This window comes from Nitratireductor sp. GZWM139, from assembly GCF_030068685.1.
GTDB lineage: Bacteria > Pseudomonadota > Alphaproteobacteria > Rhizobiales > Rhizobiaceae > Nitratireductor > Nitratireductor aquimarinus.
On the sequence record NZ_JAMQML010000005.1, the window covers coordinates 108,670 to 166,340 of the forward strand.

Sequence of the window (57,671 nt, forward strand, 5' to 3'; positions counted from 1 at the left end):
GTTGCCCGGATCGTAGACCGCGACCTGCTCGTTGATCATGTCCCACATGTTGGAGAGGTTGGGCAGCTTGTCCTTGTCGAGCTTCTGGAACACGCCGGCGCTGATCTGGCGTCCGAGGAACTCGCCCGACGGCACCACAACGTCATAGCCCGAACCGCCAGCCAGCAGCTTGGTCTCAAGAATTTCGTTGGAATCATAGACGTCGTAGACGACCTTGATGCCCGTTTCCTTGGTGAAATCCTCAAGGATGGAATCGTCGATATAGTCCGACCAGTTGTAGACATTGACGACGCGGTCCTGCGCGCCGGCAGCCGTGGAAACGGCAATCGCGGCGAGTGAGACGCAGGAAGCAAGAAGGGTCTTACGAAGCATGAAATCTCTCCCTTGGGGACTGTGTTTGCCGCGGTTCAAATCACCGCCGGCACCCGCATATTTGGGTTCAACCCTATTGTCGTTTCCAAACTGCGACAAGCGGGATTTTTCTGTTTCAGCTCAAAGATAAGTGGTGCGTTCGAGGGGCGTGATCTCGCTCCAGAAGGCGATGATTTCCGCCCGCTTCAAATCACGATAGACCTTCGCCAGAAGCGGCCCCAGCGCGCGCTCCATGAAGCCGCTTCTGGAGGCGAGCTGCAGCGCGTCATCCATGTCGTCGGGCAGCTCACGGCCAAGATCCGCCGTCTCGTCATAGGCGCTGCCCTCGACCGGCGGCGGCGGCTTCGCGCCGCTCTCCATGCCCTCCATCATGCCCTGAATGATGGCGGCCATCACCAGATAGGGATTGGCGTCCGCGCCGGAGATGCGATGCTCCACCCGGCGGTTCTCCTCATTGGAAACCGGAATGCGCAGCGCCACAGAGCGGTTGTTCTCCGCCCACACCGCATGGGTCGGCGCGTAGGAGCCGGGTGTGATGCGGCGGAACCCGTTCCAGGTGTTGATGTAGAGAATGAGCGATTCCGGCATGGTGTCGATGAGCCCCGCCACCGCCGAAAGCAGCCGCGCCTGCCCCTCATCCCCCGCAAACACGTTTCGCCCCTCACCATCCAGCATGGAGGTGTGCACATGCATGCCATTGCCCGCATAATCGATGAAGGGCTTGGCCATGAAGGTGGCCGTCAGCCCGTGCGCACGTGCGCAGCCCATCACGATCCGCCGCAGGAGGATCACATCGTCAGCGGCCCGGAGCGGATCGGAGCGATGCTTGAGATTGACCTCGAACTGGCCGGGCGCCGCCTCCTTGATGATCGTGTCGATGGGCAGGTTCTGCGCGTCCGCCGCATCGCGGATCATGTCGAACAGCGCGGCGTTCTCGGCGAGATCGTCGAGCCCGTACATGCGCAGACGATCCGGCCCCTCGCCCGCCCCCAGCGGCGTCGGCATGCCGGCGGCATCCTGCTTCTCGGGGTCGAGCAGATAAAATTCGAGCTCGAAGGCCGCCACGGGGAAGAAGCCGCGCGCATTGGCCTCGGCCACCTTGTGCTTCAGCACCTGGCGCGAATCCGCCATGAAAGGCTCACCCTCGGGGGTGAATGTCTGCAGGAGCACCTGCGCCGTCTTGCGCCTCGCCCATGGCACGATGGAAAGCGATCCGCGCGTTGCGCGGCAATAGCCGTCCTTGTCGCCGGTTTCGATGTGCAGGCCCGTCTCCTCCACCTCGCGTCCCCAGACATCGAGCCCGTGCAGCGACATGGGAAAGTTCACGCCCTCCTGAAACGCCTTCTTGAGGCTGTCGCCCGGCGCCCACTTGCCGCGAATGACGCCATTGGGATCGACAATCAGGAATTCCACGGCCTCAAGGTCGGGATGCTCCTCCACGAAGGCGCGATATTCGGCCTCGTGCTCGGGCGAAATGAAATCCCCCATCGCCTCCGCTCCGTCTGTTGAAATTCCTCCCCCGGACGCTGGCGCTACGGGAGAACTGTGCTTACGGTCGTGGTCGGTGACGCTTTCGGGACGATTCAAGATTGACCTGCATCTTCGTTGCGGATGACGAAGCGTGCGCCGCAAATTTGGGCCTTGTCAATGGCGGGAGAGCGCCGGTCGGCACGCTTGCAGGGCATCTGATCGAGGGGAGAAGGCAATGAAAGCAGCATGGTATGAGCGCAATGGCGCAGCCCGCGACGTGCTCGAACTGGGTGACATGCCCACGCCCACGCCCGGTCCCGGCGAAGTGCGCGTGCGGCTTGCCACCTCCGGCGTGAACCCGTCGGACGTGAAGGCGCGACGCGGCCGGCCGCTCAATGCCGAACGCATCATCCCCCACAGCGATGGCGCTGGCGAGATCGACGCCGTCGGCCCCGGCGTGGACCATGGCCGCGTCGGACAGCGCGTCTGGATCTGGAATGGCCAGTGGCGACGCCCCTTCGGCACCGCCGCCGAGATGATCACGCTGCCGGAAGCGCAGGCCGTGCCGCTTCCAGCCAATGTGGATTTCGCCGCCGGCGCATGCCTCGGCATTCCCGCCCTCACCGCCATTCATGCCGTCAATCTGTTCGGCGATGTGCGTGGCAAGACGCTGATCGTCATCGGCGCCGGCGCTTCGGTCGGCCATTATGTCACCCAGATCGCCAAGGCGCGCGGCGCGCGTGTCATCGCCACCGCCTCCGCCTCCCGCGCCGCCCATGCACGCGCCGCCGGCGCGGACTTCGTGATCGATTACAAGGCCAAGGACGTGGCCGCCACCGTGAAGGGCCTCACCGCCGGCAAGGGCGCGGACGGCCTGATCGACATGGATCTCTATTCCACCACCTCGATCATCTCCAATGGCGCGCTCGCGCCGCACGGCAAGATCGTTTGCTACGGCTCCAGCATGCAGGGCGACATCCCGGTTTCCTTCCCGACCCTGTTATGGAACAGCCTCACATTGCAGGTCTTCGTGGTCTACGAACTACTTTCCAAAGACCGGGAAACAGCCATCGCCCAGCTCACCACGATGCTTGAGAAAAACAGCCTGAAACACGCGATCGGCGAACGCTTCGCCCTGCGCGACATCGTTGCAGCCCACGAAGCGGTGGAACGCGGCGACATCATTGGCAATGTGATCCTGGACATCGCCTGACACGCATCGCGCTCTACTGAAAATCGAAAGCGCTCAGCCCCGTCACCATCTCGTCGAGGCCCAGCGGCCGCGTGACCGGTGGTTCGGCGCGGGCGAGACAGCCGGCCCGCTCGCACAGGCGGCACGCTGGCCCCACCGGCGTGAGCGCATGCGTGGGCGCAGCCCCTGCCTTGCCCGGCGCACCCGGCAGCGCATCGCCATAGACGACACCTTCCCGAAAGCCGAGATCGCACCCCAGCAGAAGCGCCGTGCGGCGCGGGCGCTCCGCAAACGAGCCCTGCGGCCCTTCCAACGTGCGCGCCATCGTCAGAAATTCCGCGCCGTCGGGCATCTCCACCGCCTCGACGAGGATCTGGCCCGGCTGGGCAAAGGCAGCGTGAACGGCAAGCTTTGGGCAGCCGCCGCCGAAACGCGCCTGCGGAAAGCCCTGCGCGCCCGCCTTGCGGAAGCGGTTTCCCGCATGATCCACTTCGAGCATGAAGAACGGCACACCCGATGCGCCCGGGCGGGCCAGCGTGGTGAGCCGGTTGGCCGCCTGCTCGAACGAAACCCCGAAACGCGATTTCAACACGTCCACATCGTAGCGCGCGCGCTCGGCTGCCGAAAGAAACGCCTGATAGGGCATCATCAGCGCATGCGCCGCATAGCGCCCGAGTTCGAACCGGGCCAGCCGGCGCGCCTCATTGCTTGAGAGCTTGAGCACCTCGATCTCCGCCGCAATCGCCACCGACATACGCAGAAGACACGCCTCCATGGCGATCTCGCGCAGCTGATCGGCCGGCGAAAGCCGCTCCGAGATGAAGAGACGCTGCGAATGCCGGTCATAGCGCCGCCGCCAGTTCGGCATGGTCGCCACCGGCAGCACCCGCACCACGATGCCGTGCTCCTGTTTCAGCCAGCCCCGGATCGCGCCGGAAAGATCATCCCCCGGCCCCATAAGCCCCATCTGCCCCATGAGCTTGTGAAAGCTCTCCGCCTCTTCCTCGATGGCCGGGAAATGGTTGCCATGCCGCTCAAAGGTCTCGCGCACCTCGTCCATCGGCAGGCGCGTTGCCGAAATGGCGGTGGTGCGCCCTTCCCGCGCCAGCATTTCGGAGAGGTCGGACATGCGGTCGGCCTGTTCGCGATAGGCGCGGTAGAGCTTGACCAGCGCCGCAGCCGCATTGGGGGCGGCTTCCGCCACATCCACAAGCTCCTGCTCGCCCGGCAGCTCGCCCACCAGAAGCGGATCGGAAAACACCTCGCGCAGCGCGGCAAGCGACAGGCCGGTCTCGCCCTGCAACTCGTCGGGATCGACCTTGTAGACCGAGGCCAGCTTGAGAATGAGCGACACGGTGAGCGGCCGCTGGTTGCGCTCGATCAGGTTCAGATAGGAGGGCGAAATGCCCAGCCCCTCGGCCATGGCCGTCTGGGTCAGCCCCTTGGCGGTGCGTACCCGCCTGATACGGGCTCCGGCGAATATCTTCTGATTGGCCATGGTCGGCCCCCTTGTTTTCTGCGTCCCCGGCGAGGCGCGGCCGTTCCGGCATGGATCCCCGGGTCAAGCCCGAGGATGACGAAGCGGGACCGCTATGAAGCGAACCGGCGCCGACGGTGGATCATGAGAACCATAGCCGACTGGATCAACGCCTGTGCCTGTGCCTGTGCCTGCGCCCGTGCCCTTGTCTGCGTCTGCGTCTGCGTCTGTGCCCGTATCCACGCCTGAGCCTGAGCCGCCCACGTCTTGTCCTTCGTCCCCATCGTCATCCCTGGGCTTGACCCAAGGATCCATGCCTGAACGACCACGAAACCATCCTGCTCTGCCGACAGAGAAGGCGAAACAAACCCAGCCGGATCAGAGCCTACCCCCTCCCCATCGTCATCCTCGGGCTTGACCCGAGGATCCATGCCTGAACGGCCACGATTTTACACGCCTTTACAAAATGATCCCACAAACTCGTCCTTACATCTTTTACAAATTTACACGCCCGTCCTGTCAAAATCCAGACATGCTGACACGAAAACATCCCACAAAACCCGGCTTTCTCTCCGCTTTCGCTGCGGCGCAATGTAAATCCTGTAACGAAAGCGGGGCACAGAAGCATCACGCCAGACAGCCCCTACCGCGAAACAGATCCTGTACGGAGGCAATAATGACGGATTTTTACAACCTTGTTCCCAGCGCTGCGGAAGGTCGCTTCGATGGCATCGAACGCCCCTACACGCCGCAGGATGTGCAGCGGCTGCGCGGCTCGGTTACCGTCCGTCACACGCTGGCCGAGGAAGGCGCAAAGCGCCTCTGGAAGCTCATCCACGAAGAGGACTTCGTCAACGCGCTCGGCGCGCTCTCGGGCAACCAGGCCATGCAGATGGTCCGCGCCGGCCTGAAGGCGATCTACCTCTCTGGCTGGCAGGTCGCCGCCGACGCCAACACCGCTTCGGCCATGTATCCGGACCAGTCGCTCTACCCGGCCAATGCCGGCCCGGAGCTCGCCAAGCGCATCAACCGCACGCTTCAGCGCGCTGACCAGATCGAGACTGCGGAAGGCAACGGCCTTTCGGTCGACACGTGGTTCGCTCCGATCGTGGCGGATGCGGAAGCCGGCTTCGGCGGCCCGCTCAACGCCTTCGAGCTGATGAAGGCCTATATCGAGGCGGGCGCTGCCGGCGTCCACTTCGAGGACCAGCTCGCATCGGAAAAGAAGTGCGGCCATCTGGGCGGCAAGGTTCTGATCCCCACCGCGCAGCACATCCGCAATCTGGATGCCGCGCGTCTTGCAGCCGACGTCATGGGCGTGCCGAGCCTGGTCATCGCCCGCACGGATGCGGAGGCCGCCAAGCTGCTCACCTCCGATATCGACGAGCGCGACCAGCCCTTCGTCGATTACGAGGCAGGCCGCACGGTCGAGGGCTTCTACCGGGTGAAGAACGGGCTCGACGCCTGCATTGCCCGCGCTGTCGCCTATGCGCCGCACACGGATTTGATCTGGTGCGAAACGTCGAAGCCGGATCTTGAGCAGGCGCGCAAATTCGCCGAGGGCGTGCACAAGGCGCATCCGGGCAAGCTGCTGGCCTACAACTGCTCGCCGTCCTTCAACTGGAAGAAGAACCTGGACGACGCCACCATCGCCAAATTCCAGCGCGAGCTGGGCGCCATGGGCTACAAGTTCCAGTTCATCACGCTGGCCGGGTTCCATCAGCTCAACTTCGGCATGTTCGAGCTGGCCCGCGGCTACAAGGACCGGCAGATGGCGGCCTATTCGGAGCTGCAGGAAGCGGAGTTCGCCGCAGAGGCCAACGGCTACACGGCCACAAAGCACCAGCGCGAAGTCGGCACCGGCTATTTCGACGCCGTGTCCATGGCCATCACTGGCGGCCAGTCTTCGACCACCGCCATGAAGGAATCCACCGAATCTGACCAGTTCCGCCCAGCAGCGGAATAACACCAACGGCAAATCGCCGGGAAAGGAGAACGGAAATGACACCGAACACCCGCGTCAAGGAACGTGCAGAAGAGCAGGCAAGCGCCATGTCTTCCGACCAGCAGGCCATCATCCGCATGGTGGCGAACGACCTGCACCGCCTCAACCAGTCGGTCATGAAAGCGGTCGATTCCGGTGTGTCCGTCGAACTGGTCCGCTCGGCGCGTCATCATGGTGGAGAAGGCAACTGGGGAGATCTGTTGGTGCCTGTCATCGTCACCAACCGTCTGGCTGGCTCCTGACACCAGCCTGATTGATCTCCCGTCAAGCGCCCGCGCACTGTCTCCTGCGCGGGCGTTTTTTCTTGAATAGAAAACGGTCATTCGATCTTGTGATCAAACAATACAAATATCTGAAATCCCAATCTAATTTCCGGTTCTTTCTTGAAACAAACTGGTTTTACCAACAAGAAACAGGCACATAACAATTCTGACTTATTTGTAACTTGACATTTCAACCGCGGTGACATTCATTCCCGTCATATTTCAACCGGGCATTGAATTTCTTATTCTAACCGTGGGCGAAGACATGATGGCAGACAGACCTGTAACCGATCAGCCGACCATCGATGCATGCGAGGCGGTCTCCAACAGCTGCGTTGCAGATCTGTCCCAGGCACTGGTTGTCGCCTCATCTCCGGTGAACAGGATTGTGCTCTCGCGCATTGCGCAGCGTGCCTATCTGAAGGCCAATGCGCTCGAACCCGCCGAGGCAACGCGCATTCTGTCTGCCCCGACACCGCTCTCCCGGCCCGGCGTGGTGATTGTCGACATCGACGCGCAGACACGCGCCACCAGCGAACTGTTCACCCATCTGGAAAGCCACCGCCGCGCCTCCCCGCGCGGCCTGCCGCTCGTGATCACCATTGTCGCCTCGCGCCACAAGGACACGCTGGCCGAATCACCCGTGGACGCCCGGGTCGTGCGCCCGGTCACGCCCGAGGCATTGCAGCCGGTCATCGACCGTCTTGTTGCGGGTGTGCAATCCTGACGCGGGGCCTTCCCTTCCCTTCACGCCCACGTCTATACTCACGCATCCAACCAACGATCCCTGGTGTTTGATGCCTGACAGGAAAAAGCTAACCCGCCGCAACGGTCGAGGTAACTCCGTTCGTGCGCCCGCATTTCTGAAAAACCTTCGCGGTGTGAAGGACTGGAAGCAGGTTTCCGCCTGGCTGGAATGGCGCGGCATCGAAGACATCGAGTGCATCACGCCCGATCAGGCCGGTGTTGCGCGCGGCAAGATGATGCCATCGAAGAAGTTTACGTCCAACACCTCACTGGCGCTGCCTTCGGCTGTCTTCATGACAACGATCTCCGGCGAATATCCCGAAGATGGCGGTGACTTCGTCTACCCGGAGGATGACGGCGACCTGAAGCTTCTGCCCGATCTCTCCACGCTCTCTTCCGTTCCGTGGGAAAGCGACCCGACGGCGCAGGTCATCTGCGACCTCGTCCATCAGGATGGGCGTGATGTCGCCTTCAGCCCGCGCAACGTTTTGAAGCGCGTCGTCGCCGAATATGCGAAGCATGGGCTCAAGCCCATCGTCGCGCCGGAAATCGAGTTCTATCTGGTCGACAAGAATCCCGACCCGGACTACCCGCTCACGCCCCCGGTCGGCCGCTCCGGTCGCCCCATTGGCGGCGGTCAGGGCTATTCCATCGCCGGCGTGAACGAGTTCGACGAACTGATCGACGACATCTACCACTTCTCCGAGGCGCAGGGCCTGGAGATCGACACGCTGATCCACGAGGAAGGCGCCGGCCAGCTCGAGATCAACCTGCGTCATGGCGATCCGATCGAGCTTGCCGATCAGGTGTTCATGTTCAAGCGCACCATTCGCGAAGCGGCGCTCAAGCACGACACCTACGCCACCTTCATGGCCAAGCCGATCCAGAACCAGCCCGGCTCCGCCATGCATATTCACCAGTCGGTGGTGTCGCTCGAGACCGGTCACAACGTCTTCTCCGACGAGAATGGCGAAGAAACGGAGATGTTCCGCCACTTCATCGGTGGCCTGCAGCGGCACATTCCCAATGCGCTCATCATGCTTGCGCCCTATGTGAACTCATATCGCCGCCTGACGCAGGGAACGGCGGTGCCCGTCAACACGCGCTGGGGCTATGACAACCGCACCACCGCCTTCCGTGTGCCGCGCTCCGACCCGGCGGCGCGCCGCGTGGAAAACCGCATCCCCTCGTCCGACGCCAATCCCTATCTGGCGCTGGCTGCCTCGCTTGCCTGTGGTCTCGTCGGCATTCTGGAAAAGAGCACGCCCGATGCGCCGGCCGGCAAGGCGGTCAATCAGGATGAGATCGAGCTGCCACGTGGCCTTCTGGAAGCCGTCGCCCTGTTCGAGGACGACGAGCCACTGAAGGAAATGCTGGGCGCGCCCTTCGTCTCGACCTTTGCCGCCATCAAGCGGGCCGAGTTTGAGACCTTCATGAAGGTCATCAGCCCCTGGGAACGGGAATATCTGCTTCTGAACGTCTAGAGCGTCTCCGCTTTTCGTTGAACCGCGAAAACGCCCTGAATTATTGATTTTGCGCAATTCCGGACGGAAAGAGGGGTGCATCCATGCCCTATCAGTCGCCCATATCGCCCGGCTTCTCCTGGTATGAAGCAACCGTGGGCGAGCGCCCGCAATACCCGTCGCTCGATGGCGACCGGCGGGCCGATGTCGCCATTGTCGGCGGCGGCTTCACCGGCCTGTCGGCGGCCGCCCACCTGGCGAAGGCGGGCGTCAATGTGGTTCTGATCGAGGCGCACCGCTTTGGCGATGGCGCTTCCGGGCGCAATGGCGGCCAGCTCGGCACAGGTCAGCGCGCCTGGGCCGAGGAGCTGGAGGCCGAGCTTGGCTTCACCCGCGCCAAAGCCCTGTTTGATCTGGCCGAGGAAGCCAAGACCCACCTCATCGATTTCGCCGCCGCCAACCGCATCGAGATCGACTATCGTCCGGGCCAGATTTCAGCCGTCCACAAGCCCCGCTATCTGGACGAATACCGCCGGCATGCCGACATCATGCGTGACCGGTTCGACTATCCGCATATCACCTACATGGATGCGACCGAGACCGCAGAGCGGCTTGGCTCGACGCGCTATTTCGGCGGCATTCGCGACACCGGCACCGGTCACATCCATCCGCTGAAACTCGTGGTCGGCACGGCGCGTGTGGCCCGTGAGGCGGGCGCGCATCTCTTTGAAGGCACGCCTGCGCTGAATATCAGCTCCGATGCCGGCGGTGTGCGTATCGAAACGCCTTCGGGAACCATCACCGCCGAGAAGTGCCTCATCGCCACCAATGCCTATGGCGGCAATCTGGAGCCGGAGAGTGCGGCCCATGTCATGCCCATCGGCTCCTTCATCGGCGCAACACCGCCGCTTGGCGATGACAGCCCTGTGCTGCCCGGCGGCGAGTCGGTCGACGATTCCCGTTTCGTGGTGCGCTATTTCCGGCGCGAGCCGAATGGCAGCCTGCTTTTCGGCGGACGCGAGATCTACGCGCCCGGAGAAGACAAGGCGATCCACCACCACATCCGCCGCCAGATTGCCGAACTCTATCCCGCGCTCAAGGATGTCGAACTCACCCATGCATGGGGTGGTTATGTGGGCATAACCATGCCCAGACGGCCCTTTGTGCGCGAGGTCATGCCAAACGTGATCTCGGCCGCCGGCTGGTCCGGCCATGGCGTGATGCTGTCGAACTTCGCCGGCAAGCTCTATGCGGAAACCGTCTGTGGAAACCGCGACCGGCTGCGCCTGTTCGAAGAACTGAAGATCCCGCCCTTCCCCGGCGGCCGCCATCTGCGCCCGTTCCTGATGTTCCTGGCACTCAACTGGTACGCCCTGCGCGACCGGATTTGAGGGCGAAGAGACACGCTGCATTGACGTTATGCGTGGTTCGACAAGCTCACCATGAGGGTGGGGCGCGGCTGCAAGAACTATCTGCAACCTCGCGGAGCCATATTTTCCTACAGGGTCACACATCCCTCATGGTGAGCTTGTCGAACCACGCAAAACGCTCCTGCCACAAAATCGGACACGACCGAAATCATCAGGTGAACCGAACCGCTTCAGCCCTGTCTCACAGCGGCCAGAAGAACAGGATTGCCGGCACGGAAACCGCGATAATGAGGATTTCCAGCGGCAGACCCATGCGCCAGTAATCGCCGAAGCGATAACCGCCCGGCCCCATGATGATGGTGTTGTTCTTGTGGCCGATAGGCGTCAGGAACGCACAGGAAGCGGCCACCGCCACGCCCATCAGAAACGGATCGGGTGAGACGTTGAGCCCCTGCGCAACGGAAAGGCCGACCGGCGCTGCAATCAGCGCTGTCGCCACATTGTTCAGGAAGTCGGACAGCGTCATGGTGACAACCATCAGGATCGCCAGGATCGCCCATGCCGGCAGCGAGCCGGTCAGCGAGAGAATGGAATCCGCAATCAGCTTCGTGCCACCGGATTCCTCAAGCGCCAGCCCGAGCGGAATGAGCGAGGCCAGAAGCACGATCACCGGCCATTCCACCGATTCATAGACTTCGCGCGCGCCGACCACATTGAACAGCGCATAGATGGCGACCGCGCCCGCAAGCGCGATGGCGAGCGGCACGAAGCCCATCACCGAAATGGCCACGGCAATCGCAAACACGGCCACGGCGAACAGCGCCTTGCCGCGCTGGATCACGTTATGGCTCTTTTCCGCCAGCGGCAGAACGCCCAGCCAGTCGGCGGCGTCGGCAACGCGGCTTTCCGGCCCAAGAAGCAGGACCACGTCGCCCGCCCGGATCGGCAGCTTGCGCACCCGCTCGCGAAACCGCCTGCCCTGCCGCGACACGCCCAGAAGCGTCACGCCGCGGCGGTAAAGCAGCCGCAGGTCAAGCGCCGTGCGCCCGACCATGCGGGCATTGTCCGGCACAATGGCCTCGACCAGAACCAGAGACTTGCCGCGAATGCCGCCATGCTCTTCCGAGCCCGGCGTATCGAGTTCCGCAGCGCCGATGAACGCCTCGATGGATTTCGGATCGCCCTCAAGAATGAGCTGATCGCTCTTGCGAAGCTCTTCGCCAGCGGAAAAACCGGGCAGACGCTTGCCGCGCCGCACCAGTCCGAGCACGGTCACATCGTGCTCATCGGCCAGCGGATAGAGATCGCTCACCGGCCCGTCGATGAATTTGGATTTTTCCTTCACACCCGCTTCCACGACGAAGAGGCCCGCCTCGCCGTCATCTCCGGCAACCGCCTGCCCGGTTTCGGGGATCAGCCGCCAGCCAACCAGCGTCACGAAGGCGATGCCAACCACGGCGCAGACGAGGCCTACCGGTGAAAAGTCGAACATGGAGAAGGATTCGCCAAGCGCGCGCCCGCGAAACTCGGCGATGACGATGTTGGGCGGCGTGCCGATCAGCGTGATCATGCCGCCCAGAATGGTCGCGAAGGAAAGCGACATCAGCGATCGGGAAACAGGCCGCTTCGCCTTCTTCGCAGCCTCGATGTCGAGGGTCATCAGCATGACCAGCGCGGCAACATTGTTGATCACCGCCGAAAGGCCGGCGCCGATCACCGACATGAAACCGATATGGGTTGAGAGAGAGCGTCCCGAAGACAGGACGAAACGCGCGATCAGCTCCACCGCGCCCGCATTCATCATGGCGCGCGAGACGATCAGCACCAGCGCGATGATGACGACGGCCTCATGGCCGAAGCCGATGAAGGCGTCATGCGCATCGACGACGCCGGCAGCCACCGCGATGATCAGCGCGGCAAAGGCAACAAGATCATAGCGAATACGACCCCAGACAAGAAAGGCAAACACGACACCCAGCAGACAGAAGAGAAAGATCTGCTCGTAGGTCATGCGCTTGCCCTTTTCATGCCGACCGCCGGACAATCGCCGGCGGCCTGAAATTGTTCTGTCCGGTTATAGGTAATTCCGTGCTCCAAGTCAGGTTCCCGGAGAAACGGAATTCCTGAAACCGTTCAAAGGCAGCGCTGCGTCAGATGCAGCGGCCGCCGTCCACTTCCAGCGCAACGCCGGTGATGAACTCGGCTTCCGACGAAGCCAGCCAGAGCGCTGCATTGGCGATGTCGAGCGGCGTGGAAAGCCGGCCAAGCGGGATGGAAGAGCGGAACTGCGCGCGCTTCTCGGGCGTGTCTTCGCCCATGAACTGGCCGAGCATGCCGGTTTCGCCGGCCACCGGGCACAGGCAGTTCACGCGGATGTTCTTCGGCGCAAGCTCAACGGCCATCGATTTGGTCGCGGTGATCGCCCAGCCCTTCGATGCGTTGTACCAGGTGAGACCCGGACGCGGGCGCAGGCCTGCCGTCGAAGCGGTGGTGATGATCGAGCCGCCGCCGAGCTTCTCCATGACCGGCACAACGGCCAGCGTGGAATGATAGATCGCCTTCATGTTCACTGCGCCGATGAGATCGAACGTCTCTTCGTCAACTTCCATGAGGGAGGTGTTGCGGTGCGTGTAGCCGGCATTGTTGATCATGATGTCCAGACGGCCATGCGCCTGCATGGCGGCGTCCACCATCGCGTCCACATCGGCTTTCATGGAAACGTCTGCGGTAACCGGCAGCGCTGCTTCGCCAATCTCTGCGGCAACCCGCTCTGCGCCCTTCGCGTTCAGGTCGGCAACGATGACCTTCGCGCCTTCTTCGGCGAAACGCTTCGCCATGCCTTCACCGAAACCGGATGCTGCGCCGGTGATGATGGCAACCTTGCCTTCAAGTCGAGCCATTTCGAAAATTCCTGTAATTGTTAGCCGTGGTTGAAAACGATTGTCTTGGTCGCGGACATGTCGAACAGGGCTTCAAAACCCTTCTCGCGTCCGTGGCCGGATTTCTTGAAGCCGCCGAAGGGCAGCTCCACGCCGCCGCCTGCGCCATAGCCGTTCACGAAAACCTGGCCGGCGCGCACGCGCTTGGCGACCCGGTGCTGGCGCGCGCCGTCGCGCGTCCACACACCGGCCACCAGACCGAACTCCGTGTCATTGGCGAGCCGGATGGCGTCTGCCTCGTCCTCGAACGGGAACAGCGAAAGCACCGGTCCAAAAACCTCTTCCTGAGCGAGCGCTGCCTGCGGATCGACCGCGCCGAACAGTGCGGGCGGCTGATAGTAACCGCCCTCGGGCGCGTCCGGGTGCACCGTGCCCTGTGCGAGCAGCGGAATGCCGGCTTCCTGCGCTGCGGCAATAAAGCCGGCAACCTTGTCGCGCTGCGCCACATTGACGAGCGGCCCGATGTCGAGATCCGCATCATGCGGGCCCGCAACCAGCTTGGAGAAGCGCTCGGCCAGCGCCGTCGCCACCTGCTCGTAGATCGGCTTCTCGATCAGAACGCGGCTGCCGGCAGAGCAGGTCTGCCCGCCATTCTGGATGATGGCGTTCACCAGAACGGGAAGCGCTGCCTCGATATCCGCATCGGCGAACACGATCTGCGGGGACTTGCCGCCCAGCTCCATCGTCACGCCGCGATTGTTCACCGCCGCTGCCTGCTGGATCGCGGTGCCGGTGATCGGCGAACCGGTGAAGGTCACGTAATCGACCAGCGGATGCGAGGAAAGAGCCGCACCAGCGCTGCGGCCATAACCGGTGATGACGTTGAACACGCCAGCCGGGAAACCGGCCTCAAGCGCCAGCTCGGCCATGCGAAGCGTCGTCAGCGAAGCGTCTTCCGCCGGCTTCACCACCAGCGTGTTGCCCATGGCCAGCGCCGCGCCGATGACGCGCGCCAGAATCTGCATCGGGTAGTTCCAGGGCGTGATGCCCGCCACCACGCCATGCGGCTCGCGCAGCGTCAGCGCCGTGTAGCCATCAAGGAACGGGATCGTGTCGCCGTGGATTTTGTCAGCCGCGCCGCCATAGAACTCGAAATAGCGCATCGTGGCGGTCACGTCCGCCGTGCCCTGACGGATCGGCTTGCCGGTGTCGCGCGATTCGAGCGCAGCCAGCTCCTCGCCATTCTTCTCCACCAGATGGAAAAGACGCGTCAGGCAGCGCCCGCGCTCCACGGCCGGCATGCGGCTCCACGGACCTTCGTCAAACGCCTTGCGCGCCGACTTCACCGCCAGCTCCACATCGGCTTCCGTCGAAGCCGGGATCGAAGCGAAGACTGCGCCGTCGGACGGGCTGCGAACGTCGATGCGTTCTCCCGAGAGCGAATCGACCGAACGCCCGTCGATGAACTGCATGAAAGCGCGGCCCTCAGCCACGCTGCGCGAAAAATGGGTTCCCATCCCTGCCGCTCCGGTTTGTAATGTCTGTATGCGAGCCTGTGCTCGCGAAGGAAACATGGGAAAACCCGCCATGCGATGCTGTGTCAAGGCACAAATGGGCGCACCGGCTTGGCTCAGCCCGACAGACGCGCTGCCGCGCAATCGCATCTGGCTTTTTTAAATCGATTAGACTATAGCAACGGCAACTTGGTATGAGGCTAGGGCAATTCCAGGAAAAGCGGGAACCGGTTTTCCGTCCGGAATTGCGCAAGAACAATCAATGAGAGCGTTTTCGCGGTTCAACGAAAAGCGGAAACGCCCGAGCGGAGAAACCATGACCAGCCAGACAATTCCGGTCGAGCCTTTCGATCTTGTGGTGTTCGGGGCCACGGGCGATCTCTCCGAACGAAAGCTGCTTCCGGCGCTCTATCAGCGCCAGCGGGCAGGTCAGTTCACCGACCCCACGCGCATCATCGGTTCATCCCGCTCGAAACTGTCCGACGAGGACTTCCGCACCTTTGCCGAAAAGGCCATCCGCGAGCATGTCGCCAAGAGCGATATCGAGCCGCAGGAGCTGACGCATTTTCTGGCCCGCCTGTCCTACGTGCCGGCGGACGCGAAATCGGGTGACGGCTTTGCCGACCTGAAGACCGAGATCGGCGACAGCGACAGCGTGCGCGCCTTCTACATGGCCGTCGCACCCAGCCTGTTCGATGACATTGTCGGCCAGATCGACAAGCACGGCCTGTCCACCGACACGGCCCGCGTGATCGTCGAAAAGCCCATCGGCCGTTCGCTCGCCTCCGCCCATGAGCTGAACGACGCCGTGGCGCGCGTGTTCGACGAGCACAACGTCTTCCGCATCGACCACTATCTCGGCAAGGAGACTGTGCAAAACCTGATGGCGCTGCGCTTTGCCAATGCGCTCTATGAGCCGCTCTGGAACTCCGCCCATATCGACCATGTGCAGATCACCGTGGCCGAGACCGTGGGGCTTGAAGGGCGCGCGGGCTATTACGACAAGGCCGGCGCGCTGCGTGACATGGTCCAGAACCACATGCTCCAGCTTCTCTGCCTCGTGGCGATGGAAGCGCCGGCCTCCATGGAAGCCGACACGGTGCGCGACGAGAAACTGAAGGTCCTGCGCGCCCTGAAGCCGATCACCTCCAATGCCGCAGAGAGCGTGACCGTGCGCGGGCAATACCGCGCCGGCGCGTCCAATGGCGGCGCGGTGAAGGGCTACACGGAAGAACTTGAAAGCGGCGAGAGCAACACCGAGACCTTCGTCGCCATCAAGGCGGAGATCGAGAACTGGCGCTGGGCCGGCGTGCCCTTCTACCTGCGCACCGGCAAGCGGCTCGCCACCCGCGTTTCGGAAATCGTGATCCAGTTCAAGCCGATCCCCCATTCCATCTTCGAGGATGGCACGGGCAAGGTGTTCGCCAACCAGCTGGTCATCCGCCTGCAGCCGGATGAAGGCGTCAAGCAGTGGATGATGATCAAGGACCCCGGCCCCGGCGGCATGCGCCTGCGCCATGTGCCGCTCGACATGAGCTTTGCCGAATCATTCAATGTCCGCAATCCGGACGCCTATGAGCGCCTCATCATGGATGTCATCCGCGGCAACCAGACGCTGTTCATGCGCCGCGACGAGGTCGAGGCCGCATGGCGCTGGATCGATCCGATCCTCGCCGCCTGGGAAGACAACCAGCAGCCCGCACAGGGCTACACCGCCGGCACCTGGGGGCCTTCCTCTTCCATCGCGCTTATCGAGCGCGACGGACGCACCTGGCATGAGAGTGTCTGAGCATGGCGAATTGCGAGTGGCATGAATTCGCCTCCTCCGAGGCGCTGGCCAGGAACCTGTCGGAGACGGTTGCCAAAAAACTGGCCTTGGCCGTGAAGGAGCGGGGCCACGCGTCGATTGCCGTTTCCGGCGGTCGCACGCCCGCGCAGTTCTTCGATCAGCTGTCGCGATGCGATATCCCGTGGGACAAGGTCACCGTCACGCTGGTGGACGAACGTTTCGTGCCGGCCGATTCACCGCGCTCCAACGCCCGTCTGGTCGCCCGGCATCTCCTGCAGAACAAGGCTGCCCGCGCCGCCTTTGTCGGCCTCTACCAGCCAGCCGACGAAATGGAAGAGGCCGCCAGCCAGTCGGCAAAGGCGATTGCCGCACTGCCCCGACCGCTCGACGTGGTCGTGCTCGGCATGGGCAATGACCGGCACACCGCCTCCTTCTTCCCCGATGCCCCGACCATCGAAGCGCTTCTTGAGCCAACGGAAGGGCCGGACGTTTTACCGGTCGCGTCGAAGGCGGCGGGCGAACCTCGCCTCACGCTTTCCATGAACCGGCTCGCAGGCGCACGCTTCCTCGCCGTCCACATCGAGGGCGCCGACAAAAAGGAAACGCTGGAAGCAGCGCTCTCCGTCCCACCCGGCCCGGCCTCCCCCATCGGTGCGGTGCTGGCCGAGACGAAAGAACCCGCCCACATCTTCTGGGCTCCCGCAGGCCAGGCGTAAAACGCCGGCCCGCCGCGCCCCGCGCTCCTTCCGCGTGGGGCCAACTGCAAGACAGGACGCCATGCCATGACCGCAAGACCCGAAATCGAAGCCGTCACAGCCCGCATCCGCGAGCGCTCACGCGCCAGCCGCGAAGCCTATCTGGAACGCGTCGACCACGCTGCCGGACAGGCCGTTCATCGCGGCGTCCTTTCCTGTGGCAACCTCGCCCACGGCTTTGCCGCCTGCGGACCGGCAGACAAGGCGGCCCTTTCCGGCGACCGGGTGCCCAATATCGGCATCATCACCGCCTATAACGACATGCTCTCGGCGCATCAGCCCTTCGAGCCATTTCCCAACATGATCAAGGACGCCGCGCGCGAAGCCGGCGGCGTGGCGCAGGTTGCCGGCGGCGTGCCCGCCATGTGCGATGGCGTCACCCAGGGCCAGCCCGGCATGGAACTGTCGCTCTTTTCGCGCGATGTCATCGCCATGTCGGCTGCCGTCGGCCTGTCGCACAACATGTTTGACGCGGCCGTCTATCTCGGCGTCTGCGACAAGATCGTGCCGGGCCTGGTCATCGCCGCCCTCACCTTCGGCCACCTGCCTGCGATCTTCATTCCCGCCGGACCCATGACCTCCGGCCTGCCCAATGACGAGAAAGCCCGCATCCGCCAGCTCTACGCCGAAGGCAAGGTGGACCGTGCGGCGCTGCTGGAAGCCGAGTCCAAATCCTATCACGGCCCCGGCACCTGCACCTTCTACGGCACGGCCAACTCGAACCAGATGCTGATGGAGATCATGGGCCTGCACACGCCGGGTTCCTCCTTCGTCAATCCCAACACGCCGCTGCGCGATGCCCTGACGAAGGAAGCCGCAAAGCGCGCGCTCGCCATCACCGCGCTCGGCAACGAGTTCACGCCCGTTGGCCGCATGATCGACGAGCGCTCCATCGTCAACGGCGTGGTCGGCCTCAACGCCACGGGCGGCTCGACCAACCACACCATGCATCTGGTCGCCATGGCGGCAGCCGCAGGCATCCGGCTCACCTGGGACGACATCGCCGAGATTTCGGACCACGTGCCGCTCGTTGCCCGCGTCTATCCCAACGGGCTTGCCGACGTGAACCATTTCCACGCCGCAGGCGGCATGGGCTACATGATCCGCGAACTGCTCGATGACGGCTATCTGCACGAGGATGTGCGCACCATCTGGGGTGAGGGTCTGCGCCCCTACACGGTCGAGGCCAAGCTCGCCGACAATGGTTCGGTCGTGCGCCTCTCCGCACCCGCCACCAGCGGCAACGACAAGGTGCTCACCACCGCCGCCAAGCCCTTCCAGCAGACCGGTGGCATCCGGGTTCTGTCGGGCAATCTCGGCAAGTCGATCATCAAGGTTTCCGCCGTCAAGCCGGAGCACCGCGTGATCGAGGCCCCGGCGCTGGTCTTCCATTCGCAGGAAGAAATGCAGACGGCCTTCAAGGAAGGCAGGCTCGACCGCGATTTCATCGCCGTCATCCGCTTCCAGGGCCCCAAGGCCAACGGCATGCCGGAACTGCACAAGCTCACGCCGGCGCTCGGCGTGCTTCAGGATCGCGGACACCGCATCGCGCTCGTCACCGACGGGCGCATGTCGGGTGCATCCGGCAAGGTGCCGGCGGCCATCCACGTCACGCCCGAAGCGCTCGACGGCGGCATGATCGGCAAGCTGCGCGATGGCGACCCGATGCGCCTCGACGCAGACAAGGGCACGCTTGAAGCACTGGTCGACGCCGAAGAGTTCGCCGCACGCGAAAGCGCCGCACCCGACCTCTCGGGCAACCAGTACGGCATGGGCCGCGAGCTCTTTGCCGGCTTCCGGCAGCTCGCCGGCCGTGCCGATCAGGGTGCAGCCGTATTCTGAGCTGGAACAAACTGCGATAGCCGTGCATTCTTCCTCTGATCGGAGGGAGTGTGAACGGCTACTGGTTCCTCTTCAGGCGGCTCACGCGAGCCCTGTGGTTTCTGCCGGCGCTGTTCTGCGTCTCGGCGGTCATCGTCATTGTCCTTGCCTATCTTTCGGCAGACCTGCTGCCCGAAAGTCTGGATGAAAGCGCGCTTCCCATAACCGTTTCGGGAGAAGCGCTGCGCAACATTCTGGGCATCGTCGCTTCCAGCATGCTGGCGGTCGCCGTCTTCGCGCTTTCAACGCTGGTCAACCTGCTCACCAGCGCCGCGCAGACAGGCTCGCCCCGCGCCGTGCCGCTTTTCTCCGGCAATCGCGCCGCCCGCACCACCATCTCCGTTTTCATCGGCGCGTTTCTCTTTTCCATCATCGGCATAATCGGTCTGTCGAGCGGCATCTACACGCTTGGCGGACGGCTTATCCTCTTCGCCGCCACCGTCATCGTGGTCTTTGCCGTTGTCTGGGCGCTGATCCGCTGGGTGCGCGAAATCTCGGTTGTCGGACGCGTCGTGGAGATGACCAGCCGGCTTGAAGAGACAACACGGGAAGCCCTCACCCGCCTTGGCCGCGACGGGCGCTATGGCTGCACCGCCGCCACGCTTTCCTCCAGTCCGTCAGGGCGAACCGTAAGCGCCGGGGCGGTCGGCTTCGTCCAGCATTTCGACCCGCATGCGCTGCAGGAACTGGCGGAGGCCAGCGGTCTCACAATCCATGTTCTCGTCCGCCCCGGCGATTATGTGGACCACGCCACCGCACTTGCCGTCGTCAGCGGCGAAGCGGACGATGCCTGCCTCGAGGCGGTCCATGACGACTTCATCATCGGTGAGGAGCGCACCTTCGATTCCGATCCGGGATTCGGCTTCCTCGTTCTGGCCGATGTCGCCCGCCGGGCGCTTTCCCCCGGCGTCAACGACCCTTCCACCGCAATCCACGTTCTCACCGTGCAGACCCGGCTTCTGGCCGACTGGGCGCTGACGGACAAGGAGGCGGACAGCGATAACGACGAGCCGCCCTACCCCAAGGTGACCTTTGCGCCCGTGAAGCCGTCCGCTCTTTTGGATGCAGCCTTCCGGCCCATATCCTACGAAGCCGCCTCCGGCGCGCCCGATGTCGGACTGGCGCTGTTGCGTGGCCTGTCCTCGCTTGCGCGTGTCGCGCCGGGAGCCTTCCGCGACGCCGCCACGGCGCTGGCCGCAGACTTCACCGCCCGCGCGACCTCATGCGCCTCCCACGCACCCGATGTGGCTGCACTGCGTAAAGCCGCTGCCGAAATCGGTGGCGTTGTTTCGGAAGCCGAGCGCCCTCGCCCTTCGACAGGCTCAGGATGAGGGCTACTGAGAGGGCGCAGTTGCTTCAAGCTCTATGCCCGCTTTTTAGTCAGCACGGGAGCCTCATTCCGAGGTTTCTTGGGCGTGTGTAGTCAAGTTCTCAACTGTGTGGGTATGAAGGGAGAACCGGCACCGCAGTAGCCCTCATCCTGAGCCTCTTGAGCTTGCCGAAAGGCGAAGGGCGGGGGCGCTTGGCTCCACCTCTATGCCTCCGACCACCCCTCAATAACCAGCGCGGCGCTCTTCCGATGGCGGGTGCCCGAATTGCTGGCGATAACTCTGCGCGAAATAGGAATGCGAGGTGAAGCCCGTTGCAATCGCCACATCAAGGATCGGCATGTTGGTCTGCCGCAGAAGCTCGCGCGCCCGCTCCAGCCTGAGCCGCATGTAGTAGCGCCCCGGTGTCATCCCCAGATGCCGCAGGAAGAGCCGCTCGACCTGGCGCACGGAAAGGCTCGCCGTGCCGGCAAGCTGCGCCGCCGAATAAGGCTCATCCAGATTGTCGGCCATCAGCTCGACGATCTTCTTCAGCTTCTCCGACTTGCCTGTCAGGTCGCGCTCCGGCCCCGTGCGCTGCCGGTCGCCGGCGGAGCGGATGCGCTCATGCTGGAACTGGTTGGCCACATCATTGGCAAGATCCGCGCCGAGGTCCGTCCGCACGATTTCCAGCATCAGGTCGATGGAGGTCGTCACGCCCGCGCAGGTGTAGCGGCGGCGGTCGATCTCATAGACATTGCCCGTGCATTCGATATCGGGAAAGCGCTCCATGAAGGAGGCCCGGTTCTCCCAGTGGATCGTGCAGCGATGGCCGGCAAGCTGCCCGGCCTCCGCAAGCAGATAGGAGCCCGCCGCCAGCGCCCCCAGCGCAGCACCGCGCCGGCCAAGGCTGCGCAATGCGGCAAGCACCATGCTCTTGCCAGGAAACTCGGTGGTGAGCCCCACGCAAACGAAGAGAATATCGACAGGCGGAAGATCGGCGACCGCGTAATCGATCTTGATCGGCAGCCCGTTGGACGCCATCACCGCCTCGCCATCAGCCGAAACGGTCACCCAGCTATAGACGTCACGCCCGAGCAGGCGGTTGGCCGAGCGCACCGTGTCGATGGCCGCCGCCAGAGAAAACATCGAAAACTTGTCGACCAGCAAAAATGCGAAATGCCGTCGGTCCTGCCGCGCCTCGCCCATGGGCAATTGTTCTAAAACAGGCTTGTCTGGCAGGAGAGGCATGGCAGATGGTCCCGATCAGAAAGAGGCTAGAAAGCCGGTGGTTCAAGCCCCGCGGTGCGGAATGCGGAAGTGAGCGTGTTGGCCATAAGCATGGCGATGGTCATCGGCCCCACGCCGCCCGGCACCGGGGTGATCGCGCCGGCGCGCTCCTTTGCTTCGGCAAAGGCCACATCGCCCACGAGCCGCGTCTTGCCCTCGCCCTTTTCCGGCGCGGGAATGCGGTTGATGCCCACATCGATCACGGTCGCGCCGGGCTTCACCCAGTCGCCCCGAACCATTTCCGGCCGTCCCACTGCTGCAACGAGAATGTCGGCCGTCGCGGCCAGCGCCGGCAGATCCTTCGTGCGGCTGTGCGCAACGGTCACCGTGGCGTTGGCAGCCAGAAGCAGGTTCGCCATCGGCTTGCCCACAATGTTGGAGCGCCCGATCACCACTGCGGATAGGCCGGAGAGGTCCCTGCCGCGCACCCGCTCAAGCATCAGCATCGCGCCCGCCGGCGTGCAGGGCACGAAGGCGCTGTCCAGCGCACCGGTTCCAAGCCTGCCGACATTGATGAAATGAAAACCGTCGACATCCTTGTCCGGGTCGATGGTCTGAATGATGCGCGCTTCATCGATGTGTCCGGGCAGCGGCAGCTGCACCAGAATGCCGTGGATCGCCGGATCGGCGTTGAGTTCCTCGACCAGCGCCACCAGCGCGTCTTCCGACGTTTCTGCCGGCAGCGAATGCTGAATCGAATGGAAGCCGCATTCCTTGGCGCGGCGCGACTTGGACGCCACATAAACCTGGCTTGCCGGATCCTCGCCGACGATCACCACCGCCAGCCCCGGCGTCACGCCGTGTTCGGCGAGCGTCGCGGTCTGCGTCTTGACCTTCGCAACCACATCTTCTGCGATCGCTTTTCCGTCGATGATATCGGCCATGTCTTTCCCCGGTCAGGCGTCAGTGCGTGCGGCCTCCCGGTCCACGCCAAGGCGCTCGCATCGGGATCGCACTCCAGCCCGCATAATGGGGAAAACGCAGAACCGCAATCCCGGCTTCGCGTCGTTTGGCGACGTTATTGGGAAAGAAGGCGAATTTGTCTGGAACGCGCCCGCCGTTCGACAGCGTCAGGCAAGACCGCCTGACGCCGGAAACGTCTAGTACCGGAACCGGTTTGCCCGGCGCACGGCCAGTGCATCGACCTCGCGACGCACGGCTTTCAGACGATGGTGGATTTCGCTGAAGCGGTCGTCGCCATCGTCGTCTTCATGAAACGGCTCGCCAGCACTCTGCGGACCTGCCGCAAATCCAGCCTGCGCCATCGGCGGCACCTGCTGCCAGACGGGATAGGCCGGCATCATCGGCATGTTGATTCCCGGCTGGCCCATCCCCGGCTGGCCCATCACAGGCTGACCCATCACTGGCTGAAACGGCGCCATTGCAGGCATCATGCCGGGCTGCATCGCAAGCTGTGGCGTCTGCCACATCTGCTGCGGCGCATATTGCGGCTGTGGCTGTGGCTGGGGCTGGGGCTGGGGCTGCGAAGCTGCCGACGCCCGCACCCGGTGCCGTGGCCCCGCATACCGATCGGCAAGATCATCGATCTCATCGTCCATATGCGCCGTAAACGCATGGTCGAGATCATCTTCATCCTCACGCGCGTCCACACCGGCCTTTGCATAGCGCTCACCCGAACGCGGACGCCATTCGCCAGAATGCCGGTCTGATGCAGCATCCCGCAGCCGGTCGTCGGACGCGTGCCGCCAGGATCCGCCACCGGGCGGTGTCGGGTCAGGCTCCGGGTCATAATCGTCATAACCCTGGCTGCCTTCGCCGCCTTCGTCTTCCTCGGCCTGACGCTCGGCCATGTTTTCGCGCAGGCTCTGGATCGCCCCGCCGGCAGCGCCAATGCCCACGCCGAACAGGAAGCCAAGGATCATGCCCGCCATCGCGATCGACGAACGCGACGGCCCGATCGGATCGAGCGGCGGCACGGCCTGCGAAATCACGCTCACATTGGCGGTGTTCAGGCGTTCCTGCTGTCCGGTCTCACGGGCGCGCAGGAGCAGCGATTCATACACCGAGCGCTTCGCATTCGCCTCGCGCTCAAGCTCGCGAAGCGTCACCTGCTCCGATGCCAGATTGCCCTTCTGAACCTTCAGCCGCGCGAGCTGGCCGGCCAGATCCTGCTCAAGCTGAACGGCGCGCTGCAATTCCACCTGGTTGGATGCCGTCACCCGCCGCAATTCGCGTGCGATCTCCTCACGCGCGCCGGAGAGTTCCGCTTCCACGGCAAGCCGCTCCGGATGACGCGGGCCGAAGCGCACGGCCAGCCTGCCCGCCTGCTGCCGCAGGCTCGCATACTGCGCCAGAAGCTCGGTCATGACGGGCGAGGAGATCTGCTCCGGCAGTGCGCCGCCCAGAACCTCGTCCACGTTCAGCTCACGCGCGGCCGCTGCACGCGCATTCAGCTCCGATGTGCGCGCCTTGGCGTTCGAAAGCTGGTCGTTGAGACGCAGGATCTCCTCATCGGTGATCAGACGCCCCTGCGCATCCACGATGTCGTTCTTCGCCTTGAAATCGGCCACGGCCCGTTCGGCCTCTTCCACTTCGGCCCGAAGCGAGGTGAGCTGCTCGGTGATCTCGCGATTGGCGCGGCCCGCCGTTGCAGACTGAAGCTCGCCAAAGGTCGACAGGAACACATCGCGCGTGGTCGTCGCGATCAGCGAGGATTTCTCGGGATCCTCCGTCTCGGCGCCAATGGTGATGATGAAGGTCTTGGCGTTACGGCTCACATCCAGCGCATCTGCGAGGTTCTCGACCGCAATGGAGTGCCGCGCCGTGCCGCCATCCTCATCGCCGCTGCTGAGCAGCGCCGAGATGAGCGCGCGCGGGCTCAACAGCAGGCTCACAATGGAACTGCCACCCGAACCGTTGAATTCCGGGTCATCCGCCAGATCCAGTTCGTCCACCACCCGCGCCAGCACATTGCCGGAGGTCATGATGGCCACCTGGTTTTCGATAAGCGCCAGCGTCGCGTCCGAGGGCAGACCGCCCGGCGTCAGATCGCGTTCCACCAGCTGCAGATTGCGCGGATCGAAGATGAGCTGCGTTGCCGCGTAATACATTTTCGGCGTCGACAGCGCGACCATCACGCCAAGAACCGCACCGATGATCGTCGTCAGAAGAATGAGCCACTTGGCGCGAAAGATCCCGCTGATCACGCGCACGGGATCGATCAATGGCCGCCAGAGCCGCTCATCCGCATCACGATTTCCGGTCTGCCTGCGCCGGTGCTGCATGGGCTCGCGATAGGCTTCGGGCTCTTCGTCAATCACGGTTCGCCGCACGGCCACATCGCGCTCGTCGCGCATCAGCGCACGCGCGGGCTCTGCGGTCTGCGCCCCGCGCTGCGGGGCCTCCGGCAGCGGAAACATCCTGTCGAGCAGGCGCTTGTGGAACGGGGCCTTTTTCGGTGCGGTGCGCGCTTTCCGAACCGGCTCCTCGACCCGGCGCGCAGGCTGTGTGCGCTTCGGGGAAACGTCGTCCCGCGCGCGGTCACCCGCCTCGGCACGACGCAGATAGGCATCCGCCGAGGCTGCCCGCTCCCTGCGCGCCTCGCGCATTTCCGCATCCCTGTCAGAGCGCGGCAATGACGAACGGTCCGTAAGATCTTCCTGCGTTGTCGCACGATCATCACGCGGCGGCTGCATCGACAAAAGCGAGCGCGGGCGCCCGTCTTCCCTTGACCGTTTCCTGTTGGGATTTTCGGCGTCGAACATCGTGTGTGCAGCTTCCGCAAATGATGATGAAGCGGGCACATCAGCCCGCGAGTATGTTAACCCAAGCTAAAGAGGCACAGGTAACAAACAGTTAACGGTAAGCTCTGCGTAAGTGTTTTTTGCCCCTGCGTCAGCCAGCAGAACAGCGCATTAAGTTTTATTGCTTATGCTCGCCGCAGAACCGGCATTTCAGGCTCAGAATTCAGGGGCGTCCCATCTCGCTACGCGACATCATCACCAGCCAGCGCCAGGTGCTGCGGGACTACCTCGCCACGATCAGCGGATCGGCGGGCAGGCTCGTCTTTTCGCTCGCCTATTTCGTGATTCTGGCCAACAGCCTGTCCATCGCCGATTTCGGTCTTTTCGCCACGGCCTCCGCCGCCGGCGTGATGGTCGGTCGCATTCTGGCGCTTGGCTTCACCGCCACGCTCTACCGCATCGCCACCGTCAAGCCGCGCCTGCTCGGCACATACGCCGCCGGTTTCCTCGTGCTGACGGTCGCTTCCCTGCCGCTCATCGCACTGGCGAGCGTGGCGCTCTATCTGGTGTTCTTTGCGGGCGACATGAAGGTTCTGCCCTTTGCGCTCGTCATCGCGTCCGACGCCATTGCCTGGCGGCTCACCGAAACGGTGATCGTGGTCAACAATGGCCTCAATCGTTTCGGCCGCGCCGCCGTCATTCTTATCGTCAGCGTCGGCATCCGCGCGCTGGCGGCCCTCCTGCTCACATTCCACGCGAGCAGCGACCTCCTCACCTGGACCGTTTTCTATCTCGCGGCAAACAGCGCTGCGCTCGTCTTCGCGCTCCTGTTCTACTGCCCCCGCCAGCGCCTGCGTCTGCAGAGCGCGCTCTACTGGCGTCGCCTTCCCGACGCGCTCTACGTGGCTGGCGCAGAAGTGCTGTTCTATCTGCAGATGGAGCTCGACAAGCTTCTGGTTCTTGCCCTCGGCAACCCGCAGCTTGCCGGCATCTACGCCATCATAATGCGCCTGGTGGACCTGACCGCGATCCCCATCCGCTCCTTCTCCATGCTGCTCGTCCAGCGCATGATGCGCGCACCGGAAATGCTCAACCGCTGGAAACTGCGTCTTGGCATTGAGGGCGCGATCTTCGCCGTGTCCACGCTGGCGCTGGCGTCGCTTGCGGTGATCCTGCTGTTTTACCCCACGCTGCTGGGGCGCAATGTGGCCGAGGCAGCACCTCTGGTCATTTTGGCGCTTGCGGTTCCGGGCCTGCGCAACCTGACCGAATATCAGGCGGACCTGCTCTTTGCCCGCGGCCAGACCTTCATTCGCGCGGTCAATCTCGGCGTTCTGGCCCTGGGCAAGGCTGCACTTCTCTCGCTGGTTCTGAAAAACCTCACCGAAACACGGGACATCATTCTGTCGCTCAACGCGGTCTTCGCGGTGCTTTACGTGCTGTCGATGGTACTCACCTATCGCGCTCTGGCCAGACCGGCCAAACGCGTCTGATACTGACCCTAACCGATCACACGGCGCAGCGGTTCCAGGCTCGTCTCGGTGAAGGACTGAATGCCGATGGCCACCTGATAGGGCTCCATCCCGGCAATGAAACGCTCAATGCCGGTTTCATCCAGCTCCGGCCCCAGCCAGTAGATGTGGCAGAGCGCGCGGTCGTCGTGGAAGTGTCCTTCCCCGTTCAAAACCTCATCCACATAGCGGCCATAGAGAATGCACTCCGAGAAACGGCGGTCGCTCGCCACCACATTGATCCACGGCCTGCCGTGAACCGTCTCGATACGCCTGAGCATGTCCAGCACGGTTTCGCGTCGCCATGCGATCAGTGTGGTGATGTAGTCATGGTCGCTGGTCTGCCCGGCAGGAAGGTCAAGCGCCCTGCCCGCATTGGCCAGCCAGTCGCGGTGCCCCATGTCCATCAGCGAATGCATGCCGCCGCTTTTGCGGTATAGCCGCATCTGGCCATCGCGCCAGAAATCGCCGCAGTCGAACGGCTTCAGGAACACGACGTCGGAATCGCAATAGACAAGCGCGTCTTCCGTCGCCTTTTCGGCAAAGGCGATGCGCCGCAATTGCTGCACATGCCATCCGCGCAGCGGCGCAAGCCGCGTGCTCAACCAGACATGGCGGCGAAAAAGACTGGTCGGATCGCGCACCGCATGCAGCCAGGATGGCAGGAGATCGCGCTCGTCGACCACCACCCGGCGGTCCGTTTCCAGTGCGCGAAAACGCTCGACATCATGACTGGCGACAAGCAGGTAATGGCGTGTGTAGCCAGTCACATACCGGTCCATGCTCTCGCACAACAGCCTGCATCGCTCGAAATCACCGGCATAGCTGGGCGTAACGATTGCGGCGTTCTGCTGCGCATCCATGCCTAACCCCCGCCTGCCTTGCCGCTCAGCTTCTGGCCAAGCACCCGCAGGAGAAACAGCGGATTGCCCACCACATAGCGCCGCCAAAGACGTCGCGGCTCAAGCCCCAGCCGGAACAGCCATTCAAGCCGCATCCGGCGCATCCACAGGGGCGCGCGCGGCACCGCGCCGCTCAGAAAATCAAGAAGCGCCCCCACCGCAATCGGCACGGTGCAATGCTCGCCCCCGAGCTTCCCGGCAATCCACAGTTCCTGGCGCGGAACGCCCATGGCCACAAGCAGCACGTCCGGGCGGATTTCCTCCAGCCTGTCGAGGATGGCCTTCTCTTCCGCACCGTCAAAGTAACCGTCATGCAGGAAGACGAATTCGTGTTGCGGCGCATGCTCTGCAAGCTTCTCGGCTGCGGCAAGCGCGTTGTCGCGCCGCGCGCCAAGCAGGCCGACCGTCAGCCGGTCCTTCTGCCGCCTGAGGAATTCCGGCACGAAATCGGTGCCGTTCAGATTGTCGGGAAACGGCTCGCCGTAGAGCATCTTTGAAGCGATATCGACGCCAACGCCATCCGCCAGCACCAGAAAGTCCGGCAGCACCTGGCGAAAGCGCGCGTCCGCAACGGCCACATTGGCGTTGTGCGCATTGAGGAACGTCACCTGCGTGAAGCGCCGTTCGGCAATGCTTTCGGCCAGCATCGCAATTGCCGCGTCACGGCCAATTGCCGTCACATCCGTTCCCAGAATGTCGCGCCGCTCGGGCACCGGTGTGATCTTGTTCGGCGCATCCACGTTCATGCGGCCTCGTTCTGCCGGCCAAAGCCAGACTGCTGAAGCCCGTGAAGCACGGCCTTGTCGAGCGCGTTGCGCTGCTCTTCATGGAATGTCCGCCCGTCAAGATCGACAGGCGATCCGGCCGCACGCACCAGCGCATCCGCAAAGGCGCGCGGCTCGTCGGCAAGGGTGCAGTTCTCCGGCTTGTAGGATATGCCGCGCAGCGCGCTCTGCGTGGCGACGCTCGGCAGGCCCAGTTCAAAGGTCTCGATCGTCTTCAGCTGCACGCCGGTTCCGGCACGGCTGATAAGCGGGACCACCTTGCCCGACCGCACAAACTCCATCGCGTCGGGAACACGCCCGACAAAGGCGATGCGGGGGTGTTCCTGCGCCAGGCTCGCCGGCGCGTCACCGGCCACCGCAATGCGAAAATCGTCAGGCAGGTGCGGCACAACCTGTTCCAGAAACCAGTCGAGCCCGATGCGATTGGGCGCCCAGCTCCACGTGCCGATCAGCGCCGCGTCGTAATCCGTCCTGCGTTCATCGCCCGTCACCTCCACCGGCGCATGCGCCACCAGCGGCAGAACTGCCGAGCGCCGGTCATCCGCCACGCCCAGAACCTGCCGGTCATCCTCGGAAAGCGTGTAGATGAAATGCGCATCGGCGCACAATTGCGCTTCCAGCGTTTTCAGAAGCTTCGCCTCACGGCCAAACATGAAACGCGCAATGGGGCTGCGTGCGGCGCGCGCGCTCTGCTCGGCGGAAACATACTCCACATTGTGCGCCACATAGATGTTCGGCAAATGGGCGAAGATCTCGCGGAATGCGCCTGCAAACTGCACGGAATTGAAGATGACGCCATCCACCGGACCAAGGCCATCGAGTGCGGCGCGCACCTGCGCCGGCGAGGCAAGCAGCATCTTGGCGGACGAGAACGTCATGTTGCGCGTCATTGCACGGGCAAGCCATCGCAGTTTCTGAAGACCGCCCGCCGCTTCGGTGCGCGGGTCCATTTCACCCAGAACGACCGTGTCGTCGGCAATGTTGCGCGCCTCACGTCCCTGCCAGGCAAAGCCCATGACGGAGACCCGGCACCCCGCGCGCGACAGCGCGCCGAGGATTGCCGCATTGGCAATCTCGTAGCCACTCTTGGGCGTCCCGTCGGGAACGATGGATGTCGCAAAGACCAGATGCATGCACTTTTCCTGTTTGGAACGTTCTGACAAACAGCAATGAACTCTTCATTAAGGGAGAAGCCGGGGAAACACTTTTGGCGGGCATAACATCATTTCCCTGCCGCAAAAACCTGCCGCACTTAACGCCGCCTTAATTGCCGCCACCGCTTATAGAGCGCGAAACAAGGGGGCATTGGCGGGATCGTGACGCAGGACAGGGCAGACAAGTCGGTTTCAACCGTCGCGCGAACGCCGTCGCTGAGCGTGCAGGACATCGAGTGCGTTGTCACCGTTCCCACCTTCAAGCGCCCCGATCAGCTTCTCGACACGCTCCATTCGCTTGCCGCCCAGAAAACCGCGCGCCCCTTTGCCATCATCGTGATGGAAAACGAGGCCGAAGCACACGAAGGCGCAGACGCAGCTGCCCCGCTCTTTGCCGACGGCACGTTCAACGGCCTCGTCATCATCGCCCACAAGCGCGGCAATTGCTGCGCCTACAATGCCGGCTGGGAAACCGCGCTGGCTGAATTTCCGGCCTTTCGCTATCTCGCCGTCATCGACGATGACGAACTCGCCTCTCCGCACTGGCTTGAAAACCTCTGCGCGACGGCGGAGAAATTCGACGCCGATATCGTTGGCGGCCCGCAGGTGCCAGCCTTTGAAAAGCCTGCGCATGAGCGCTGGGCGACCCACCCGGTCTTCGCCCCGCCCTATGATGAAACAGGCCCCGTTGCAGCGCTCTATTCCTCCGGCAATCTTCTTGTGACGCGTCGCGTTCTCGAAGCAATGCCGCGCCCCTTCCTCGATCTTCGGTTCAACTTCATGGGCGGCGGCGATTCCGATTTTCTCAGCCGTGCGCGCCAGAAAGGCTTTCGCCTTGCATGGTCGGCGGAAGCGGAAACGCAGGAGATCGTGCCGGCGCGCCGGGTTGAACGCGACTGGATCCGCGCCCGTGCGCTGCGCAACGGCGTCATCTCCACACTGGTGGAAAAGAAGAAACGGGCGGACGAAGGCTTCGGCCGGCTGCGCGTCTTCGCCAAGAGCCTCGCGCTTCTGGCCCTCTCCCCGCTGCGTGGAGCCGCCCGGCTTGCAAAGACCGGCTCCATCTCCACCGCCATGTATCCCGTCTATGTCGGTCTTGGCCGCGTCATGGCCGAATTCGGCTACGCGAACGAGCAGTATCGCGAGCCGGAAAAGAACTGACGGCCTTTGCCGCCAACAAAACGCTTCGCCGCTGTCGACTTCCCTTCGGTGATTGTGTATCGGTCCCGCTCCCCTGACCGATCCACATCCCCCAAGGACATAAGCTATGCGAGCGCTGAGCGGCGGCATCGACTTCGGCACGTCGAATTCAACAGCCGGTTTCATGGAAAACGGCCAGCCACGGCTCATCGAGCTGGAGCGTGGCGAGGTCACCATGCCGAGCGCGGTGTTCTTCAATTTCGAGGACAACCGCACCTATTTCGGCCGTAGCGCCATCTCCTGCTACACGGAAAATGCCGAAGGCCGGCTTCTGCGCGCCCTGAAAAGCGTTCTCGGATCGTCGCTGATCCACGAGAAAACGCGCATCAAGGCGCATTCCATCGCCTTTTCCGACATTATCGGCTCGTTCCTGCATTTTCTGAAGGACAGCCTCGAAACCAATCTCGGCGGACCGGTCGACAACATCGTGCTCGGCCGACCGGTGCAGTTCGTCGATGACAATCCGGAAGCCGACCGCCGCGCGCAGGACGAGCTTGAAAAAGCGGCCCAGCGGCGTGGCTTCAAACACATCGAGTTTCAGTTCGAACCCATTGCCGCCGCACTCGATTACGAGCAGCAGGTCAGCGGCGAGGAACTGGCGCTGATCGTCGATATCGGCGGCGGCACGTCCGACTTTTCCGTCGTGCGCGTCTCCTCGGAACGCGCGAAGCAGTCCGACCGCAAGGACGACATTCTTGCCAGCCACGGCGTGCATATCGGCGGCACGGATTTCGACCGCCTCCTGAGCATCGCCCATCTGATGCCGGAACTCGGCTACCGCACGCTCACCAAGGACGGCAAGCGCCAGCTCCCCGCCGGATATTACATCGACCTTGCCACCTGGCAGCGCATCCACATGCTCTACACCAACAAGGCGATGACCGATCTCAGGCAGATCCGCTACGAAGCGGCCCAGCCCGAACTGGTGGAGCGCATGATCGATGTAGTTTCCAACCGGCAGGGCCATGCGGCCGTGGCCGAGGTGGAACGGGCGAAGATCGCGCTGACCGACCTGACGGAGAGCGCCATCGAGCTTCCGCTCACCGAGGAGAAGCTGCATCTGCCCGTCACGCGCGACGAGCTGAACGACGCCATTCGCGTCACCGTCGAGCGCGTTCAGAAGGCCGTGAGCGAAACCCTCGTCAATGCCGGTATCGGGCCTGAGCGGATCACCGCGCTGTTCCTCACCGGCGGTTCGTCTGCCATCCCGCTCCTGCGCGAAAGCGTTCTGGGCATGCTGCCGGCCGCTTCCGTGGTCGAGGGCGACATGTTCGGCTCCGTCGGACGCGGCCTGGCCCTGGACGCCGGGCGCAGGTTCGGCGCCTGAGCCCACTCTTTCGGACCGGGGCGCCAAAACGCCCCGGCCCACATCCTTCTGTTGCATTCGCCGTCCGCACGCGGCATTCCTCTCCCATCATCAAGGGAGAAGTTTCATGGGCAAATCGGTCATTCTCGTCGGCTGCGGAAACATGGGTTACGCCATGCTGAAAGGCTGGATCGCGGCAGGCAAGCTCGCCTCCGGCGACGCCACCGTGATCGAGCCGAATGCGGACCTGCGCGCCCGCGCCGCAGCACTCGGCGTGACGGTTACCGACAGCGTCGACACGCTGGAGCAAGGCGCAGACATGATCGTGTTCGCCGTCAAGCCGCAGGTCATTCGCGACATCGCCCCCGCCTATGCCCACTTTGCCGACAAGGCCACCTTCGTCAGCGTTCTCGCCGGCACCGGAACGGCCACATTCGAGGAAATTCTCGGCCGTCATGCCGCGGTCATGCGCTGCATGCCCAACACGCCCGCCGCCATCGGCAAGGGCATGATGGTGCTGTTCTCCAACCGCAATGTGAGCGACGGGGCAAAAGCCTTCGCCGGGGAACTGCTTGCCACCAGCGGCGCGGTCACCACCATCGACAATGAAGAGCTGATGGACGCCGTCACCGCCGTTTCCGGCTCCGGCCCCGCCTATATCTTCCACTTCATCGAATGCCTGACGGCTGCCGGCGAGAAGGCCGGCCTGCCGAAGGAAACCGCAAAGCTTCTCGCCATGCAGACAGTCTATGGCGCGGCCTGCCTTGCCAAAGAAAGCGATGACGAGCCCGGCAAGCTGCGCGAGCAGGTGACAAGCCCGAACGGCACCACCGCCGCCGCGCTCTCCGTCTTCATGGATGAGAACCGCCTTCTCGATCTGGTAAGCGACGCCGTCGACGCCGCCAAGAAGCGCTCCATCGAACTGGGAAAGTAGAGGATCGGCGCAGGCCCCTCATCCGCCTGCCGGCACCTTCTCCCCGCCAGCGGGGAGAAGGAAGAAAACCGCCAGCTTCAAGGCCCCCAAGCAACCCGCAAGGCACCGCCTCACCTTCTCATCTCAAACGGGGAGAAGGGGATATTGAAGGTGACGCGCCTTCCGGTTACGACGCGTTTCCTTCTCCCCGCTGGCGGGGAGAAGGTGCCGGCAGGCGGATGAGGGGCGAGCACCCCACGCCATCACCCTTCGCCGAACACCATCGCATCCTGCCGCGCCCTGAGCGCCACCAGCCGCGAAGCCGCGTCGGGCGCAACATTCGCATAGGTCAGAAGCGCGCCCTTCTTCACCGGGGCCGTCACCGTGCCGCCCTCAAGCAGCCCGCATGGCACGGCCTTCGCCGTGCGCGCCTCTTCCGCCGTCATGATCCACGAGCGGTAGGAATATTCGCCGATGGCGTCGAGCCGGTCGCCGGGCTTCAGATCCTTCTTCGCCACCGCACAGACTTCCGCAACCGGCCTGTCGAGCGGCACCATGTCCGCCTTGTTGTAGAGCACGGCGCGCGCGCAGGTGAGCGGCACTTCCAGCGAGGTCAGGTGATAGGGCCGGAAGAAGGTGTAATACGGCCCCTCCCCGAGCTTCAGATCGTTCATGCGCTCGCGCAGGCGCGGGTGGTCCATCTCCGCCACCACGAACACGCCCGGCGCAACACCCTTGCCCACCGTGAAGTCGACACAGCCCTTCTTCGAGAGCACGCCGCCATCGGCAATCGGGCAGAGAACGCTGGAAAGCTCCTCGCGGCTCGCCGCCGGGCCATGCATGCCCGGCCTGTCCGGCACGAGGCCCGTGGCATTGGCGATGGCCGCCATCTCCACCATCGTCTTGGAGCCGTCGACGAACTCGACCAGCATGCGCACATTCATGTTGCGCCGTTCCGCCTCCTCGGCGTAGTCGTCCGGCACCGCGTCGATGTTGAGCGGATTGTTCTTGCCCTTGCCGGCGGCAACGATGTCGTGCCCCATGGCCGAGACGAACTCGATCAGCTCCATGCAGGAAGACGGCTCGTCGCCCGCGCCCAGCGAATAGGTCACGCCCAGCCGCGCCGCCTCACGCTTCAGATAAGCGCCGATGGTCACATCCGCCTCGACATTCATCATGACGAGATGCTTGCCCGCCTCCATGGCCGAAAGCCCGATCTCCGCGCCCACCGCCGGCTTGCCCGTGGCGTCGATCACCACGTCCACCAGATCGTTTTCGGAAACCAGCCGGGAATCGCCCGAAAGCGCCGTCTTGCCGGCGCGGATCGCATCGCTGATCGCGCCTGCCGTTTCAGCCTCCACCGCGCTCCCGGCAGCGCGTCCGGCAATCTCGATGGCCTTTGCCGCGCGTTCGGGCCGCGTGTCGGCAATGGCCGCCACCTCGATGCCCTTCATGCGCGCCACCTGCGTGACGATGTCCGTGCCCATCTCGCCGCAGCCGATCAGGCCGATGCGCACCGGCCGCCCCTCTTCCGCCCGCTGCTCAAGATCGCGCGCGAGACCTGTAAGCGCCACATTCGTCATCCGATGTCCTCCTCGTTTGGCGACCGAGATAGAAGCGGCCCGGCGCGGTATGTCAACCGCTCTTCACCTGCACCGGAACCGGACTGTTTTTCTTGATATCTTTCAGAACGAGGTTGGTGCGCACATTGGCGATGCCAGGCAGGCGGAACAGGAAATCCTCCAGAAACCGGTTATAGGCCGCCAGGTCGCGGCACACGACGCGCAGATGGTAATCCGCCTCTCCCGTCGTGGAGTAGCAGTCGAGCACTTCGGGCCGCCGCCGCGTCTCGGCGATGAACGTGTCCACATGCCGGTGGTCATGCCGCGTCAGCGACACATGCACGATGGCCTGAAAACCGAGCCCCGCCTTCTCCACGTCCAGCAGAGCCGCATATTGCGTGATCAGCCCCGCCTCCTCCAGCGCCTTCACCCGCCGCCAGCAGGCTGAAGCCGACATGCCGGCCCGCTCCGCCAGCTCCTGGTTCGAGAGCCGGCAATTGGCCTGAAGTGCGTCCAGAAGCCTCTTGTCCTGTTCACTCAGCTTTTCGGGCATAGGTCCAAATCCTGAAAAATTCTCCGATACATCCGTATATATCGGACAATTCTTCCATAAACCAAATTCCAATCGCCAAATCTGGCACAAAATTCCACCTCCGCCGGTTTAGAATTCTTCCAGTCTGCACTGGAGGAATTGCATGACCGTCCAACCCAAGGCCGGCGAACTCGCGCGCTATCAGCTCGAGGACCGCTACACCCAGGAAAAGGGCCGCGTCTTCATGACCGGCACGCAGGCGCTCGTGCGCGCCGTGCTCGATCAGGCGCGACGCGACCGCGCGAACGGCCTCAACACGGCAGGCTTCATCTCCGGCTATCGCGGATCGCCGCTGGGCGCGCTCGACCTTGAGTTATGGAAGGCGAAGGACCGGCTCGACGCCGCGCACATCGAATTCCTCCCCGCCGTCAACGAGGATCTCGCCGCCACCGCCGTGCTCGGCAGCCAGCAGGTGGAGACCAATCCGAAGCGCGAGGTCGAAGGCGTTTTCGGCCTCTGGTATGGCAAGGGCCCCGGCGTCGACCGCTCGGGCGATGCGCTGAAGCATGGCAACGCCTATGGCTCTTCGCCGCATGGCGGCGTTCTGGTGGTTGCCGGCGACGATCACGGCTGCGTCTCCTCCTCCATGCCGCACCAGTCGGACGTCGCCTTCATGTCGTGGTTCATGCCCACGCTCAATCCGGCCAGCGTGTCGGAATATCTGGCCTTCGCAGAATATGGCTACGCCCTGTCGCGCTTCTCGGGCATGTGGGTCGGCTTCAAGGCCATTTCGGAAACGGTGGAATCGGCAGCCTCCGTCGACATTCCCGCCCCCCGCGCGTTCGAGACACCCGATTTCACACCGCCTCCCGGCGGACTCCACTATCGCTGGCCGGATCTGCCCGGCCCGCAGATCGAGGAGCGCATGGAGGCGAAGAAGCACGCCGTTCTGGCGTTTGCCGAAGCCAATCCCATCGACCGCCACATCTATGATGTGAAGGATGCCCGTTTCGGCATCGTCACCACCGGCAAGGCCCATCTCGACCTGATGGAGGCGCTGCGCCTTCTGGGCATCGGCGAGGCCGAGTGCCGGAAGCTCGGCATCGACATCTACAAGGTCGGCATGGTGTGGCCGCTCGCCCGCCGCGCAGCACTCGACTTCGTGAAAGACAAGCAGGAAGTCCTCGTCATCGAGGAAAAGCGCGGCATCGTCGAAAGCCAGTTCAAGGAATATTTCTACGACTGGCCCGGCCACAAGCCGCACGCCATGGTGGGCAAGCGCGACGAGGATGGCGAACGCCTCGTGCCGTGGACCGGCGAGCTTTCGCCACGCCTGCTTCTGCCCGTCGTCGCCCGGCGGCTCGAAGGCATCTTCCCCGGCAGCGGCTTCATCGCCCGCGCTGAAAAGATCCTCGCCGCACCGGCCATCACCCTGCAGGTGGAAGGCGCGACCCGCACTCCGTATTTCTGCTCCGGCTGCCCGCACAACACCTCGACCAAAGTGCCCGAGGGGTCCGAAGCGCTGGCCGGCATCGGCTGCCATTTCATGGCGAGCTGGATGGACCGCAACACCACCTCGCTGATCCAGATGGGCGGCGAGGGCGTGAACTGGGCAGCCTCCTCGCTCTTTACCGGCAAGAACCACGTCTTCCAGAATCTCGGCGAAGGCACCTGGTATCACTCCGGCTCCATGGCCGTGCGGCAGGCGATTGCCGCAAAGGCCAACATCACCTTCAAGATCCTCTACAACGACGCCGTCGCCATGACCGGCGGCCAGCCGGTGGACGGTCCCGTCAGCGTTCAGGCGATTGCCCACGCCTCGCGCGCCGAGGGTGTGGAGCGCATTGCGCTCGTCTCCGATCACCCGGACAAGTTCCAGCCTGGCGAACTGCCGGCCGCCACCACCATCCATCACCGCCGCGAACTCGACGCCGTCCAGCGCGAGCTGCGCGAGGTGAAGGGCGTGTCCATTCTCATCTACGAACAGACCTGCGCCACCGAGAAGCGCCGCCGCCGCAAGCGCGGCCAGATGGAAGACCCGAAGAAATTCGTCGTCATCAACGACCTCGTCTGCGAGGGCTGCGGCGACTGCTCGGTGGAATCCAACTGCCTCTCCGTCGAACCGCTCGAAACCGAGTTCGGCACCAAGCGCAAGATCAACCAGTCGTCCTGCAACAAGGACTTCTCCTGCGTGAACGGCTTCTGCCCGAGCTTCGTCACCGTCGAGGGCGCAACCCGCAAAAAGCGCTCCGGCATGGAGTTCGATCTGACGCGGCTTGCCGGCGATCTCCCCGATCCGGAGCCTGCAGCGCTCGACAGGCCCTTCGACCTGATAATCACCGGCGTCGGCGGCACCGGCGTCGTCACCGTTGGCGCGCTCATCACCATGGCCGCGCATCTGGAGGGCAAGGGCTCCAGCGTACTCGACTTCACGGGCTTTGCCCAAAAGTTCGGGCCGGTGCTTTCCTATGTCCGGCTGGCGTCTGCACCCGACGCCATCCATCAGGTGCGCATCGACCGTGGTGCAGCGGATGCGCTGATCGGCTGCGATATCGTCGTGTCGTCCTCACCCAAGGCGTCGGCCAGCTACCGCCCCGGCATGCGCGCCGTGGTGAACCTTGCCGAGATGCCCACCGGCGATATCGTGCGCAAGCGCGATGCGAGCCTTCACGTGGACCAGCGGCTTGCAGCCATCGAAGGCGTGACGGGCAAGGATGCGCTTGCCGCCATGGACGCCAACCGCCTCTCTGAAAAGCTCATGGGCGACACGGTGTTCGCCAATGTGATGATGCTCGGTTTCGCCTGGCAGAAGGGCCTCGTGCCCGTCTCGCTCAACGCGCTTACCCAGGCCATCGTGCTGAACGGCGTCGCCATTGAGAAGAACCACCGCGCCTTCCTCATCGGCCGTCTGGCGGCGGAAAAGCCCGACGCGCTGAAGGGCCTGCTCGATCCGAAGCCGCAGACCGACGGAACGCTCGACGAGATCGTCACCCGCCGCGAGGCCTTCCTGACCGACTATCAGAACGCGGCCTATGCCGCGCGCTACCGCCGTCTGGTGGATCGCGTTCGCGCCGCCGAAGCGCCGTTCGGCAGCGACGCCGTCAGCCGGGCCGTTGCCCGCTCCCTGTTCAAGCTGATGGCCTACAAGGATGAATACGAGGTCGCCCGCCTGCACACGCAAACGGGCTTTTCCGCCCGCATCGCAGAAGAGTTCGAGGGCGACTATCGCATCGTCCATCACCTCGCCCCGCCCTTCCTCGCTTCCGGCACGGATGCGCGCGGACGTCCGCTCAAGCGCGAATTCGGCCCCTGGGTGCGCCTGCCGTTCCGCATGCTCGCCCGCATGAAGCGCCTGCGCGGCACCGCCTTCGACCCGTTCGGCCGCACCGCCGAGCGGCGCATGGAGCGCGAACTGATCGGCTGGTACGAGGCGCATGTCGAAAAAGCGCTTGCGCATCTCGACGCCGGCAATGCCGCAACGCTTGCCGAGACCCTGGCGCTGCCCATGCAGATACGCGGCTACGGCCCGGTGAAAGAGGAAGCCGCAAAGCGCATCCGCACCGAGATGGCTGCGCGTCTGTAGACACAGCCTGAAGACCGCACCTCTCTCTTGGGCTCTCCGCTCCTTCGGCAGGCGGAGGAGCCCCCTTTCCCACCCTCTGCCTCGTCATCCTATGGTCAAGCCATAGGATGACGAGGCAGAGGGTCGGCGCGCTCTCATTCACGCTCCCCCCCCCTCATTCCTCTCCGCTCCCTGCGGCAAACCAGGCAGGGAGAAGATGCGCGCTTCCCAATTCACGCTCCCCCCCCCCTCATTCCTCTCCGCTCCCTGCCTGCCTTCGACAAACTCAGAAGGAAGAGAACCCACCCCCACCCCGCTCCTTCGTCATCCTCGGGCCTGACCCGAGGATCCATGCCGGAACGCCGAACACAAAGCCCAGCCCCTCAAAGCAAGCCCATCGCTTCCCACGCCGGTGCCGTCGCCACCGCAACGGCATGGATCCTATGGTCAAGCCATAGGATGACGAGGGAGAGGGTCGGCGCGTTCTCATTCACGCTCCCCCCCCCCTCATTCTTCTCCACCCCCTGCGGCAAACCAGGAAGGGAGAAGACGCGCGCTTCCCAATTCACGCTCCTTCATCTCCCCCGCCCTCCCTTCAACAAACTCAGAAGGAAGAGACCCCCCCCACCCCGCTCCTTCGTCATCCTCGGGCCTGACCCGAGGATCCATGCCGGAACGCCGAAGACAAAGCCGAGCCCCTCAAAGCAAGCGCATCGCTTCCCGCACCTGCGCAGTCGCCACCGCAACGGCATGGATCCTATGGTCAAGCCACAGGATGACGAGGGAGAGGGTCGGCGCGTTCTCATTCACGCCCCCTCCCATTCCTCTCCACCCCCTGCGGCAAACCAGGAAGGAAGAAGACGCGCGCTTCTCAATTCACGCTCCTTCATCTCCCCCGCCCTCCCTTCAACAAACTCAGAAGGAAGAGCCCCACCCCACCCCACTCCTTCGTCATCCTCGGGCCTGACCCGAGGATCCATGCCGGAACGCCGAAGATAAAGCCCAGCCTCTCAAAGCAAGCCCATCGCTTCCCACGCCGGTGCCGTCGCCACCGCAACGGCATGGAGCCTATGGTCAAGCCATAGGATGACGAGGGAGAGGGTCGGCGCGTTCTCATTCACGCCCCCTCCCATTCCTCTCCACCCCCTGCGGCAAACCAGGAAGGAAGAAGACGCGCGCTTCTCAATTCACGCTCCTTCATCTCCCCCGCCCTCCCTTCAACAAACTCAGAAGGAAGAGCCCCACCCCACCCCACTCCTTCGTCATCCTCGGGCCTGACCCGAGGATCCATGCCGGAACGCCGAAGATAAAGCCCAGCCTCTCAAAGCAAGCCCATCGCTTCCCACGCCGGTGCCGTCGCCACCGCAACGGCATGGAGCCTATGGTCAAGCCATAGGATGACGAGGGAGAGGGTCGGCGCGTTCTCATTCACGCTCCCCCCTCATTCCTCTCCGCTCCCTGCGGCAAACCAGACAGGGAGAAGACGCGCGCTTCCCAATTCACGCTCCTTCATCTCCCCCGCCCTCCCTTCAACAAACTCAGAAGGAAGAGAATCCACCCCCACCCCGTTCCTTCGTCATCCTCGGGCCCGACCCGAGGATCCATGCCGGAACGCCGAACACAAAGCCCAGCCTCCAAAAGCAAGCTCATCGTTTTCCGCACCTGCGCAGTCGCAACCGCAACGGCATGGATCCTATGGTCAAGCCACAGGATGACGAGGGAGAGGGTCGGCGCGTTGCATGCCAACCAGAGGGCGTGCAGCGCAAACGCGCATGATGCGCGCCATGCGCCCGGCATCCCAATCCCTTGCTCCCGCTTCCTGCGTATGCAAATAGCATTGGTCAAACAGCCAAGGAGGAACCCCATGACCGCCATTACCCGCCGCACGCTCGGTGCGCTCGCCCTCACCACCGCTCTCGCCGGCTTCGCGCTGCCCTCCGCCGCCGCCGACAAGATCAATGTCGGCATTCTGTCGCTCACCTCGCATTCGCCGAGCATCATCGCCGAAGCCAAGGGCTATTTCGACGCGCAGGATATCGATGTCGAGTTCGTGTCCTTCCAGGCTGCGCAGCCCATGGCCGTCGCCATTGCCTCGGGCGATGTCGATTTCGGCATGACGGCGATTTCCGGCGGTCTCATCAGCCTTGCAGACAAGGGCGTGATCAAGGTCATCGGCGGCGCGCTGCAGGAAACGCCCGAGATCGACGGCCAGAAGATCCTCGCCTCCAAGGCTGCGTTCGACGCCGGCGTTAAAACGCCTGCCGACCTCAAGGACCACAGCTTCGGCATCACCACCACCGGCTCCTCCTTCCACTACATGGCGCACAAGATCGCCGACAAGGAAGGCTTTGACCGTTCCGAAATCCACGTGAAGCCGCTGCAGAAGGTGCCGGCCATCATCGCGTCGCTCAAGAGCGGCCAGATCGACGCATGGTCCATCGTGCCGAACATTGCAGGCGCGCTCACCAAGGGGCCTGAAGTCGTCGAGATCGGCAAGATTTCCGACTATGTCGACGATTACCAGGTCACCACGGTCTTCACCTCCACCAAAAATGCGACCGAAAAGAAGGATCTCGTCGAGCGCTTCCTGGCCGGCCTCTCCGAGGGCATCAGCGACTACAACGCCGCCCTGGTCGACAAGACCATGAGCGAGGAAGACACCGCGGCAATCGTCGGGATGATCCACAAATACGTCTATTCCGACCAGCCGCTCGACAAGGCCGATCCGCGCATCCGCGCCGGCGCCATGCGCATCAACGAAGGTGCGGCGCTGAGCGTGGCAAGCGTCGAGGACCAGCTTGAGTGGTTCAAGTCGGAAGGCCTCGTGCCCGATGGCGTGACGATGGAAAAGCTGGTCGACACCAGCTTCGTGGAAACCCGCTAACAGCGAAGCCGCCCCGGCCTGCCGGGGCGGCGTTTTTGGACCGATGCAGCTTCTTCTTCAGAACATCACCCACCACTATGGCGGCACGACCGTCCTCGATGACATCTCGCTTACGGTGGATGACGGCGAAATCGTCTGCATTGTCGGCCCCTCGGGCTGCGGCAAGTCCACGCTTTTGCGCATTGCCGGCGGACTGGAAAAGCCCGATCAGGGTCAGGCGCTTCTTGCCGGACCTGAGCCGGATGGCTCGCTCAACCCCCTCACCTACATCTTTCAGGATTTCGCCCTGCTTCCCTGGCGCAGCGTGGAAGGCAATGTGAGCCTGGTTCTGGAAGATCACGGCATCGCGGCAGCCGAGCGCAGGGCGATCATCGCCGATGTGCTTGCCCGCACCAATCTTTCCGATTTCGCCAAGGCGCTCCCGCGCCAGCTCTCCGGCGGCATGAAGCAGCGCGTGGCCATTGCCCGCGCGCTCGCCGTCAAGCCGGCCATCATGCTGATGGACGAACCGCTCTCCGCACTCGACAGCCAGACCCGCGAACTCCTGATGGACGATCTGGTTGCGCTGTGGACCCGCGAGCGGTTTTCCGCCTGCTACGTGACGCACAATCTCAACGAGGCCGTGCGCCTTGGCCGCCGCATCATCGTGCTTTCCCGCCGCCCCGGCCGCATCCGCGACGTGGTGGAGATCGACATGCCCCTTGCCGAGCGCGCCGACCGGCTGGCCGAGCTGGAAACCCTGCAGCGCCGCGTCTGGGAAATCATGCGCGAGGAAGCCCGCGAAGCCGACAGGGAGATTTCCGATGTCGCATGACGCCACGCACGAACAGCCCGCCACCGATGCGGCAACAGCCAATGAGAGCGGCCAGCGCCCGGTTCCCTTCCGTGGCGGCGGCTTCGTTCACCGTTCGCTCGGTCCCGTCGCCCCGCTCGTTTTCCTCGCCATTCTGGCGGTCTGGGAGCTGGGCTCGCGTTCGGGCTTCATCAGCCCCATTGCGCTGCCAGCCCCGTCAGAGGCGTTTGGCGCGCTTGTCGATCTTTTCCAGACCGGCATGCTCTGGAAGCATCTCGGCGCGAGCCTCTACCGTCTTGTCGTCGGCTGGACGCTGGGCAGTCTTCTGGGCATCGCCGTCGGCCTGTTCATCGGCCTGTTCTCGCTTGCCCGCGCCGGGCTTCTGCCGCTCGTCTCGGCCCTGTTCCCGGTGCCGAAGATCGCGCTCCTGCCGCTCTTCATCATCTGGTTCGGCATCGGCGAAGGCTCCAAGGTGGCTACGATCCTGTTCGGCACCTTCTTCCCGACCGTGATCGCCACCTATGGCGGCGTCGACAATGTGGACCGCAATCTGATTCGCATGGGCCAGTCCTTCGGCATGTCGTGGCTATCCATCGTGCGCAAGATCATCCTGCCAGGCGCAATGCCGGCCATCCTGTCCGGCTTCCGCATCTCCGCCTCCATCGCCATCGTGCTTCTGGTCGCCGCCGAGATGATCGGCGCGGAATTCGGCGTCGGGGCCTATATCCTCATGGCCGGCGCGCTTTTCGCGCTGGATCAGCTCATTGCGGGCGTGGCGCTCCTGTCGCTCATCGGCCTCATCATTGCGTGGCTGATCGGCAAGCTGGAGAAGCGTCTGCTTTCGTGGAGAACATGAGCCTTTTTGCCGCTTGTGAAAAAACTCTTCGCAAATCGACAGAAGGGCGCTTGCCAGCAAAAAATCTCGTGCTATAAACCACGCGCTTCCGGCGGAAACCAACACCGCCTCGCCTTGTAGAAATATCTGCACCGGCACCGTGAAGCAGGGTTTGCCCAGATAGCTCAGTTGGTAGAGCAGCGGATTGAAAATCCGCGTGTCCGTGGTTCGAATCCGCGTCTGGGCACCACTCCCCTTCAGCGTCTCCGATCACATCAAGTCAACGCACACTTCTCGCGCAGAAGCCGACCGTCAGCTCTGAAACACCTCAGTCTTCTGATGAATTCGGAATGAGGCTGAGCTTTCCATGCATGACATACCGTTCGGCGATCACATGCTCTGCAAGCCGCTTAACATCGTCCGGCAGCCCCTTGAGGATGCTGATTTCAAGGCATCGGTCATGGTCGAGATGCACATGCATGCTCGCGACCGAGAGTTCGTGGGCATGATGAAACGCGTTGGTCAGCCGCTTCGCCAGATCCCGCGCCTCATGGTCATAGACATAGCTCAGAACGCCGATGCAGCTTTTCTGCGACCCCGTTTTCAAAAGGGTCTGCTGCATGCCCTGCCGTGTCAGGTCGCGAATCGCCTCCGAGCGATTCTGATAACCGCGCTCACGCACAACCTGATCGAGCTCATCCATCAGGTCGTCATCCAGCGTAACGGTTATGCGTCGCATTGCTCGCCCTCAATCACGGTAAAGCCGCCATGCCGGAAAAGGCTGACGGGCGGAAGATAATCACAGGTCGAGAATGCGGCCTGCGATGCGGCGAAGCAAGGGCCTGTCATGGCTGATAACAAGCATCCCAAGCCCGTTTTTCTGCGCATGCGCTAGCAGGGCCATCCAGATCTGCGCCTGCGTGAGGGGATCGAGCGGTGCGGATATCTCATCGGCAACGAGATAGCGCGTGCCAGGCGCAAGCGCGCGCAGCACGGCGACCCGCTGCAGCTCCCCGCCGGAGATTTCATGCGGATAGCGGTCATACCACGCCTCTGAGACGCCGAAGGCGCGCAGCATGGCTTCGTCAGGACGCCAGGCCTCGCTGATGACCCTGCCGACAGTCCAGCGCGGATCAACCGAGAAGGCCGGCGACTGAGAAAGATACTGAACCGGATTGAACCCGCGCGCATGCGGCTCACCGTCGATGATGACCCGCCCGGACAACGGCCGGTAGTGACCTGAAAGAATGCGCCCCAGTGTCGATTTGCCGACCCCGGACCTGCCCGTGAGGCCGACCACCTCGCCGGGGCGAACCGCAAGGCTCACATGATCGAGCACGCGCCCTGCCACGCCGTAGGAGAAACAGACATCCCTTGCTTCAAGCATGTTGCGCCACCTGAAAGCCGTTCTGTGGCAGGGCCTGCCACAGGGCGCGGGCGTATGCGCTGCGCAAGCCCTCTCCCGCGCCATCAAACGCGCAGGCCGCTTCCTCGCCCTCCATCCTTCCATTGCGGATGAGACATACCCGGTCGGCATAGGGCAACGCGGCAGCCAGCGAATGCGTTATCAGAAGCACGCCCTTCTCCTGATACGCCAGCCCCCGCAGTTTCGACAGCACGATTTCGGCGTTCTCGTCATCCAGCCCGCTGGTCGGCTCATCGGCGATGAGCAGATCCGCGTCGCCAACCGTCGCGATGGCCATCATCATGCGGCGCGCCATGCCGCCGGAAAGCTGGTGAGGAAAGGCTTTTGCCGCATCTCCATCCAGCCCGAAAGCCTGAAGATGGAGCGCAAGCGTCTCCCTGTCGGTGGGCCGCCCTGCCCGCCGCGCCGCCCAGCGCAACTGCTTCGCGCACCGCGCCAGCGGCTCCAGATGGCTGATGGATTGCGGCACGAGCGCCATGCGCCGGCCACGCAATGCGGGGAGAGTGCGCTCGTCCACCGGCTGACCGTCCAGACGAATGCTCCCATGCATGCGGGCATTGGGCGGAAGAATGCCGAAGGCCGCATGTGCGATCAGGCTTTTGCCGCTGCCGGACGCACCGACAAGCGCCACCACCTCCCCGCGCCCGATGGTGAAGGCAATGTCGTTGAGAACCGGTGTCCCGCAGGAGGCGAGAAGCCCATGATAGCGCCGAAACGACAGGCCGAAGCCGCTGAAGGAAAGAAGCGTCATGTCTGCGCCGTTCTCGGGTCGAAGATCAGCCGCAACCCGTTGCCCACCGCATCGAAGCACAGAACGAACAGGAGCAGGCACAGCCCCGGAAACAGGCCAAGCCACCATTTTCCGGCAGTCAGATAGCGCATGGAATCGGCCAGCATCACACCGATGGCCGGCGAGGTCGGCTCAAGGCCGAAGCCTAGAAAGGTCAGGCTTGCCTCATGCAGGATCGCATGGGGAACCATCAGGACGAACCCCACCAGCATCTGCGGCACCAGCTGCGGCAGAACATGGCCGACTGCGATGGCCGCCCACGACTTTCCGAAATGGCGGGCCGAAATGATGTAATCCGCCTGCTTTATCTGCATGACCTCCGCACGCAGGATGCGCGCCAGACGCGGCCAGTGCGTCAGCGCCAGGGCGAGCGTCACCGCGAAAGGTCCGCCGCCCAGCGCAAAGCAGATCAGGATCAGCAGCACCAGATGCGGAAGGCCGATCGTGGCGTCGATTGCAAGCGACACCAGCGCATCCATCCAGCGGCCGGACGCGGCTGAAACCAGAACCATCACAACCGCGATGAGAACGGAACAGGCCGATGCGAACAGCCCGACCCAGAGGCTGGTCGTCAGCGCCTTGGCGGTGCGCGCAAACATGTCGCGTCCCATCTGGTCCGTACCGAACCAGTGGGCCCAGTCCGGCGGGACAAGGCGTGCCGTAAAGTCCGGCGCGACGCCCGCACTTCCAGCCATGAGCGCTGCCACCGGGATCAACAGGATCAAAAGCAGGCACACCGCAGCGGCGGCGAATGAGCGAACACGGTTGTCCATGCGCGGAAGAATCAGCGGTTCAAGGCTCTGCCGCTCACCGAGCTCAGCCATGATCGCCTCCCGTCAAAAGGTCGCCATCGCGAATGCGCGGGTCGACGAGGCGGTACAGCATGTCCGCAATCATGTTACCTACGGAAACGAACAGCGTCAGGCAAAGCGTGATCGCCAGAAGCAGCGGCACGTCTCCCTTGATGCCGGCGGCAACCGTCGCCTGCCCGAGCCCTGGATAGGAGAACACCTGCTCCGCCAGAATGGAGCCGCCAAACAACTCTCCCAGCGAGGCAAACAGAATGGTCACGGCGGGAAGCGCGGCATTGCGCAGCCCGTGCCTCAGAACGATGTCCAGCTTCGTCGCGCCCTGTGCGCGGGCATAGAGCGCGGCATCGAGGTTGAGGATCTCGATCATCTTGGCGCGCGTGTGCAGCGCCACCTGCGAAACGCCGAAAACTGTCAGCGCCGCCAGCGGCAGGGCGAGGTGGCGCAGCCGGTCTGAGAAGGTGACGTCCTCCGGCACGACACCGATTGGCCCCGCGCAACACACCGGCGCCCATCCAAGAAAGACAGCAAAGGCGAGCAGCAGAAGGATCGCGATCCAGAAGGTCGGCGCGCAGGAAAGAACATAGGCATAGACGCGGATCACCCGGTCGATCCACGACCCGGAATTCGCGCCGGCCACGACACCCAGCGCAAAACCCAGAATGCCGGACAGAAGCCACGCCAGCCCGACGAGCGGAAGCGAGGTCCAGAAGCGGCTGGCGATCACCTCCGAAACCGGGGCGTTGTAGATCATCGAATAGCCGAGATCGCCCCGGAGGATGTTCTGCGCCCATCGAACGAACTGCGTCAGCGGGGCCTCGTTCAGGCCCCACCGCTCCGCAATCAGCGCCTTCTGCTCCGGCCCGACCCGCGCAATGTCATCGCCGAGATAGGCGTTGACCGGGTCGATGGGAGAGATTTTCGCCAGCGAAAACGCCACTGCCGCGACCAGCAGCAGGACGACGGCAAGCCGCCCCAGCCTGTAGGCCAGCCCGACAGCGAGAGATTGCGCTAACGGCCTAGTCACACGTCCAGGCCCACTGATCGATCATGGTTGTGATCGGCCAGCCATGCCCGTGTGGCTCAATCTGCGTCTTGCCGATATCGAGGCACTCATTCGTGAAATAGATGTGGTCCAGATTGACGAGCCACGCCCAGCCGGCAAGGCCGCGCGCCGAAAACCCGGTCTCGCCATCCCACTCCGCCGCCTGCCAGTGGGGATAGGAGGCCTCCAGCGTCGCCGCCTGCTGGGCGGCGGCCAGATGCGCGTCCACGACCGTGTCGGAAAAATAGCCCGGATTGTAGAAACCCACACCACCCCAGTCGGAATTGTAGAGGCTGTAGACTTCCAGCGGGCTGTGGCTGCCCCATCCCAGCATCACCGGTTCCTGATGGGCGAAACGCTCGATCTGCTCCCAGGACGCGCCGGTGGGCTGCGCGTTGATTCCGAGCGCTTTGAGCTGCTCGGCCACCACGACGGTCAGCGCCTGACGCACCGCATCGGACGCCGGGTAATAGATCTTGAAACCCGCCTTCACGCCATCCTTCGCGCGAAAGCCGTCATCGCCCACCAGCCAGCCGGCCGCATCCAGCATCGCCCGCGCTTCGTCGGGAGCGTATGTCACGGCGGCATCGGCGTTCGACCACGGCATGCCATCGGCCGGTCCGGCTGCGGGCCTGCCGAAACCATTCAGCACCACCTCGACGAGCTGCTCACGATCCACACCGAGATTGATCGCCCGGCGAATGGCGGGATCGGAGGTCACCGCATTGCCCACGGCCTCTCCCTGTGCATTCACCTCGCCCGGCGCCTGCATCGGGAAGGTCAGTCCGCGATTGTCAACGGACATCACCTGGAGGCGCTTGAAGCCGTCGATCATGTCATCGGCCATGAGGGCGGGAACAGACACCATGTCCACCTGACCGGCGCGCGCTGCGGCAAGCCCGGCATCCTCTCCGGTGAAGACGAATGTCAGCCGCTCGAACGGCGATTTCGGGCCGTAATAGTCGGGATTGGCTTCAACGATGAGCTGTTCGCCCTCGGTCCACGAAACCAGCCTGTAGGGACCGGACCCGACCGGGTTGCGGGCATAGCCCTGCCCGTAACTGTCCGACGGGACGATGCCCAGCGAATAGAAGTTTTCCGAGAACGTCACCCAGGGGCGCTTCAGTTCGATCCTGACGGTCAGATCGTCAACCGCCTCGGCCTTTTCCATCACCGTCAGGTCAAGTGCGCCGCCAGCCGAAGCAGCCTCATTGAACGTGAACGCGACGTCTTCCGCCGTGAGCGGCGTGCCGTCGGAAAAGACCACGCCCGCACGCAGGGTCACGGTCCAGACCAGCCGGTCGTCGGACAGTTTCCATTCGGTCGCCAGATCAGGGACCGTGTTCAGATCCGCATCGCGGCGCAAGAGGGTCGACTGGAACAGCGGATGGCCATAACGGCCCCAGCCAAGAAGCGGGTCGTAGCCCGTGTCCGGCTCGCCGCCGATTGCCAGAACAAGATCATTCTTGGCGAATGCCGGAGCGCCGGCAATCAGGGAGCTTGTTGAAAAGAATAAAAGACCGGCCCAGCCCGCGAAACTGCGATTCATCTACAAATGCCCCTCAAATCAATTTCATGCCGGCCTGCAAGCTACCAACAGAAAGTATGACGTCAATAGAAAAACATCATACTTTCTGAATTCGCTTCACGGCGCGTTTTGTTCAGATTTTCATCCATTCCGAGAATTCAGAAAAACGGCTCAAAACGCGCGTAAAAATCAGAAAATCGGCAGAGAAATCGGGAATTTTTCTGACTTTTCCGGAATTTCCAATGCAGGTTCATTTCTCAGAAAATCAATTAATCATCACGCCAGACCGGTGCTGTCTTCCCCCTTCTTTCTCGGGTCGATGCCGGCCTGCATGAGTGTCTTTTCAAGAAGCAGATCATAGATCGGCCGCCCGCCAATCCACTGCGCCACCATATTGGCCGTCACGCAGGTGGCGATCAGCGGCATCACCATCGTGTAAGAGCCGGTCAGCTCCAGCGTCAGCGCCACGCCGACGACAGGCGCCCGCACGGAGGCGGAGAACAGCCCGCCCATGGCGGCGATGCCGAAGGCCAGCGGAACCATCGCGTCATGCGGCACGGCGAATGTCATGACCTCACCAAAGGCGAGACCGACACACATGGAAAGCGCCAGCATGGGAGCGAAGATGCCGCCCGGCGTTCCCGCCGAATAGCTGGTCACCATGGTCACGAAACGCAGCACCGCCAGCATCAGCAGGATTTTCAGACCTGCACCGTCTGCCGCCAGCGACTTGATGACACTGTCGCCGCCGGTCACCGCCATCGGCATCACAATGAACAGCGCGCCAATGGCCAGCCCCACGATTGCGGGAAAGAGATAGGATGCGCGGGCATTGACGCGCGCTGCAAACGCGCTGGTCCATAACAGGCCTGCATTGAGCGTGACGCCCAGGACGCCGAGCAGACAGCCGAGCAAAACGAAGGCAGGCAGCATCCAGACCGCCGGGCTATCGACCAGCATGGACAGGTCCGGCGCGGTGCCGCCGATGATCTGCGTCATGACAGTGGCCAGGAAGGCCGCGACGATCACGCCCATATAGGTGCGGAACGTGTAGGGAAACTGCCGGCGCGTCTCTTCCACGATGAAGAGAACAGCCGCGAGAGGCGCGTCGAACGCGCATGCAAGACCTGCCGCGGCACCTGCGCCCAGCATGCCCCGCCGTTCGATCTCGCTGACCTTGAAGAAATCCGTTATGGCCGCCGAGAACGATGCGCCGATATGGATCGTCGGACCCTCGCGGCCAAGCACCAGTCCAGAGCCGACCGCAGCAATGCCGGCGAAGAACTTGACCGGCAGAACCCGACGCCAGCGCACGACCCGCAGGCCCTGCATCGCCCCCTCGATTTCCTGCACGCCACTGCCGCCCGCCTCGGGCGCATAGCGGCGCACGACATAAACCGCCAGCAGCGTGATGCACATGGTTATGAGCGCAGCCGCGACCACGAGCGACGCGCCGTCCACATATGCCGAAAGCAGATGAGGCCAGGTCTGCAGCCTGTCGATCATCAGGTGGAACACGGAGCCGACCGCGCCTGTCAGGATGCCTGTCAGGCTTGCCAGAGCGATGTAGCGCATCTGCGCGCCCCGGTGTCCCGGCCGGTCCAGTGTTGCGATTGGGTTATCCATGGCTGCGACTTTGACTCATGTGACTTTTGGCGGCGTTGTTCATCGACGGTTGGAGATGCTGTGTCGTTCCACTCATGTCAGGATTGCGATCCAGATGAGTGCAAGGGCGATACACAGGATCGAGACCGGAATGCCCGCCCGGCAGAATTCCCGCATGCTGATCTTGATGCCAGCAGCGGCTGCGCGCTCCACGACGATAATACCGGCGAGGCTTCCAAACACGATCAGGTTGCTCGAAAAGCCGGTGCCAAGCGCCAGCGCCGCGCCGAGGGCATCCGATTCTCCCGAATGCGGAATGAACGGCACCAGAAGCATGACGGCCGGATTGTTGCCAACCACATTGCTCAGGCCCGTTATGACCAGAAAGAGGGTCGCCGGATCGGAGAAGTCGATGCCGGCTGCCTGCAATTCGTGAATGACCTTTTCCGGCAGCCCCGTCGCCGTCAAAGCGGCGTTCACGACGAACAGCCCGGTGAGGAGCAGCATCAGATTGCCGTCCACGGTTCCCAGAACATCCTTCGACGCGACACGACGATTGACGAGCATGACCGCTGCCGCCGACATCGCCACCATTTCGCGCGGCCAGTCAGTGAAGACGAAAGCCGCGATGATGGCGACGGTGATCACCGCTGCCTTCAGCGTTTCGAGGCGGTCGAGCGGCGGGTTCTCGACGGGGGCTGCGGTAGGGGTAGCGGGGCCGGCGGACACCGTGTCCAGCGTCCAGCGATTGCGGTAAAGCCACGAGACGGTCGCCCACACAACCGGCAGGGAGATGAGCGCAGGCACGAGCGCGATCTTCATGAAGCCCGTGAAGGAAAGGTTCAGCGTCTGAGCCGCGATCATGTTCTGCGGGCTGCCGAGGATCGTGGCGACGGACCCGGTGTTGACGGCAAAGCAGAAGCCCAGAAGAAACGGGATCGGATTGAGCCCGCGCGACAGCGTGATCGCGACCAGAAGCGGCGTCATGGCCACCACGACCACATCCTTGGTGAGAACCGAGGAAAGCGCGCCGCCCGTGACGATCAGAATGGCCAGCAGGGCTGGCGGCGACACCTGCATCGAAGCGACCTTTGCCGCCACCCAGGGGTAGAAGCCCGAAACCGTATAGGCCCCCGACACGATCATCAGACCGAACAGAAGCCCCAGCGTCTGGTAGTCGATGGCCGCCCACGCCGCCTCCGGCGAAATCCGTCCGAAACCGATCATGGCGAGCGCGCCAATCACCGCCGCACCTGTGCGATCGACGCGAAAGCCCGGAAGATAGCCGAGCATGAGCGCCAGATAGACCAGCAGGAAGATGATGACGGTGATATCCACGTTTTCCCCCTGTGGCCCGCCGACGGAAACAAGCCATGGCAGGCAAAAGGACTTGCAGTTTTGAAACAGGACGATGGCCTGACAATCCATCAACCGTCAGGCCATCAACCATCAGGCCATCTCGCCTGATGCTTCGTTGCTGGCGCGGTGCGCCAGACAGGTTTTCTCTACTTCGCCGGTGCGTCCGCCGCCTTGCCGACCAGATGCTCGCGCACACGCTTGTGCGGATGCGGGGCCAGAAGCTTCTTTGGCACGATGAAGAGATAGAGCGTCAGAACATAAGGGGCCGTGAAAGACGGCAGCCCGAGCGGCGACATGAGCACATCATAGGCCCCCTGCAGGAAGACCGTCACAATCGTCGCCATAAGCGCATAGGCAATGACCTTCGGCGATGTCTTGAGGAACACCACGCCGATCGCCATGGCGGTGAGCACCGCACTGAAACCAAAGAGCCCCTGGCTGACCGATGACGGGTCTGCCCGCAGGACAATGGCGGCGATCATGGCAATCAGAGAGCCAAGCACTGCCGCGATGCCCGCAGGCCGCGAGGCGATGAGAATACCGACGAGGATGATGACGCCGCTGATCTCGTTGCCAAGCAGGAAGACCTGACCGATGTTCCGGAAGAAGATCTGAACAAGCTCGACCGAAGACGGGATCATCTCCGCGCCCTGCACATAGTCGGAGACCAGTTTTGGCTGTTCGCTTGCAATGTCGAGCGCACCGAACGCATAGGCGCCCGCCAAGAGCAGCCAGCCCGTCAGAACAAACGGCCCCGTCGATCCGGGAATGCCCCAGCTCTTGGTGATGGTCGCGCCCATGGCGGCGGTCACGACCGTGCTCATGGCCGCCCCGACAATCACATAGAACCAGAGTTCCGGCGATGCGGTGATAAAGGTCGGCATGGCGATGCCGATGAGGATGCCGTTAAAGCCAAACAGGCCGGACGTGATGGAGGCTTCGTCGCACTCAAGCAGCCTTGCCGTGAGTGTTGCCACCACCAGACCGACAAGCGCGCCGATGGTCGTCGCCCAGTCTCCGCCCGCGAAGCTCGCATAGGCAATCGCCACCAGAAACAACAGACCCGTCAGCGCGTTCTCCATGAAGAACACCTGCCCTGCGCCACGCAGGCACTGAAATAAAAAGCCTTGCCGATTTTCGTCCACAGCAGCCCCCTCACGGATTGATTAGCGCCAAAGGAACTCTTCGGGCAGTGTCCGCCCGCGAGCCTCTTCCCGTACGACTTTCCAGAAACGCCTGACCTCGCGGCGCACATCGTAGCTTTCGATGCCGACGGCGCGCAGCATCAGCCCCGCCCCGTTGGGCAGCGCGGAAACGCCGGAGATTGCGCGCGGATTCTCATCCGGCCAGTTCGTGTCCATGCGCGCCCTGATGCGCTCGGCCGTTTCGGGCGGCGTCAGGCACATGATGTTTGCAAACGCGTCGAAGCCGCGCATCACGGCGGCGAAGTCGCCGGTGCTGTTGCCCTTTTCGATCAGCACCTTCTCGGTGAAGAGCTTGCGCCCGTCCGGGCGGCGCACATTGACCGACATGGAGAGGAGATCGAGGCCGAAACGCTCGCTTGCATGGTGATGCTTGCGGCCGGTCATCATCATCTCGCCATAGATCACCGTGGCGCTCTCATCGACGATCAGGTCCGTGTCGTTGATGAAGCGGGAATCCCGGTAGGGAATGGTGACGTCCGGCAGATATTCCAGATACGCGTCCGCGCCGACGACAACCTCCTGATGCTGCGAGGCATAGTTGGCGTCCATCTGGTGAATGCGGTTCGCGCCCTGCGAGGTGACCTGCGCGCAGGCCCCCTCACCGACCGAAATGTCGATCGTGTAGCGGTCGCCCTGCAGGATGCCGCCGCCGACCGAGATGATCGCGCATATCGGCAATTCCGGCATGGCCTCATCCCAGTAGAGCGCCTGCTGCACGAGCAGCGGGGCCACGCGGTAGAGGTCCGAGAGGACCGACCGGTCGCCGCGCCTGGTGAACCCCAGACGCAGCTCCCCGATCTTTCCCGGGCCGGCAGCACGCATCTGCGCAGGTTCGGTCTTGAAGCCACTGAGCTCCCGATAATCGTCGAGCCTTCGCAGGCGTTCGTGCAATGCCATGGCGTTACGCTACCGTGTCTTCAGCCTTGGCTGCCGGCTTCACGTCGAACAGCGCCATATCCATGATGAGCTGCATCAGCTCGTCGACGCCTTCACCGGTCTTGCAGTTGGTGAAGACAAACGGCTTCTTGCCGCGCATGAGCTTGGAATCGCGGTCCATCACGCCAAGGTCCGCGCCCACATGGGGAGCCAGGTCCGTCTTGTTGATGACCAGAATGTCGGACTGGCAGACACCGGCGCCATTCTTGCGCGGGATCTTGTCGCCTGCGGCCACGTCGATGACGTAGATGTAGAAGTCGGCAAGCGCCGGGCTGAAGGTCAGCGTCAGGTTGTCACCGCCCGACTCGATCAGGATCACGTCGCTGTCGGGATACTTCTCTTCCATCTCCTCGACGGCGGCGATGTTCATCGAGGGGTCTTCGCGCACCGCGGTGTGCGGGCACGCGCCGGTTTCAACACCGACGATCTTTTCCTCGACGAGGATGCCTTTGAGCGTGCGGCGAACCTGCTTCGCATCTTCGGTCGTCACGACGTCGTTGGTGATGATCAGCGGCTTCACGCCGAGATCAAGCAAACGCGGCGTGATGGTCTCGATCACGGCCGTCTTGCCGGAGCCAACCGGACCGCCAATGCCAATGCGTGTGATTTTCTTCATTTTGCCAATCCTGCTTCAGCCAGCCGCTCAGTTCATGAACAGCCGGACATGTGTTGTCGTGTGATGCGCCACCAGAACGTCGAAGACGGGCGCGAAGCTGGACATCTCTTCCAGATCCAGGCCGCAGACGCTCGCATATTCGTCCTCGACGCTTTCCTGCGCCGCAAAGAGAATGCGCTGGGTATCGAGGTGGTCGATCCGCATGAGGCGCACTGCCGCGCTCATGATCATCGCGGCGACGCCATATTGATGAACGACGAAAGCCTGCTTCTCGTCCGCGCCGAGCTGCGCAAAAGCCATGGCCTGACCGATCGGGAAACAGCCGGGCGTTTCGCCTGCCTTGATCCCGGCCAGCCAGCGCTCGAGATGCGGAAACGCACTGATCTTCAGCGACAGTTCGGCAAGCTTGCGGCCCATGCGGGCGAGCATGAGCTGCTGCTCTTCGCCGACGCGCCGGTTCCACAATGCCTGGTCTGCCGCCAGAACGCCGTCATAGTCACCCGCGGTGATGGCCCGGTGCGCGTGCAGCAGGGCGATCCCGTCCATGTGGGCCGCCTGCCGCAGAACAACCTCGACGAAGCGCTGGAGGCTGTCAGCATCGGTGACAACCTCGGTCTGCAGCGCCGATTCCAGGCCATTCGAAAACGCGAACGAACCAACCGGAAGCGTCGAGTCGGAGAATTGCAGCAGCCGCGACAAAAGCAGCATGTCATTCTTCGGGCGTTTCGCCCCCTTCTTTCGATCCGCCATCGGCCTTCAGTGTTCGTGCACGTGGTGGTGGTGATGGTGCGGCGTTGCGTCGGCGCCGGCAAACAGCATGCGCACTTCGCTTGCGTCCAGTTTGGCGGCGATTTCCTCGCCCGGCGCAAAATGGCTTTTCACGCCTTCGATGGCGTGGGTCTTCATCACCGAAGCCATGACCTTCTGGTCGACGGAGAGCGGCACGTAGACCGTGCTTCCCTTGATCACGGCAGGCCAGTGCTGGTTGCCGAGCGCATGGCCAAGCTGGAAGCAGATGTTCAGGATTTCCTGCGGCGTGCGGCTCTCGAGGCTCTCAAGCTCGATCACCATCACTTCCTTGAGCGCGATGCGGGCCACGACGATGAGGTTCTTCGCCTCGTCATGGTGGAGGATGTCGCCATTGTGCAGGTGCTGCGAACGCGGCAGCGAAATCGCGATCTCGACACCGCCTTCGCTCATCTTGCGCAGACGGCTTTTGGGGGCTTCCCACTGTTCAAGCGCCAGATAATCCACCTGCAGGTCTTTGGCCTTCTCCTGCCAGACCGGATCGTTCAGGTTTCCAAGAGCATTTTCGACAAGAATCATTTTCTATCCCTGGATGCTGTAGCGGTTGCGCCAAAATTCGTCCGCCATGCCCGCGAAACCGCCGGGCTGCGGCGGAAACTGCATCGGCGTTTCTCCGAAACAGACTTCTGTGAAGGGTATTGAGACGCCCGCGCAGAAAAGCCGAAGCTCCTGCGCGGGCGTCATGTCTCTTAGCTGAAGAAGTGGAGCTGGTTCAGCGGCAGGCTGGTTGCCGGCTCAATGGTTGCATGCTTGCCATTGACGGTGACCGCGAAGGTTTCGGGGTTCACCTCGATCACCGGCAGCGCGCTGTTGCGAACCATCGAGTCCTTGCTGATCGTGCGCGTTCCGTGGACCGGAATCACGTGCGACTTGAGCTCGTAATGGTCGACAATGCCGTCTTCGTAAGCCGCCTGCGACGTGAAGGTGACGCGCGTCTTCGGCAGCGCCGAACCGAACGAACCATACATCGGACGGTAGCGAACCGGCTGCGGCGTCGGCAGCGATGCGTTCGGATCGCCCATCAGCGCCCAGGAGACGAAACCGCCCTTGATGACCATCTTCGGCTTCGCGCCGAAGAATGCCGGCTCCCAGAGAACCAGATCGGCCATCTTGCCCACTTCAATCGAGCCCACCACATGGCTGACGCCCTGTGCGATGGCCGGGTTGATGGTGACCTTGGAGACAAAGCGCAGCACGCGCTGATTGTCGTTGCCGGACGTGTCGCCTTCGTAGGCTCCCATGCGCTTCTTCATGAGATCTGCGGTCTGGATCGCGCGGACCCAGTTTTCGCCGACACGGCCCATGGCCTGGCTGTCACTCGACAGGATGGAGATCGCACCGAGATCGTGCAGCACGTTCTCTGCGGCGATGGTTTCCGGGCGAACACGGCTCTCCGCGAACGAAACGTCGGTCGGGATCTTCGGGCTGAGGTTGTGGCAGATCATTGTCATGTCGAACAATTCTGCCTGCGAGTTGATGCCGTAGGGCAGCGTCGGGTTGGTCGAGCTCGGAATGACGTTCGACTGCCCGGCAACGCGGATGATGTCCGGCGCGTGACCGCCACCCGCACCTTCCGTGTGGTAGGTGTGGATCGTGCGGCCCTCGAAAGCGGCGATCGTGTTTTCCACGAAGCCGGCTTCGTTCAGCGTATCGGTGTGGATGCAAACCTGGATGTCGAAATCGTCTGCGACACCGAGCGCGGTGCGGATCGCTTCCGGCGTGCTGCCCCAGTCCTCATGGATCTTGAGGCCCATGACGCCGGCGCGCAGCTGCTCTTCCATCGGCAGACGGGTCGAGCAGTTGCCCTTGCCCAGAACGCCTGCGTTGACCGGCCAGCCGTCGAACGAGCGGAGCATCATCTCCACGTTCCACGTGCCGGGCGTGATGGTCGTGCCATTGGTGCCGTCGGTGGGGCCGATGCCGCCGCCAAACAGCGAAGTCACGCCATTGCTGAGCGCGGCCTCGGCCTGCTGCGGGGAGATGAAGTGCACGTGCGCATCGATGCCGCCGGCCGTGAGGATCAGGTGCTCGCCGGAGATTGCATCGGTGCCCGGTCCAAGCGCGAGACCGGCCGTGACGCCCGACATGATCGCCGGGTTGCCGGCCTTGCCGATGGCGCAGACCAGAC

The 57,671-nt window shown here is 63.3% G+C and carries 46 protein-coding genes and 1 tRNA gene (2 of these 47 only partly in view); 19 read left to right on the plus strand and 28 right to left on the minus strand.

Annotated features, from left to right (window positions below):
- Both NDI72_RS07855 and NDI72_RS07860 read right to left on the minus strand, forming a co-directional pair.
- Positions 1-372 carry the start of a polyamine ABC transporter substrate-binding protein gene (locus NDI72_RS07855; protein WP_113154231.1) on the minus strand. Its footprint begins 726 nt before the window's first position, so 372 of the gene's 1,098 nt are visible here — the first part of the coding sequence; the start codon lies at positions 370-372; the stop codon falls past the left edge of the window.
- A gap of 120 nt (positions 373-492) precedes the next feature.
- The gene (locus NDI72_RS07860; protein ID WP_222473802.1) at positions 493-1,860 is read right to left on the minus strand and encodes a glutamine synthetase family protein; all 1,368 of its coding nucleotides are present in this window, start codon (positions 1,858-1,860) and stop codon (positions 493-495) included.
- A 217-nt stretch (positions 1,861-2,077) separates the two neighbouring features.
- Between NDI72_RS07860 and NDI72_RS07865 the strand changes: the two genes are divergently transcribed.
- On the plus strand, positions 2,078-3,055 hold the full coding sequence (locus NDI72_RS07865; RefSeq protein WP_113154229.1) for an NADPH:quinone reductase: 978 nt from the start codon (positions 2,078-2,080) through the stop codon (positions 3,053-3,055).
- A 13-nt stretch (positions 3,056-3,068) separates the two neighbouring features.
- On the opposite strand, the gene NDI72_RS07870 is transcribed toward NDI72_RS07865, so the two are convergent.
- A complete protein-coding gene (locus NDI72_RS07870) occupies positions 3,069-4,532 on the minus strand; it encodes a helix-turn-helix domain-containing protein (protein ID WP_283800146.1) in 1,464 nt (487 codons plus the stop codon).
- Between the two features lie 655 nt (positions 4,533-5,187).
- Here NDI72_RS07870 and aceA point away from each other — a divergent pair.
- From aceA to NDI72_RS07895, 5 genes are all read left to right on the plus strand, one after another.
- Complete coding sequence (gene aceA, locus NDI72_RS07875) at positions 5,188-6,477, plus strand: isocitrate lyase (protein WP_113154227.1); 1,290 nt, start codon at positions 5,188-5,190, stop codon at positions 6,475-6,477.
- Positions 6,478-6,512: 35 nt separating this feature from the next.
- A complete protein-coding gene (locus NDI72_RS07880; RefSeq protein WP_113154226.1) occupies positions 6,513-6,758 on the plus strand; it encodes an SMc00767 family acetate metabolism repressor in 246 nt (81 codons plus the stop codon).
- A gap of 289 nt (positions 6,759-7,047) precedes the next feature.
- Entirely contained in the window at positions 7,048-7,506 is a 459-nt protein-coding gene (locus NDI72_RS07885) for an ANTAR domain-containing protein (protein ID WP_210344126.1), read from the plus strand.
- A 70-nt stretch (positions 7,507-7,576) separates the two neighbouring features.
- Positions 7,577-9,010 (plus strand): glutamine synthetase family protein, encoded by a 1,434-nt coding sequence (locus NDI72_RS07890; RefSeq protein WP_113154224.1) that lies wholly within the window; start codon positions 7,577-7,579, stop codon positions 9,008-9,010.
- 83 nt (positions 9,011-9,093) lie between these two features.
- Positions 9,094-10,380, plus strand: coding sequence for an NAD(P)/FAD-dependent oxidoreductase (locus tag NDI72_RS07895; protein ID WP_283800147.1), 1,287 nt, complete (start codon positions 9,094-9,096; stop codon positions 10,378-10,380).
- A 220-nt stretch (positions 10,381-10,600) separates the two neighbouring features.
- Here the strand turns inward: NDI72_RS07895 and NDI72_RS07900 are convergent, their stop codons facing one another.
- The 3 genes from NDI72_RS07900 to NDI72_RS07910 all read right to left on the minus strand — a co-directional run bounded on the left by NDI72_RS07900 (position 10,601) and on the right by NDI72_RS07910 (position 14,755).
- Positions 10,601-12,370 (minus strand): SLC13 family permease, encoded by a 1,770-nt coding sequence (locus NDI72_RS07900; protein ID WP_206554767.1) that lies wholly within the window; start codon positions 12,368-12,370, stop codon positions 10,601-10,603.
- A 139-nt stretch (positions 12,371-12,509) separates the two neighbouring features.
- Positions 12,510-13,259, minus strand: a complete 750-nt coding sequence (locus NDI72_RS07905) for an SDR family oxidoreductase (protein ID WP_113154221.1) — start codon at positions 13,257-13,259, stop codon at positions 12,510-12,512.
- 20 nt (positions 13,260-13,279) lie between these two features.
- The gene (locus tag NDI72_RS07910) at positions 13,280-14,755 is read right to left on the minus strand and encodes an aldehyde dehydrogenase family protein (protein ID WP_113154220.1); all 1,476 of its coding nucleotides are present in this window, start codon (positions 14,753-14,755) and stop codon (positions 13,280-13,282) included.
- 313 nt (positions 14,756-15,068) lie between these two features.
- On the opposite strand from NDI72_RS07910, the gene zwf reads away from it, so the two are divergent.
- The 4 genes from zwf to NDI72_RS07930 all read left to right on the plus strand — a co-directional run bounded on the left by zwf (position 15,069) and on the right by NDI72_RS07930 (position 20,508).
- Positions 15,069-16,541: a glucose-6-phosphate dehydrogenase gene (gene zwf / locus NDI72_RS07915; RefSeq protein ID WP_113156179.1), complete on the plus strand. Its 1,473-nt coding sequence runs from the start codon at positions 15,069-15,071 to the stop codon at positions 16,539-16,541.
- A 2-nt stretch (positions 16,542-16,543) separates the two neighbouring features.
- Positions 16,544-17,257, plus strand: a complete 714-nt coding sequence (pgl, locus tag NDI72_RS07920; protein ID WP_206993899.1) for a 6-phosphogluconolactonase — start codon at positions 16,544-16,546, stop codon at positions 17,255-17,257.
- A 66-nt stretch (positions 17,258-17,323) separates the two neighbouring features.
- On the plus strand, positions 17,324-19,138 hold the full coding sequence (gene edd, locus NDI72_RS07925) for a phosphogluconate dehydratase (RefSeq protein WP_283800148.1): 1,815 nt from the start codon (positions 17,324-17,326) through the stop codon (positions 19,136-19,138).
- A gap of 50 nt (positions 19,139-19,188) precedes the next feature.
- The gene (locus NDI72_RS07930) at positions 19,189-20,508 is read left to right on the plus strand and encodes a DUF2254 domain-containing protein (RefSeq protein ID WP_283800149.1); all 1,320 of its coding nucleotides are present in this window, start codon (positions 19,189-19,191) and stop codon (positions 20,506-20,508) included.
- A 222-nt stretch (positions 20,509-20,730) separates the two neighbouring features.
- Here NDI72_RS07930 and NDI72_RS07935 read toward each other — a convergent pair whose 3' ends face one another.
- The 3 genes from NDI72_RS07935 to NDI72_RS07945 form a co-directional block, all read right to left on the minus strand.
- The gene (locus NDI72_RS07935) at positions 20,731-21,693 is read right to left on the minus strand and encodes a GlxA family transcriptional regulator (RefSeq protein ID WP_283800150.1); all 963 of its coding nucleotides are present in this window, start codon (positions 21,691-21,693) and stop codon (positions 20,731-20,733) included.
- 68 nt (positions 21,694-21,761) lie between these two features.
- On the minus strand, positions 21,762-22,658 hold the full coding sequence (folD, locus tag NDI72_RS07940) for a bifunctional methylenetetrahydrofolate dehydrogenase/methenyltetrahydrofolate cyclohydrolase FolD (RefSeq protein WP_283800151.1): 897 nt from the start codon (positions 22,656-22,658) through the stop codon (positions 21,762-21,764).
- Positions 22,659-22,874: 216 nt separating this feature from the next.
- A complete protein-coding gene (locus tag NDI72_RS07945; protein WP_283800152.1) occupies positions 22,875-25,499 on the minus strand; it encodes a GNVR domain-containing protein in 2,625 nt (874 codons plus the stop codon).
- A gap of 251 nt (positions 25,500-25,750) precedes the next feature.
- On the opposite strand from NDI72_RS07945, the gene NDI72_RS07950 reads away from it, so the two are divergent.
- Positions 25,751-26,971 carry a lipopolysaccharide biosynthesis protein gene (locus NDI72_RS07950; protein WP_502888380.1) on the plus strand — a complete coding sequence of 407 codons (1,221 nt, stop codon included), beginning with the start codon at positions 25,751-25,753 and terminating at the stop codon, positions 26,969-26,971.
- A gap of 8 nt (positions 26,972-26,979) precedes the next feature.
- On the opposite strand, the gene NDI72_RS07955 is transcribed toward NDI72_RS07950, so the two are convergent.
- From NDI72_RS07955 to NDI72_RS07965, 3 genes are read right to left on the minus strand one after another with little or no spacing between them, the layout of a single operon-like run.
- Positions 26,980-27,852 carry a DUF6492 family protein gene (locus NDI72_RS07955; protein WP_206544628.1) on the minus strand — a complete coding sequence of 291 codons (873 nt, stop codon included), beginning with the start codon at positions 27,850-27,852 and terminating at the stop codon, positions 26,980-26,982.
- 2 nt (positions 27,853-27,854) lie between these two features.
- On the minus strand, positions 27,855-28,637 hold the full coding sequence (locus NDI72_RS07960; protein ID WP_206554760.1) for a WecB/TagA/CpsF family glycosyltransferase: 783 nt from the start codon (positions 28,635-28,637) through the stop codon (positions 27,855-27,857).
- Positions 28,634-29,809: a glycosyltransferase gene (locus NDI72_RS07965; RefSeq protein ID WP_283800153.1), complete on the minus strand. Its 1,176-nt coding sequence runs from the start codon at positions 29,807-29,809 to the stop codon at positions 28,634-28,636. The genes NDI72_RS07960 and NDI72_RS07965 overlap by 4 nt, the downstream gene beginning before the upstream one ends.
- Positions 29,810-29,992: 183 nt before the next feature.
- Between NDI72_RS07965 and NDI72_RS07970 the strand changes: the two genes are divergently transcribed.
- The 3 genes from NDI72_RS07970 to proC all read left to right on the plus strand — a co-directional run bounded on the left by NDI72_RS07970 (position 29,993) and on the right by proC (position 33,270).
- Complete coding sequence (locus NDI72_RS07970) at positions 29,993-30,991, plus strand: glycosyltransferase family 2 protein (protein WP_283800154.1); 999 nt, start codon at positions 29,993-29,995, stop codon at positions 30,989-30,991.
- Positions 30,992-31,097: 106 nt separating this feature from the next.
- Positions 31,098-32,357, plus strand: coding sequence for an Hsp70 family protein (locus NDI72_RS07975; protein ID WP_206554757.1), 1,260 nt, complete (start codon positions 31,098-31,100; stop codon positions 32,355-32,357).
- 106 nt (positions 32,358-32,463) lie between these two features.
- Positions 32,464-33,270 carry a pyrroline-5-carboxylate reductase gene (gene proC, locus NDI72_RS07980; protein ID WP_283800155.1) on the plus strand — a complete coding sequence of 269 codons (807 nt, stop codon included), beginning with the start codon at positions 32,464-32,466 and terminating at the stop codon, positions 33,268-33,270.
- 242 nt (positions 33,271-33,512) lie between these two features.
- Here proC and NDI72_RS07985 read toward each other — a convergent pair whose 3' ends face one another.
- Together NDI72_RS07985 and NDI72_RS07990 are read right to left on the minus strand one after the other, a co-directional pair.
- A complete protein-coding gene (locus tag NDI72_RS07985) occupies positions 33,513-34,832 on the minus strand; it encodes an NAD(P)H-dependent oxidoreductase (RefSeq protein ID WP_206546974.1) in 1,320 nt (439 codons plus the stop codon).
- A gap of 52 nt (positions 34,833-34,884) precedes the next feature.
- Positions 34,885-35,364, minus strand: coding sequence for an Lrp/AsnC family transcriptional regulator (locus tag NDI72_RS07990; RefSeq protein WP_113154206.1), 480 nt, complete (start codon positions 35,362-35,364; stop codon positions 34,885-34,887).
- 142 nt (positions 35,365-35,506) lie between these two features.
- Between NDI72_RS07990 and NDI72_RS07995 the strand changes: the two genes are divergently transcribed.
- From NDI72_RS07995 to NDI72_RS08015, 5 genes are all read left to right on the plus strand, one after another.
- Positions 35,507-38,926, plus strand: coding sequence for an indolepyruvate ferredoxin oxidoreductase family protein (locus tag NDI72_RS07995; RefSeq protein ID WP_283800156.1), 3,420 nt, complete (start codon positions 35,507-35,509; stop codon positions 38,924-38,926).
- Positions 38,927-40,769: 1,843 nt separating this feature from the next.
- Entirely contained in the window at positions 40,770-41,789 is a 1,020-nt protein-coding gene (locus tag NDI72_RS08000; RefSeq protein ID WP_113154203.1) for an ABC transporter substrate-binding protein, read from the plus strand.
- A gap of 43 nt (positions 41,790-41,832) precedes the next feature.
- Positions 41,833-42,603, plus strand: coding sequence for an ABC transporter ATP-binding protein (locus tag NDI72_RS08005; protein WP_206554755.1), 771 nt, complete (start codon positions 41,833-41,835; stop codon positions 42,601-42,603).
- Positions 42,593-43,438, plus strand: a complete 846-nt coding sequence (locus tag NDI72_RS08010; RefSeq protein ID WP_206546971.1) for an ABC transporter permease — start codon at positions 42,593-42,595, stop codon at positions 43,436-43,438. Before NDI72_RS08005 ends, NDI72_RS08010 begins: the two co-directional genes overlap by 11 nt.
- 153 nt (positions 43,439-43,591) lie before the next feature.
- Positions 43,592-43,667: transfer RNA gene (locus tag NDI72_RS08015), tRNA-Phe, on the plus strand.
- A gap of 78 nt (positions 43,668-43,745) precedes the next feature.
- On the opposite strand, the gene nikR is transcribed toward NDI72_RS08015, so the two are convergent.
- The 14 genes from nikR to NDI72_RS08085 form a co-directional block, all read right to left on the minus strand.
- Entirely contained in the window at positions 43,746-44,156 is a 411-nt protein-coding gene (nikR, locus tag NDI72_RS08020) for a nickel-responsive transcriptional regulator NikR (protein WP_283800157.1), read from the minus strand.
- A 60-nt stretch (positions 44,157-44,216) separates the two neighbouring features.
- A complete protein-coding gene (locus tag NDI72_RS08025; protein ID WP_206544617.1) occupies positions 44,217-44,804 on the minus strand; it encodes an ABC transporter ATP-binding protein in 588 nt (195 codons plus the stop codon).
- Entirely contained in the window at positions 44,797-45,594 is a 798-nt protein-coding gene (locus NDI72_RS08030) for an ATP-binding cassette domain-containing protein (protein ID WP_283800158.1), read from the minus strand. The genes NDI72_RS08025 and NDI72_RS08030 overlap by 8 nt, the downstream gene beginning before the upstream one ends.
- Positions 45,591-46,457, minus strand: coding sequence for an ABC transporter permease (locus tag NDI72_RS08035; protein WP_206554332.1), 867 nt, complete (start codon positions 46,455-46,457; stop codon positions 45,591-45,593). Before NDI72_RS08035 ends, NDI72_RS08030 begins: the two co-directional genes overlap by 4 nt.
- Positions 46,450-47,469, minus strand: a complete 1,020-nt coding sequence (locus tag NDI72_RS08040) for an ABC transporter permease (RefSeq protein WP_224873272.1) — start codon at positions 47,467-47,469, stop codon at positions 46,450-46,452. Before NDI72_RS08040 ends, NDI72_RS08035 begins: the two co-directional genes overlap by 8 nt.
- The gene (locus NDI72_RS08045; protein WP_283800159.1) at positions 47,462-49,036 is read right to left on the minus strand and encodes an ABC transporter substrate-binding protein; all 1,575 of its coding nucleotides are present in this window, start codon (positions 49,034-49,036) and stop codon (positions 47,462-47,464) included. The genes NDI72_RS08040 and NDI72_RS08045 overlap by 8 nt, the downstream gene beginning before the upstream one ends.
- A 255-nt stretch (positions 49,037-49,291) precedes the next feature.
- A complete protein-coding gene (gene clcA / locus NDI72_RS08050) occupies positions 49,292-50,641 on the minus strand; it encodes a H(+)/Cl(-) exchange transporter ClcA (protein WP_283800160.1) in 1,350 nt (449 codons plus the stop codon).
- Positions 50,642-50,713: 72 nt separating this feature from the next.
- Positions 50,714-51,958, minus strand: a complete 1,245-nt coding sequence (locus NDI72_RS08055) for an ArsB/NhaD family transporter (protein ID WP_283800161.1) — start codon at positions 51,956-51,958, stop codon at positions 50,714-50,716.
- A gap of 167 nt (positions 51,959-52,125) precedes the next feature.
- Positions 52,126-53,124 carry an urea transporter gene (gene yut / locus NDI72_RS08060; RefSeq protein WP_283800162.1) on the minus strand — a complete coding sequence of 333 codons (999 nt, stop codon included), beginning with the start codon at positions 53,122-53,124 and terminating at the stop codon, positions 52,126-52,128.
- Positions 53,125-53,145: 21 nt separating this feature from the next.
- Entirely contained in the window at positions 53,146-54,081 is a 936-nt protein-coding gene (locus tag NDI72_RS08065) for an urease accessory protein UreD (protein WP_283800163.1), read from the minus strand.
- Between the two features lie 4 nt (positions 54,082-54,085).
- Positions 54,086-54,736, minus strand: coding sequence for an urease accessory protein UreG (ureG, locus tag NDI72_RS08070; RefSeq protein WP_113154174.1), 651 nt, complete (start codon positions 54,734-54,736; stop codon positions 54,086-54,088).
- A gap of 27 nt (positions 54,737-54,763) precedes the next feature.
- The gene (locus NDI72_RS08075) at positions 54,764-55,444 is read right to left on the minus strand and encodes an urease accessory protein UreF (protein WP_283800164.1); all 681 of its coding nucleotides are present in this window, start codon (positions 55,442-55,444) and stop codon (positions 54,764-54,766) included.
- A gap of 48 nt (positions 55,445-55,492) precedes the next feature.
- Positions 55,493-56,062 carry an urease accessory protein UreE gene (locus NDI72_RS08080; protein WP_113154173.1) on the minus strand — a complete coding sequence of 190 codons (570 nt, stop codon included), beginning with the start codon at positions 56,060-56,062 and terminating at the stop codon, positions 55,493-55,495.
- A gap of 170 nt (positions 56,063-56,232) precedes the next feature.
- Positions 56,233-57,671: the 3' portion of an urease subunit alpha gene (locus tag NDI72_RS08085; RefSeq protein WP_113154172.1), read on the minus strand. 280 nt of this gene lie beyond the right edge of the window; 1,439 of the gene's 1,719 nt are visible here — the last part of the coding sequence; the start codon falls outside the window, past its right edge; it ends in the stop codon at positions 56,233-56,235.

Excerpts from the sequence above, each read along its gene's own strand:
- NDI72_RS07860 (WP_222473802.1), bottom strand. The coding sequence starts at position 1,860 with ATGGGGGATTTCATTTCGCCCGAGCACGAGGCCGAATATCGCGCCTTC.
- NDI72_RS07865 (WP_113154229.1), top strand. The coding sequence starts at position 2,078 with ATGAAAGCAGCATGGTATGAGCGCAATGGCGCAGCCCGCGACGTGCTC.
- NDI72_RS07870 (WP_283800146.1), bottom strand. The coding sequence starts at position 4,532 with ATGGCCAATCAGAAGATATTCGCCGGAGCCCGTATCAGGCGGGTACGC.
- aceA (WP_113154227.1), top strand. The coding sequence starts at position 5,188 with ATGACGGATTTTTACAACCTTGTTCCCAGCGCTGCGGAAGGTCGCTTC.
- NDI72_RS07880 (WP_113154226.1), top strand. The coding sequence starts at position 6,513 with ATGACACCGAACACCCGCGTCAAGGAACGTGCAGAAGAGCAGGCAAGC.
- NDI72_RS07885 (WP_210344126.1), top strand. The coding sequence starts at position 7,048 with ATGGCAGACAGACCTGTAACCGATCAGCCGACCATCGATGCATGCGAG.
- NDI72_RS07890 (WP_113154224.1), top strand. The coding sequence starts at position 7,577 with ATGCCTGACAGGAAAAAGCTAACCCGCCGCAACGGTCGAGGTAACTCC.
- NDI72_RS07895 (WP_283800147.1), top strand. The coding sequence starts at position 9,094 with ATGCCCTATCAGTCGCCCATATCGCCCGGCTTCTCCTGGTATGAAGCA.
- NDI72_RS07900 (WP_206554767.1), bottom strand. The coding sequence starts at position 12,370 with ATGACCTACGAGCAGATCTTTCTCTTCTGTCTGCTGGGTGTCGTGTTT.
- NDI72_RS07905 (WP_113154221.1), bottom strand. The coding sequence starts at position 13,259 with ATGGCTCGACTTGAAGGCAAGGTTGCCATCATCACCGGCGCAGCATCC.
- NDI72_RS07910 (WP_113154220.1), bottom strand. The coding sequence starts at position 14,755 with ATGGGAACCCATTTTTCGCGCAGCGTGGCTGAGGGCCGCGCTTTCATG.
- zwf (WP_113156179.1), top strand. The coding sequence starts at position 15,069 with ATGACCAGCCAGACAATTCCGGTCGAGCCTTTCGATCTTGTGGTGTTC.
- pgl (WP_206993899.1), top strand. The coding sequence starts at position 16,544 with ATGGCGAATTGCGAGTGGCATGAATTCGCCTCCTCCGAGGCGCTGGCC.
- edd (WP_283800148.1), top strand. The coding sequence starts at position 17,324 with ATGACCGCAAGACCCGAAATCGAAGCCGTCACAGCCCGCATCCGCGAG.
- NDI72_RS07935 (WP_283800150.1), bottom strand. The coding sequence starts at position 21,693 with ATGGGCGAGGCGCGGCAGGACCGACGGCATTTCGCATTTTTGCTGGTC.
- folD (WP_283800151.1), bottom strand. The coding sequence starts at position 22,658 with ATGGCCGATATCATCGACGGAAAAGCGATCGCAGAAGATGTGGTTGCG.
- NDI72_RS07945 (WP_283800152.1), bottom strand. The coding sequence starts at position 25,499 with ATGTTCGACGCCGAAAATCCCAACAGGAAACGGTCAAGGGAAGACGGG.
- NDI72_RS07955 (WP_206544628.1), bottom strand. The coding sequence starts at position 27,852 with ATGGATGCGCAGCAGAACGCCGCAATCGTTACGCCCAGCTATGCCGGT.
- NDI72_RS07960 (WP_206554760.1), bottom strand. The coding sequence starts at position 28,637 with ATGAACGTGGATGCGCCGAACAAGATCACACCGGTGCCCGAGCGGCGC.
- NDI72_RS07965 (WP_283800153.1), bottom strand. The coding sequence starts at position 29,809 with ATGCATCTGGTCTTTGCGACATCCATCGTTCCCGACGGGACGCCCAAG.
- NDI72_RS07975 (WP_206554757.1), top strand. The coding sequence starts at position 31,098 with ATGCGAGCGCTGAGCGGCGGCATCGACTTCGGCACGTCGAATTCAACA.
- proC (WP_283800155.1), top strand. The coding sequence starts at position 32,464 with ATGGGCAAATCGGTCATTCTCGTCGGCTGCGGAAACATGGGTTACGCC.
- NDI72_RS07985 (WP_206546974.1), bottom strand. The coding sequence starts at position 34,832 with ATGACGAATGTGGCGCTTACAGGTCTCGCGCGCGATCTTGAGCAGCGG.
- NDI72_RS07990 (WP_113154206.1), bottom strand. The coding sequence starts at position 35,364 with ATGCCCGAAAAGCTGAGTGAACAGGACAAGAGGCTTCTGGACGCACTT.
- NDI72_RS07995 (WP_283800156.1), top strand. The coding sequence starts at position 35,507 with ATGACCGTCCAACCCAAGGCCGGCGAACTCGCGCGCTATCAGCTCGAG.
- NDI72_RS08000 (WP_113154203.1), top strand. The coding sequence starts at position 40,770 with ATGACCGCCATTACCCGCCGCACGCTCGGTGCGCTCGCCCTCACCACC.
- NDI72_RS08005 (WP_206554755.1), top strand. The coding sequence starts at position 41,833 with ATGCAGCTTCTTCTTCAGAACATCACCCACCACTATGGCGGCACGACC.
- NDI72_RS08010 (WP_206546971.1), top strand. The coding sequence starts at position 42,593 with ATGTCGCATGACGCCACGCACGAACAGCCCGCCACCGATGCGGCAACA.
- nikR (WP_283800157.1), bottom strand. The coding sequence starts at position 44,156 with ATGCGACGCATAACCGTTACGCTGGATGACGACCTGATGGATGAGCTC.
- NDI72_RS08025 (WP_206544617.1), bottom strand. The coding sequence starts at position 44,804 with ATGCTTGAAGCAAGGGATGTCTGTTTCTCCTACGGCGTGGCAGGGCGC.
- NDI72_RS08030 (WP_283800158.1), bottom strand. The coding sequence starts at position 45,594 with ATGACGCTTCTTTCCTTCAGCGGCTTCGGCCTGTCGTTTCGGCGCTAT.
- NDI72_RS08035 (WP_206554332.1), bottom strand. The coding sequence starts at position 46,457 with ATGGCTGAGCTCGGTGAGCGGCAGAGCCTTGAACCGCTGATTCTTCCG.
- NDI72_RS08045 (WP_283800159.1), bottom strand. The coding sequence starts at position 49,036 with ATGAATCGCAGTTTCGCGGGCTGGGCCGGTCTTTTATTCTTTTCAACA.
- clcA (WP_283800160.1), bottom strand. The coding sequence starts at position 50,641 with ATGGATAACCCAATCGCAACACTGGACCGGCCGGGACACCGGGGCGCG.
- NDI72_RS08065 (WP_283800163.1), bottom strand. The coding sequence starts at position 54,081 with ATGGCATTGCACGAACGCCTGCGAAGGCTCGACGATTATCGGGAGCTC.
- ureG (WP_113154174.1), bottom strand. The coding sequence starts at position 54,736 with ATGAAGAAAATCACACGCATTGGCATTGGCGGTCCGGTTGGCTCCGGC.
- NDI72_RS08075 (WP_283800164.1), bottom strand. The coding sequence starts at position 55,444 with ATGCTGCTTTTGTCGCGGCTGCTGCAATTCTCCGACTCGACGCTTCCG.
- NDI72_RS08080 (WP_113154173.1), bottom strand. The coding sequence starts at position 56,062 with ATGATTCTTGTCGAAAATGCTCTTGGAAACCTGAACGATCCGGTCTGG.